At 68.1% G+C, this 56,640-nt stretch carries 55 protein-coding genes and 1 tRNA gene (2 of these 56 only partly in view); 37 read left to right on the forward strand and 19 right to left on the reverse strand.

The genetic code is table 11. The features are described from left to right. From MEU52_RS01060 to MEU52_RS01080, 5 genes are all read left to right on the forward strand, one after another. A protein-coding gene (locus tag MEU52_RS01060) for a formate dehydrogenase subunit gamma (protein ID WP_238121804.1) crosses the window boundary here: on the forward strand, positions 1-448 show its 3' portion. The gene continues 47 nt to the left of window position 1, outside the view; the window shows 448 of its 495 coding nt (coding positions 48-495); its start codon lies off the left edge, out of view; it ends in the stop codon at positions 446-448. After that, positions 448-2,010 carry a formate dehydrogenase beta subunit gene (locus MEU52_RS01065; RefSeq protein ID WP_238121803.1) on the forward strand — a complete coding sequence of 521 codons (1,563 nt, stop codon included), beginning with the start codon at positions 448-450 and terminating at the stop codon, positions 2,008-2,010. Before MEU52_RS01060 ends, MEU52_RS01065 begins: the two co-directional genes overlap by 1 nt. 620 nt (positions 2,011-2,630) lie before the next feature. Further along, on the forward strand, positions 2,631-5,471 hold the full coding sequence (fdhF, locus tag MEU52_RS01070; RefSeq protein ID WP_238121802.1) for a formate dehydrogenase subunit alpha: 2,841 nt from the start codon (positions 2,631-2,633) through the stop codon (positions 5,469-5,471). Positions 5,472-5,712: 241 nt separating this feature from the next. Then, entirely contained in the window at positions 5,713-6,597 is an 885-nt protein-coding gene (gene fdhD, locus MEU52_RS01075; protein ID WP_238121801.1) for a formate dehydrogenase accessory sulfurtransferase FdhD, read from the forward strand. Further along, positions 6,587-6,817 (forward strand): formate dehydrogenase subunit delta, encoded by a 231-nt coding sequence (locus MEU52_RS01080; protein ID WP_238121800.1) that lies wholly within the window; start codon positions 6,587-6,589, stop codon positions 6,815-6,817. Before fdhD ends, MEU52_RS01080 begins: the two co-directional genes overlap by 11 nt. Positions 6,818-7,026: 209 nt before the next feature. Here the strand turns inward: MEU52_RS01080 and MEU52_RS01085 are convergent, their stop codons facing one another. From MEU52_RS01085 to MEU52_RS01100, 4 genes are all read right to left on the reverse strand, one after another. Then, complete coding sequence (locus tag MEU52_RS01085; RefSeq protein ID WP_238121799.1) at positions 7,027-7,239, reverse strand: DUF3126 family protein; 213 nt, start codon at positions 7,237-7,239, stop codon at positions 7,027-7,029. 109 nt (positions 7,240-7,348) lie between these two features. After that, on the reverse strand, positions 7,349-8,206 hold the full coding sequence (gene cysE, locus MEU52_RS01090) for a serine O-acetyltransferase (protein ID WP_238122028.1): 858 nt from the start codon (positions 8,204-8,206) through the stop codon (positions 7,349-7,351). A 179-nt stretch (positions 8,207-8,385) separates the two neighbouring features. After that, positions 8,386-9,138: an alpha/beta fold hydrolase gene (locus MEU52_RS01095; RefSeq protein WP_238121798.1), complete on the reverse strand. Its 753-nt coding sequence runs from the start codon at positions 9,136-9,138 to the stop codon at positions 8,386-8,388. Between the two features lie 69 nt (positions 9,139-9,207). Beyond that, on the reverse strand, positions 9,208-10,482 hold the full coding sequence (locus tag MEU52_RS01100) for a hypothetical protein (protein ID WP_238121797.1): 1,275 nt from the start codon (positions 10,480-10,482) through the stop codon (positions 9,208-9,210). Between the two features lie 148 nt (positions 10,483-10,630). On the opposite strand from MEU52_RS01100, the gene MEU52_RS01105 reads away from it, so the two are divergent. Further along, on the forward strand, positions 10,631-10,813 hold the full coding sequence (locus MEU52_RS01105) for a YegP family protein (RefSeq protein WP_238121796.1): 183 nt from the start codon (positions 10,631-10,633) through the stop codon (positions 10,811-10,813). A gap of 119 nt (positions 10,814-10,932) precedes the next feature. On the opposite strand, the gene MEU52_RS01110 is transcribed toward MEU52_RS01105, so the two are convergent. After that, positions 10,933-12,765, reverse strand: coding sequence for an ABC transporter ATP-binding protein (locus MEU52_RS01110; RefSeq protein ID WP_238121795.1), 1,833 nt, complete (start codon positions 12,763-12,765; stop codon positions 10,933-10,935). Between the two features lie 517 nt (positions 12,766-13,282). On the opposite strand from MEU52_RS01110, the gene MEU52_RS01115 reads away from it, so the two are divergent. Beyond that, positions 13,283-13,558, forward strand: a complete 276-nt coding sequence (locus tag MEU52_RS01115) for a zinc-finger domain-containing protein (RefSeq protein ID WP_238121794.1) — start codon at positions 13,283-13,285, stop codon at positions 13,556-13,558. Between the two features lie 33 nt (positions 13,559-13,591). Next, on the forward strand, positions 13,592-14,779 hold the full coding sequence (locus MEU52_RS01120) for an FAD-dependent monooxygenase (RefSeq protein ID WP_238121793.1): 1,188 nt from the start codon (positions 13,592-13,594) through the stop codon (positions 14,777-14,779). Between the two features lie 9 nt (positions 14,780-14,788). On the opposite strand, the gene MEU52_RS01125 is transcribed toward MEU52_RS01120, so the two are convergent. From MEU52_RS01125 to MEU52_RS01135, 3 genes are all read right to left on the reverse strand, one after another. Next, a complete protein-coding gene (locus MEU52_RS01125) occupies positions 14,789-15,490 on the reverse strand; it encodes a VIT1/CCC1 transporter family protein (protein WP_238121792.1) in 702 nt (233 codons plus the stop codon). 84 nt (positions 15,491-15,574) lie between these two features. Continuing rightward, positions 15,575-16,552, reverse strand: a complete 978-nt coding sequence (locus MEU52_RS01130; RefSeq protein ID WP_238121791.1) for a glutathione S-transferase family protein — start codon at positions 16,550-16,552, stop codon at positions 15,575-15,577. A 115-nt stretch (positions 16,553-16,667) separates the two neighbouring features. Beyond that, positions 16,668-17,126, reverse strand: coding sequence for a PACE efflux transporter (locus MEU52_RS01135; protein WP_238121790.1), 459 nt, complete (start codon positions 17,124-17,126; stop codon positions 16,668-16,670). A 381-nt stretch (positions 17,127-17,507) separates the two neighbouring features. On the opposite strand from MEU52_RS01135, the gene MEU52_RS01140 reads away from it, so the two are divergent. Then, positions 17,508-18,002, forward strand: a complete 495-nt coding sequence (locus MEU52_RS01140) for a GNAT family N-acetyltransferase (RefSeq protein ID WP_238121789.1) — start codon at positions 17,508-17,510, stop codon at positions 18,000-18,002. A gap of 29 nt (positions 18,003-18,031) precedes the next feature. On the opposite strand, the gene MEU52_RS01145 is transcribed toward MEU52_RS01140, so the two are convergent. Continuing rightward, positions 18,032-18,472 carry a DUF6790 family protein gene (locus MEU52_RS01145; protein WP_238121788.1) on the reverse strand — a complete coding sequence of 147 codons (441 nt, stop codon included), beginning with the start codon at positions 18,470-18,472 and terminating at the stop codon, positions 18,032-18,034. Between the two features lie 40 nt (positions 18,473-18,512). After that, complete coding sequence (locus MEU52_RS01150; RefSeq protein ID WP_238121787.1) at positions 18,513-19,070, reverse strand: helix-turn-helix domain-containing protein; 558 nt, start codon at positions 19,068-19,070, stop codon at positions 18,513-18,515. 216 nt (positions 19,071-19,286) lie between these two features. Here MEU52_RS01150 and MEU52_RS01155 point away from each other — a divergent pair, with 216 nt between their 5' ends. The 4 genes from MEU52_RS01155 (at position 19,287) to MEU52_RS01170 (ending at position 24,265) form a co-directional block, all read left to right on the forward strand. Then, the gene (locus tag MEU52_RS01155; protein WP_238121786.1) at positions 19,287-20,834 is read left to right on the forward strand and encodes an AMP-binding protein; all 1,548 of its coding nucleotides are present in this window, start codon (positions 19,287-19,289) and stop codon (positions 20,832-20,834) included. Positions 20,835-20,915: 81 nt separating this feature from the next. Next, positions 20,916-21,722, forward strand: coding sequence for an SDR family NAD(P)-dependent oxidoreductase (locus tag MEU52_RS01160; protein WP_238121785.1), 807 nt, complete (start codon positions 20,916-20,918; stop codon positions 21,720-21,722). A gap of 36 nt (positions 21,723-21,758) precedes the next feature. Beyond that, positions 21,759-22,970 carry an ABC transporter substrate-binding protein gene (locus tag MEU52_RS01165; protein WP_238121784.1) on the forward strand — a complete coding sequence of 404 codons (1,212 nt, stop codon included), beginning with the start codon at positions 21,759-21,761 and terminating at the stop codon, positions 22,968-22,970. Positions 22,971-23,194: 224 nt separating this feature from the next. Then, positions 23,195-24,265, forward strand: a complete 1,071-nt coding sequence (locus tag MEU52_RS01170; RefSeq protein WP_238121783.1) for a DUF3616 domain-containing protein — start codon at positions 23,195-23,197, stop codon at positions 24,263-24,265. A 131-nt stretch (positions 24,266-24,396) separates the two neighbouring features. Here the strand turns inward: MEU52_RS01170 and MEU52_RS01175 are convergent, their stop codons facing one another. Continuing rightward, positions 24,397-25,833: a class II 3-deoxy-7-phosphoheptulonate synthase gene (locus MEU52_RS01175; protein ID WP_238121782.1), complete on the reverse strand. Its 1,437-nt coding sequence runs from the start codon at positions 25,831-25,833 to the stop codon at positions 24,397-24,399. Positions 25,834-26,146: 313 nt separating this feature from the next. Here MEU52_RS01175 and MEU52_RS01180 point away from each other — a divergent pair, with 313 nt between their 5' ends. Next, positions 26,147-27,379 (forward strand): multidrug effflux MFS transporter, encoded by a 1,233-nt coding sequence (locus tag MEU52_RS01180; RefSeq protein ID WP_238121781.1) that lies wholly within the window; start codon positions 26,147-26,149, stop codon positions 27,377-27,379. A gap of 68 nt (positions 27,380-27,447) precedes the next feature. On the opposite strand, the gene gor is transcribed toward MEU52_RS01180, so the two are convergent. Further along, entirely contained in the window at positions 27,448-28,815 is a 1,368-nt protein-coding gene (gene gor, locus MEU52_RS01185) for a glutathione-disulfide reductase (protein ID WP_238121780.1), read from the reverse strand. Between the two features lie 182 nt (positions 28,816-28,997). On the opposite strand from gor, the gene MEU52_RS01190 reads away from it, so the two are divergent. Then, complete coding sequence (locus MEU52_RS01190; protein ID WP_238121779.1) at positions 28,998-31,172, forward strand: glycosyltransferase family 2 protein; 2,175 nt, start codon at positions 28,998-29,000, stop codon at positions 31,170-31,172. A gap of 75 nt (positions 31,173-31,247) precedes the next feature. On the opposite strand, the gene MEU52_RS01195 is transcribed toward MEU52_RS01190, so the two are convergent. The 3 genes from MEU52_RS01195 to MEU52_RS01205 form a co-directional block, all read right to left on the reverse strand. Further along, positions 31,248-31,790, reverse strand: coding sequence for a DUF2059 domain-containing protein (locus tag MEU52_RS01195; protein ID WP_238124993.1), 543 nt, complete (start codon positions 31,788-31,790; stop codon positions 31,248-31,250). A 43-nt stretch (positions 31,791-31,833) separates the two neighbouring features. Beyond that, entirely contained in the window at positions 31,834-32,541 is a 708-nt protein-coding gene (rpiA, locus tag MEU52_RS01200; protein ID WP_238121777.1) for a ribose-5-phosphate isomerase RpiA, read from the reverse strand. A gap of 155 nt (positions 32,542-32,696) precedes the next feature. After that, positions 32,697-33,161: a hypothetical protein gene (locus MEU52_RS01205; protein ID WP_238121776.1), complete on the reverse strand. Its 465-nt coding sequence runs from the start codon at positions 33,159-33,161 to the stop codon at positions 32,697-32,699. 164 nt (positions 33,162-33,325) lie between these two features. Between MEU52_RS01205 and gph the strand changes: the two genes are divergently transcribed. Together gph and MEU52_RS01215 are read left to right on the forward strand one after the other, a co-directional pair. Next, on the forward strand, positions 33,326-34,072 hold the full coding sequence (gph, locus tag MEU52_RS01210) for a phosphoglycolate phosphatase (protein ID WP_238121775.1): 747 nt from the start codon (positions 33,326-33,328) through the stop codon (positions 34,070-34,072). 108 nt (positions 34,073-34,180) lie between these two features. After that, positions 34,181-34,255, forward strand: a tRNA-Val gene (locus MEU52_RS01215). 161 nt (positions 34,256-34,416) lie between these two features. Here the strand turns inward: MEU52_RS01215 and MEU52_RS01220 are convergent. The 4 genes from MEU52_RS01220 to MEU52_RS01235 all read right to left on the reverse strand — a co-directional run bounded on the left by MEU52_RS01220 (position 34,417) and on the right by MEU52_RS01235 (position 39,987). Further along, a complete protein-coding gene (locus tag MEU52_RS01220) occupies positions 34,417-36,003 on the reverse strand; it encodes a sensor domain-containing diguanylate cyclase (RefSeq protein ID WP_238121774.1) in 1,587 nt (528 codons plus the stop codon). 126 nt (positions 36,004-36,129) lie between these two features. Next, complete coding sequence (locus MEU52_RS01225) at positions 36,130-37,476, reverse strand: hypothetical protein (RefSeq protein ID WP_238121773.1); 1,347 nt, start codon at positions 37,474-37,476, stop codon at positions 36,130-36,132. Between the two features lie 56 nt (positions 37,477-37,532). Then, a complete protein-coding gene (locus tag MEU52_RS01230) occupies positions 37,533-38,693 on the reverse strand; it encodes a glycosyltransferase family 61 protein (protein WP_238121772.1) in 1,161 nt (386 codons plus the stop codon). A 385-nt stretch (positions 38,694-39,078) separates the two neighbouring features. Continuing rightward, complete coding sequence (locus MEU52_RS01235; RefSeq protein WP_238121771.1) at positions 39,079-39,987, reverse strand: LysR family transcriptional regulator; 909 nt, start codon at positions 39,985-39,987, stop codon at positions 39,079-39,081. Between the two features lie 351 nt (positions 39,988-40,338). On the opposite strand from MEU52_RS01235, the gene MEU52_RS01240 reads away from it, so the two are divergent. The 20 genes from MEU52_RS01240 to MEU52_RS01335 all read left to right on the forward strand — a co-directional run. After that, positions 40,339-41,595 (forward strand): ABC transporter substrate-binding protein, encoded by a 1,257-nt coding sequence (locus tag MEU52_RS01240; RefSeq protein ID WP_238121770.1) that lies wholly within the window; start codon positions 40,339-40,341, stop codon positions 41,593-41,595. 4 nt (positions 41,596-41,599) lie between these two features. After that, a complete protein-coding gene (locus tag MEU52_RS01245) occupies positions 41,600-42,400 on the forward strand; it encodes an ABC transporter ATP-binding protein (protein WP_238121769.1) in 801 nt (266 codons plus the stop codon). Continuing rightward, a complete protein-coding gene (locus MEU52_RS01250) occupies positions 42,387-43,097 on the forward strand; it encodes an ABC transporter ATP-binding protein (protein ID WP_238121768.1) in 711 nt (236 codons plus the stop codon). The genes MEU52_RS01245 and MEU52_RS01250 overlap by 14 nt, the downstream gene beginning before the upstream one ends. A 48-nt stretch (positions 43,098-43,145) precedes the next feature. Further along, on the forward strand, positions 43,146-44,009 hold the full coding sequence (locus MEU52_RS01255; RefSeq protein ID WP_238121767.1) for a branched-chain amino acid ABC transporter permease: 864 nt from the start codon (positions 43,146-43,148) through the stop codon (positions 44,007-44,009). 2 nt (positions 44,010-44,011) lie between these two features. Further along, entirely contained in the window at positions 44,012-45,043 is a 1,032-nt protein-coding gene (locus MEU52_RS01260) for a branched-chain amino acid ABC transporter permease (protein WP_238121766.1), read from the forward strand. A 39-nt stretch (positions 45,044-45,082) separates the two neighbouring features. After that, the gene (locus tag MEU52_RS01265) at positions 45,083-45,571 is read left to right on the forward strand and encodes an ester cyclase (protein WP_238121765.1); all 489 of its coding nucleotides are present in this window, start codon (positions 45,083-45,085) and stop codon (positions 45,569-45,571) included. 44 nt (positions 45,572-45,615) lie between these two features. After that, the gene (gene nthA, locus MEU52_RS01270) at positions 45,616-46,257 is read left to right on the forward strand and encodes a nitrile hydratase subunit alpha (protein ID WP_238121764.1); all 642 of its coding nucleotides are present in this window, start codon (positions 45,616-45,618) and stop codon (positions 46,255-46,257) included. Then, positions 46,254-46,916, forward strand: coding sequence for a nitrile hydratase subunit beta (gene nthB / locus MEU52_RS01275; RefSeq protein ID WP_238121763.1), 663 nt, complete (start codon positions 46,254-46,256; stop codon positions 46,914-46,916). Before nthA ends, nthB begins: the two co-directional genes overlap by 4 nt. Further along, complete coding sequence (locus MEU52_RS01280) at positions 46,900-47,271, forward strand: nitrile hydratase accessory protein (protein ID WP_238121762.1); 372 nt, start codon at positions 46,900-46,902, stop codon at positions 47,269-47,271. Before nthB ends, MEU52_RS01280 begins: the two co-directional genes overlap by 17 nt. After that, complete coding sequence (locus tag MEU52_RS01285) at positions 47,271-48,647, forward strand: amidase (protein ID WP_238121761.1); 1,377 nt, start codon at positions 47,271-47,273, stop codon at positions 48,645-48,647. The genes MEU52_RS01280 and MEU52_RS01285 overlap by 1 nt, the downstream gene beginning before the upstream one ends. 681 nt (positions 48,648-49,328) lie before the next feature. Further along, positions 49,329-49,802: a hypothetical protein gene (locus MEU52_RS01290; protein ID WP_238121760.1), complete on the forward strand. Its 474-nt coding sequence runs from the start codon at positions 49,329-49,331 to the stop codon at positions 49,800-49,802. 7 nt (positions 49,803-49,809) lie between these two features. After that, positions 49,810-50,157 carry a hypothetical protein gene (locus MEU52_RS01295; RefSeq protein WP_238121759.1) on the forward strand — a complete coding sequence of 116 codons (348 nt, stop codon included), beginning with the start codon at positions 49,810-49,812 and terminating at the stop codon, positions 50,155-50,157. Positions 50,158-50,402: 245 nt separating this feature from the next. After that, entirely contained in the window at positions 50,403-51,611 is a 1,209-nt protein-coding gene (locus MEU52_RS01300; RefSeq protein WP_238121758.1) for a phage portal protein, read from the forward strand. Beyond that, entirely contained in the window at positions 51,611-52,114 is a 504-nt protein-coding gene (locus MEU52_RS01305; RefSeq protein WP_238121757.1) for an HK97 family phage prohead protease, read from the forward strand. The genes MEU52_RS01300 and MEU52_RS01305 overlap by 1 nt, the downstream gene beginning before the upstream one ends. Positions 52,115-52,117: 3 nt before the next feature. Beyond that, entirely contained in the window at positions 52,118-53,332 is a 1,215-nt protein-coding gene (locus MEU52_RS01310) for a phage major capsid protein (protein ID WP_238121756.1), read from the forward strand. A gap of 13 nt (positions 53,333-53,345) precedes the next feature. Next, entirely contained in the window at positions 53,346-53,753 is a 408-nt protein-coding gene (locus tag MEU52_RS01315) for a hypothetical protein (RefSeq protein ID WP_238121755.1), read from the forward strand. A gap of 215 nt (positions 53,754-53,968) precedes the next feature. Next, positions 53,969-54,352 carry an HNH endonuclease signature motif containing protein gene (locus tag MEU52_RS01320; protein ID WP_238121754.1) on the forward strand — a complete coding sequence of 128 codons (384 nt, stop codon included), beginning with the start codon at positions 53,969-53,971 and terminating at the stop codon, positions 54,350-54,352. Beyond that, positions 54,349-54,651, forward strand: coding sequence for a head-tail connector protein (locus MEU52_RS01325; RefSeq protein WP_238121753.1), 303 nt, complete (start codon positions 54,349-54,351; stop codon positions 54,649-54,651). The genes MEU52_RS01320 and MEU52_RS01325 overlap by 4 nt, the downstream gene beginning before the upstream one ends. Before the next feature lie 12 nt (positions 54,652-54,663). Then, positions 54,664-55,089, forward strand: a complete 426-nt coding sequence (locus MEU52_RS01330; RefSeq protein WP_238121752.1) for a phage terminase small subunit P27 family — start codon at positions 54,664-54,666, stop codon at positions 55,087-55,089. Next, positions 55,070-56,640 carry the 5' portion of a terminase large subunit gene (locus MEU52_RS01335; protein WP_238121751.1) on the forward strand. Its footprint extends 25 nt past the window's final position, so only the first 1,571 of its 1,596 coding nucleotides appear in the window; it begins with the start codon at positions 55,070-55,072; the stop codon falls past the right edge of the window. The genes MEU52_RS01330 and MEU52_RS01335 overlap by 20 nt, the downstream gene beginning before the upstream one ends.

A 56,640-nucleotide genomic window follows, 5' to 3' on the forward strand; every position in this document is an offset into this window, starting at 1 on the left:
CGGCGAGCTTCGTCACCTGGAGGGGGCCACCATGCCCATCCTGCACGCGTTGCAGGAGACCTTCGGCTTCGTGCCCGATCCCGCCGTACCGCTGATCGCCGAGAGCCTCAACCTCTCCCGCGCCGAGGTCTATGGCGTCCTCACCTTCTATCACGACTTCCGCCGCGAGCCGCCGGGCCGGCATGTGGTGAAGCTGTGCGCCGCCGAGGCCTGCCAGTCCATGGGCGGCAAGGCGCTGGCCGATTATGCCGAGGACAAGCTCGGCGTCGCCATGGGCGAGACCTCGACTGATGGCGCCATCACCCTTGAGCCCATCTATTGTCTCGGCCTGTGCGCCTGCGCCCCCTCGGCGCTGGTGGACGGCCAGTTGGTGGGCCGCCTCGATCCGCAAGCCATCGACGAGATGGCCGACGCCTTCGCCGCCGGCAAAAGCTTCGGAGACGCCTGATGAAGTCGCCCCGCATCTTCGTCCCCAACGACGCCACCGCCATCGCCTGCGGCGCCGATCGGGTCGCCCATAAGCTGGAGAAGGGCCTCTCCGCCCGCGGCGTCACCGCCGACATCACCCGCAACGGCTCGCGCGGCCTGTTCTGGCTGGAGCCGCTGATCGAGGTGGAAACCGAGAAGGGCCGCGTCGGCTACGGACCGGTCACGCCCGGCGACGTGGAGGAACTGCTCCACGCCGGCCTGCTCCATGGCGGCGAGCATCCCCTGTGCGTCGGGCTCGTGGATGAGATCCCCTATCTCAAGAAGCAGACCCGCCTCACCTTCGCCCGCGTCGGCATCATCGATCCCCTCTCCCTCACCGATTACGAGGCCCATGGCGGCTATCGCGGCCTGAAGCGGGCACTGGAGCTGGGGCCGGCAGCGACGGTGGAAGAGGTGGTGGAAAGTGGCCTGCGCGGCCGCGGCGGCGCCGGCTTTCCCACCGGCATCAAATGGCGCACCGTCGCCGCCGCGGAGGCCGACCAGCGCTACATCGTCTGCAATGCGGACGAGGGCGACAGCGGCACCTTCGCCGACCGGCTGATCATGGAGGCGGACCCGTTCTGCCTCATCGAGGGCATGACCATCGCCGGCTTCGCGGTGGGCGCGACCCGGGGCTATGTCTACTCCCGCTCCGAATATCCGCTGTCGTTCGTGGTGATGGAAAAGGCCATCGAGAAGGCCCGCGCCGCCGGCCTCCTGGGCAAGAACATCCTCGGCTCCGGGCACGATTTCGACCTCGAGATGCGCATGGGCGCCGGCGCCTATGTGTGTGGCGAGGAGACGGCGCTCTTGGAAAGCCTGGAAGGCAAGCGCGGCCTGGTGCGCGCCAAGCCGCCGCTGCCGGCCCACAAGGGCCTGTTCCAGAAGCCCACCGTCATCAACAATCTGGTGTCGCTCGCCACCGTCCCGGTGATCCTGGACAAGGGCGGCAGCTTCTACCGCGATTTCGGCATGGGCCGCTCGCGGGGCACCATGCCCATCCAGCTGGCCGGCAACATCAAATATGGCGGCCTGTTCGAGACCGCGTTCGGCATTTCCCTCGGCGAGCTGGTCAACGATATCGGCGGCGGCACCGCCTCCGGGCGGCCGGTGCGGGCGGTGCAGGCGGGCGGGCCGCTGGGCGCCTACATGCCGGTCTCCCAATTCGACACACCGTTCGACTACGAGGCCTTTGCGGCCAAGGATGCGCTGATCGGCCATGGCGGCATCGTGGTGTTCGACGACACGGTGGACATGGCCCACATGGCCCGCTTTGCCATGGAATTCTGCGCCCACGAAAGCTGCGGCAAGTGCACCCCCTGCCGCATCGGCTCCACCCGCGGCGTCGAGACCCTCGACAAGGTGGTGACCGGCGAGAAGCGCGAGCAGAACCTCGTGCTGCTGCGCGATCTCTGCCACACCATGAAGCTCGGCTCCCTGTGCGCCTTGGGCGGCTTCACCCCCTATCCGGTGCTGAGCGCCCTCAACCATTTCCCGGAAGACTTCGGCGCCGCGCCAAGCCTGCCGGCGGCGGCGGAGTAAGGGCGATGGGCTTCGCTTTCCCCCCGTCGCCCTCCGGCTCGACCGGAGGGCCCACCAGCGCCTCCGCCGGCACCCGCGGTGTCCTGGATGCTCAGGTCAAGCCGGAGCATGACGGTGGTTTGTTGCATGGCGGCGGCTTGTTGCATGACAGCGGGGTTTGGCAGGGCGTGACGCGACGGCCAAACCGATCGCCAGCATCCGCCTTCCCACCACCGTCTCCCCTCCTCCCCCCGTCGCCCTCCGGCTTGACCGGAGGGCCCACCGCCGCCTCCGCCGGCAGCCGCGGTGTCCTGGATGCTCCGGTCAAGCCGGAGCATGACGGTGGTTTGTTGCATGACGGCGGCTTGTTGCATGACTGCGGGGTTTGGCAGGGCGTGACGCGACGGCCGCGCCGATCGCCAACATCCGCCTTTCCACCGCTGTCACCGCTCCTCCCCCCGTCGCCGCTCGCCCCCCCGTCGCCCTCCGGCTTGACCGGAGGGCCCATCGCCGCCGCAGCCGGCACCCGCAGCGCCATGGATGCTCCGGTCGAGCCGGAGCGTGACGGCGCTGCAGGGTTCGACGGCTCGACACCATTTCCGCGCCCCCGGCGCCATCGTCCTTCCTGAGAGGAACGCCCCATGTCCCTCATCTCCGACATCGACTACGGCACGCCGGTTTCCAAATCCGAGAAGCTGGTGACACTCACGATCGACGGCATGCAGGTGAGCGTGCCCGAAGGCACCTCCATCATGCGGGCGGCCATGGAGGTGGGGAACAAGATCCCCAAGCTGTGCGCCACCGACATGCTGGATGCCTTCGGCTCCTGCCGCCTGTGCCTCGTCGAGATCGAGGGCCGTAACGGGACCCCCGCCTCCTGCACCACCCCGGTGGCCGACGGCATCGTGGTGAAGACGCAGACCGAGCGGCTGAAGCAGCTGCGCAAGGGGGTGATGGAGCTCTACATCTCCGACCATCCGCTCGACTGCCTCACCTGCTCCGCCAATGGCGATTGCGAACTGCAGGAGATGGCCGGCGTGGTGGGCCTGCGCGACGTGCGCTACGGCTATGAGGGCGAGAACCACACGCATTTGGGGAAGGACGAATCCAACCCCTATTTCACCTATGAAAAATCAAAGTGCATCGTCTGCAATCGCTGCGTGCGCGCCTGCGAGGAGGTGCAGGGCACCTTCGCCTTGACCATTTCCGGCCGGGGCTTCGACAGCCGCGTGTCGCCGGGCATGAACGAGCCCTTCCTCACCTCCGAATGCGTGTCCTGCGGCGCCTGCGTGCAGTCATGCCCCACCGCGACCCTCAATGAGAAGTCCATGGTGGAAATCGGCACCCCCGAGCATGCGGTGGTGACCACCTGCGCCTATTGCGGCGTCGGCTGCGCCTTCAAGGCGGAGATGCGCGGCGACGAGCTGGTGCGCATGGTGCCCTACAAGGACGGCAAGGCGAACCGGGGCCACAGCTGCGTGAAGGGCCGCTTCGCCTATGGCTATGCCACCCACCAGGACCGCATCCTGAAGCCCATGATCCGCTCATCCATCTCCGAGCCGTGGCAGGAAGTGACCTATGAGGAAGCGATCCAATACGCCGCCTCGGAATTCAAGCGGATCCAGGAGAAGTATGGCAAGCGCGCGGTGGGCGGCATCACCTCGTCCCGCTGCACCAATGAAGAGACCTACCTCGTTCAGAAGCTGATCCGCGGCGGCTTCGGCAACAATAATGTGGACACCTGCGCCCGGGTCTGCCACTCGCCCACCGGCTACGGCCTCTCGCAGACCTATGGCACCTCCGCCGGCACCCAGGATTTCGACAGCGTCGAACAGTCCGACGTGGTGCTGATCATCGGCGCCAACCCCACCGACGGCCACCCGGTGTTCGGCTCGCGCCTGAAGAAGCGGCTGCGCGAGGGCGCCAAGCTCATCGTGGTGGATCCGCGCCGCACCGACATCGTGCGCTCGCCCCATATCGAGGCCGCCTTCCATCTGGCGCTGAAGCCCGGCACCAACGTGGCCATCGTCACCGCGCTGGCCCATGTGATCGTCACCGAGGGCCTGGTGAACGAAGCCTTCGTGCGCGAGCGCTGCGACTGGGAGGATTTCCAGGAGTGGGCGGCGTTCGTCGCCGATGAGCGCCACTCCCCCGAGGCGGTGGAAAAATACACGAAGGTGCCGGCGGAGCTGGTGCGCGGGGCCGCCCGGCTCTATGCCACCGGCGGCAACGGGGCCATCTATTACGGCCTCGGCGTCACCGAGCACTCGCAGGGCTCCACCACGGTGATGGCCATCGCCAACCTTGCCATGGCCACCGGCAACATCGGCCGCGAGGGCGTGGGCGTGAACCCGCTGCGCGGGCAGAACAATGTGCAGGGCTCGTGCGACATGGGCTCGTTCCCCCATGAGCTGCCGGGCTATCGCCACATCTCCGACGATGCCACCCGCGCCGCATTCGAGGCCATGTGGGGCGTGCATCTCGACGACGAACCGGGCCTGCGCATTCCCAACATGTTCGATGCGGCCGTGGAGGGCACCTACAAGGGCATGTATGTGCAGGGCGAGGACATTCTGCAGTCCGATCCCGACACCAAGCATGTCTCGGCCGGCCTTGCCGCCCTGGAATGCCTGGTGGTGCAGGACCTGTTCCTGAACGAGACCGCCAATTACGCCCACGTGTTCCTGCCGGGCTGCACCTTCCTGGAAAAGGACGGCACCTTCACCAATGCGGAACGCCGCATCCAGCGGGTGCGCAAGGTGATGGCACCGAAGAACGGCTATGCCGACTGGGAAGTGACCCAGATGCTCGCCAACGCGCTGGGCTTCAAGATGGACTATGCCCATCCGGGCGCGATCATGGACGAGATCGCCGCGCTCACCCCCTCCTTCACCGGCGTAAGCTATGCCAAGCTCGACGAGCTGGGCTCGGTGCAGTGGCCCTGCAACGAGAAGGCGCCCACGGGCACCCCGGTGATGCATATCGGCGGCTTCGTGCGCGGCAAGGGCAAGTTCATGCTCACCGAATACGTGCCCACCGACGAGAAGACCGGGCCGCGCTTCCCGCTGCTGCTCACCACCGGGCGCATCCTCTCCCAATACAATGTGGGCGCCCAGACCCGGCGCACCGCGAACGTCGCCTGGCATCCGGAAGACGTGCTGGAGATCCACCCCTCCGATGCCGAGAACCGGGGCATCCACGAAGGGGATTATGTGAAGCTGGAAAGCCGCTCGGGCTCCACCTCCCTGAAGGCGGTGATCTCCGAGCGGGTGGCGCCGGGGGTGGTCTACACCACCTTCCACCACCCGGTGACCCAGGCCAACGTGGTGACCACCGACTTCTCGGACTGGGCCACCAATTGCCCGGAATACAAGGTCACCGCCGTGCAGGTCTCCCGCTCCAACGGCCCGACCCCGTGGCAGGAGGAATATGAGGACCTGAGCCGCAAGAGCCGCCGCATCGCCGCCGAAGCCGCAGAGTAGCCCGGCGCCACCCGCCCGCCCCGGGCGCAACACCACTCCCTCTCCCACCTGCGGGGGAGGGTTGGGGTGGGGGCCAGCCGGCCTCAAGCCCAGCGGGGCGGTCAGCGGAAAGGCTCCGCCCCCTCCTGCCCTCCCCCGCACGCGGGAGAGGGTTCACCGGCGGCAAGGGCGTCCGCCTCGAACACACACCACGGCCCCGATGGGCCCGACAGAGGACCCCCGACCGAAGGTCGCCAGCGTCATGACCGAGCTCCCCGCGCCCCACATCTGCGATGGTTCGCAGACGCCCCTTTCCGCGCCGCCCCCGGCGTTGCGGGTGGCGCGCGTGCAGGTGCGCGATGGCACCGTCACCACGGGCAGCCGTGCGGTGCCGGAGGAAACCCCGGTGGCCCTCACTTTCAACGGCACCACCCATGCGGTGATGATGGCGAGCCCCACCGATATCCGCGCCTTTGCGCTGGGCTTCGCCCTCACCGAGGGCATTGTTGCCAGCCCCGCCGACATCCTCTCCATCGAGGAGATCGTGGTGGAGGACGGCATCGAGGCGCGGGTGTGGATCGCCGAGGATAAAATGCGCAGCCTCTCCGCCCGCCGCCGGGCGCTGGCCGGGCCCACCGGCTGTGGCCTGTGCGGGGTGGAGAGCCTCGCCGAGGCGGTGAAGCCGGCGGCACGGGTGGAGACCGGCCCGCGCATCGCGCCCGCCGAGATCCTCGCCGCCATGGCCGCTCTCTCGCCGCGCCAGCCGCTCAACCACGAAACCCGGGCGGTGCACGCCGCCGCCTATTACGAGCCTGGCCTCGGCATTCGCGCGGTGTGCGAGGACGTGGGCCGCCACAATGCCCTCGACAAGCTGGTGGGCCGCGCGGCGCTGGAAGGCTTCACCCCGGCGCGCGGGGTGCTGCTGCTCACCAGCCGCGTCTCCATCGAGATGGTGCAGAAGGCGGCGGTGCTCGGCACCAGCATCATCGCCGCCGTCTCCGCCCCCACCGCTTTGGCGCTGCGCACGGCGGACGCGGCGGGCCTCACCCTGTGCGCCATCGTGCGTGCCGACGGCTTCGAGATCTTCACCCATGCCGGGCGCATCGCGCTCGATCCCGCCCAGGAGCGGTCCCCCGATGTCGCATAATTCCGATGAGAAGCTGGTCTATATGGCCAACCAGATCGCCACCGCCTTCGCCCAGCAGAAGCACGATGCCGCGGTCGTGGCGACCCGCACCCACATCGCCAAATTCTGGGATCCGCGCATGCGCGCCAAAATCACCGCCCACGCGGCGGCCGGCGGCGCCGGCCTCTCGCCCATCGCCAAGGAAGCGGTGGACGGCCTGCCGCCGGTGAAGGCGGCCTGAACGTCTAACGCGGCGCACCTGACGGGCCGGACCGCCGGTCCGGGCCCGCCGAATCACCGGCGATCACATCTCGCCGCCCGCTCTGGGAGACGGGCCGCACTGCGGTGGCGCCACCGCAGCGATCCGATCCGGCGACCTCACCATCGGTGCGGGGCGGGCGACCGTTTTCGCCCCTCGCCCCGAGACCTGAAGGTGCCGGCGCCGGCTCATCAGTCTTCGAGATCGATATCGAAGATGGTCATCTGGAAATGATAGCAGAGGTCGCCGTCTTCCTTGTCCTCGAAGATGACGCCAATGTCCTCGTCACCGAGCAGCACGTCGGCGGAGTCCTTCTTCTTGGGCCGTGCGACCACCTTGATCTGCGGATTACCGAACTTGTTGCGCAGATAACGCTGCACGGATTCGATGTCGTTTTTGTCCAAGAGGGCCTCCTGAAGTCGGACCGCCGCCTTATGGCCGTGCAGCCGGGCGCATTCAAGGCAGGACGGCGCACAAATCCCAGTTATCAGTGCGCCGGCGTCGTCTTTGCGCTCAGATATCGGCGCCGGCGAAGATGAAGCTGTCCTCGAACATCTGGTCCATGGAGCGCGAGGGCTCCACGCAACCCACCTCGCCCACCACCTTGGCCGGGATGCCGGCCACCGTGGTGTTGCGCGGCACCGGCTTCAGCACCACCGAGCCGGCGGCGACGCGGGCGCAACGGCCCACCTCGATATTGCCCAGCACCTTGGCGCCGGCGCCGATGAGCACGCCCCGGCGGATCTTGGGATGGCGATCGCCGGTCTCCTTGCCGGTGCCGCCCAGCGTCACCCCCTGAAGGATGGACACGTCGTCCTCGATCACCGCCGTCATGCCGATGACCACCCCGGTGGCATGATCGAAGAAGATGCCGCGCCCCATGGGCACCTGCGGGTGAATATCCACCCCGTAGACGGATGAGGCCCGGCTCTGCAGGTAGAGCGCCAGATCCAGCTGGCCGCGCTGCCACAGCCAGTGGGCCAGACGATGGGTCTGGATAGCGTGGAAACCCTTGAAATACAGCACCGGATCCAGCGCCCGCGTGGCCGCCGGGTCGCGATCCACCACCGCCATCACGTCCGCGCGCAGCGCCTGGGAGATGCTCTTGTCGTCGGTGGTCGCCTCCAGATAGGCCGCCTGCAGCACCGGCGCAGGCACGTCGGGATGATCCAGGCGACTGGCGATGCGCTGGCCGATGGCCGCCTCGAGGCTCGGCTGCCCGAGGATGGCGCCGGTGAGGAAGGCAGCCATCACCGGCTCGCGACCTACCACGTCCTCCGCCTCGGCCCGCACCCGCGCCCACACGGGATCCACCACGTCGTGCCAGCGATCCGCCGGCGCCTTGGTGAGCCGCACCGTGCTGGTGTCCATCTCGATGGACGGCGTAACGGGGCTCACGGCCTGATCCTGAAGCTGTGCGGGCGAAACCGGCACCGGTGTCTGCGCCATGCCTGCCTCCTTCAATCTGGTCATCCGGCAGCGCCGGGAAATCCCCTCTCTTTTAGCACATGCCGCAGCGCCGCGAGAGGGGCATCGCGGGTGCGCCGTGCTCAGGGCCGCCGCTTCAGGAAGTCGAGCACGCCCTGCTTGAACACCTTGTCGCCCACCGCCGGGTTGTGGTCGCGGTTGGGAATGTCCAGCACTTCGCCATCGGGCAGCAGCTCCACCAGCGGCCGGGGATCGCCCGCCACCTGGTCGCGGGTGCCCACCGCCACCAGCACCGGCTGGAAGATGCGCGCCACCTCGTCCCGGCTCAGCACCTGGCGCGAGCCGCGGATGCAGGCGGCCAGCGCCCGCAGGTCCTGCCTGTTGGCATCGGCGAAGGTGCGGAACATGCGGCCCATGGGGTCGGCGATGGCTTCCACGCTCGGCGCCTCCATGGCATCGGCGATGGATTGGGGCAGGCCCACACCGTCCACCAGATGGATGCCGAGCCCGCCCAGCACCAGGGAGCGCACCGCATCCGGAAACAGCAGCGCCATATAGGCCCCGACGCGCGCGCCCATGGAATAGCCGATCACGTCGGCGCGGGGGATGTGGAGGTGATCCAGCAGCCGCTTGGCATCCTCCGCCATGCGGGCGGTGTTGTAGAGGCCCGGCTCATAGACCTTGCCGGACGCCCCATGACCGCGATGGTCGAAGCAGATCACCCGATAGCCGGCGCCCTTCAGGGTCGTCATCCAGGACGGGCCGACCCAGTTGATCTCCTTGTTGGAGGCAAAGCCGTGGATGAGCAGCACCGGATCGCCGGCGCCCTCGTCGAGATAGGCGATGTCGATGCCATCGGAATTGAAATGGGGCATGGCGTTCTTTCGCGCGGGCCGTCTGCACACGGGTGTGCGGCCTGCCGGGGCGTGGGGAGGTGCGGGAACCTAGAACCGCGGCGCCGGGCTGCCAACCCCCGCCGTCATCGCCGCGGCGTGGCGCGCATCCCGCGCCGCCAGGGCCATCGCGCCATCGAGGGCCCGCTGCACCCGGACGAAGACCTGATCCGCGTCGCCGTCCACCCCGTCGCGTCCCTGCGAAACGGCCCCGTTGGCCGGCGACGGCCGGAGGCGGATGTCCCGTGCATCAAGACGGTGCCCGGAGTGCACGGCCTTGCGGCGGCGCCCGCCCCGCCAGAGGCGACGGGCGCAGGCGACGCAGAAGCCGTTCAGCGTGGACACCAGCACATAGGCGTAGGCCATGAGAACGAAGGCCCAGCCCACCAGCTTCAGCAGCGCCCCGGTCACCACCAAGGCGCCCCGGCCGAGAGTTTTCACGATAGCCAGGGTCTGGCCGCCCTTGGCCTCGGCGAGGCGGGCGAGACGGCGAAGGTCGCCGCCATTTTCCGCCACTTTCAGGCCGTCCAGCGCGGTGCGGGTGCCGGCCTTGGCCTGCACCGTGGCGACATCTTCCACCATCCGCCCCAGCCGGCCCATGCGCTCGCCCCGCACCACGCTCTTGAGCGCGGCGGCGTCCACCGGCGCGGTCCCGCTGGCCAGCCGGCGCACGGCGGCGAGATCCACGCTGTCGCGCACCGCCCGGCCGATACTGCGGGCAAGGCCTGCGGAAAGCATGCCGGCCCGCTTGGCCCCCTTCAGCAGCGTCACCCCCGCCCGTGCCGGCAGGCCGGCACCGAGGGTGGCATAGGTGCCGGCGCTCAAGGCGAGGCCGGCAGCGGAGAGGCCGAGAATCAGTTCGTCGGGGTCCTCGCCACGGGCCAGCTTCAGCCCCTCGCGGGAGGCATCGCGCAGATCGCCCCATAAAGTGAGATCACCCACCGCTGCGCCGGCAAGGCCCGCCGCATCCTCCGGGGTGCCGGTGATGAAGCCGCCGCCGAACGCCTTGGCGCTGCGCCACGCCTGAGCGGTGCCACTGTTGGCAGCGGCCACCTGCGCCCGCAGCTCGGGGGAAAGAACCACCCCACGGGCGTCCGCCAGTTCCACGAAGGAGGCGGCGAGCGCCCCGTCATCGGCGGCCAGAGCATCCGCAATGGCGCGGCTTGCCGCCGCTGTATCGAAGCCGGCAAGGCCGAGATCCGCCAGGGTAGCCGGATCATCATGGGCCGCGATCAGCCGCACGCTGCTCTTCGCCACCGGTAACAGCCAGGGCGCCGCGCCGATGAGGCTGGCGAGAACGGTGAACAGGGCGAACAGGCGCAACATCCCGCCCATCTAGCGGCGGATTGTGGCGAGAGGGCGTGGCAACGAGCATGACGCCGCTAGGGGGCCACCAGCATGCGACACAACTTATTTGATTAAGTAACAAGAATCACATTTTATAGTTGCACAACCAATTGGGGAAACGTGAACCATGGACAGTTGCAGAGACGCAAAAGGCGATCTTTGGGAGGTCTATTCCAGCGCGACGGGATGGCGCTGGCGCCGCACGGCATCGAATGGCCGCGTGGTCGGCGCTTCCACCGAAGGCTATGCACACAAAGCTGATTGCATCGCCAATGCGCGTCGTAACGGGATGACCTGTAATCCCGCCTGAACGGTGTCCGCCCCCGGAAGGCCCCCCGGGGCGACGACTGCCCGACGGGTCCGTCTGTGCGTGGGCTGAGCAGCGGCTCGTGTGCACACAGCCGAGGTGTGCGCCACAAGCTCGCCGCTTCACGCGGCGAGCCCCTTGGCCAGCTCCAGGGCCTGGCGCTCGAACAGGCGGCGATAGAGGCCGCCTTCGATCTGCACCAAAGCGTCGTGGTCGCCTTCCTCGACGATGCGCCCCTTGTCGAACACCAGCAGCCGATCAAGGGCGCGCACGGTGGAGAGGCGGTGGGCGATGACCAGGGTGGTGCGGCCCACCATCAGCCGCTCCATGGCCTGCTGAATCAGCGCTTCCGATTCCGAATCGAGGCTGGAGGTGGCCTCGTCCAGGATCAGGATGGGGGCATCCGCCAGGAAGGCGCGGGCCAACGCCACCCGCTGGCGCTCGCCGCCGGAGAGCTTCACTCCGCGCTCGCCCACCAGCGTGCCATAGCCCCGCGGCAGCCGGTCGATGAAGCCCGAGGCATTGGCGAGCTCCGCCGCCCGGCGGATCTCGGCGAACGCGGCCTCCGGCCGGGCATAAGCGATGTTCTCCGCCAGCGAACGATGGAACAGGATGGGCTCCTGCTGCACCACCGCGATGGCGCGCCGCAGGGAGCCCTGGGTGACCGATCGCACATCCTGGCCATCCACGCTCACCCGCCCGTCGGTGACGTCGTAGAGCCGCTGGATGAGCTTCACGAAGGTGGTCTTGCCGGAGCCCGAATGACCCACGAGGCCCACCCGCTCGCCGGCATCAATGGTCACAGACAGGTCGCGATAGAGCGGCGTCGTGTGGCCACCATAATGGAAGGTCACGTGCTCGAACGCGATCCGGCCTTCGCTGACGCGGGCCGGTACAGCATCCTTGCCGTCGGCGACGCCCACCGGCTGGTGATGCAGGCCCACCAATTCCTCCAGGTCGTTCACTGAGCGCTGGAGATTGTGCACATGCATGCCGATGTCGCGCAGATAGGAATGCACCACGAAATAGGTGGTGAGCACATAAGCCACGTCGCCCGGGCTCGCCTCCCCCCGCCACCACAGCACCAGCACCGCACCGATGATGGCGGCGCGCAGCGCCAGGAGCGCCACCAATTGAAGGGTGCCGGCCCAGGTGCCGGCCATCCAGGTGCGCCGGGTGCGACCGCGCCATTTGTCGAGCACGCGGGACAGGCGCGCCTCCTCCCGCGCCTCGGCGCCGAAGCCCTTCACCACCGTGTTGCAGCCCACCGCATCGGCCAGCACGCCGCCCATGCGGGTGTCCCAGCTGTTGGAGAGCCGCGCCCGCGACGCCACCATGTGCACGGACAGCACCAGGGTGAGGCCGACGAAACCGACCGCCCCGACCGCCACGATCAGCCCCATCACCGGCCAGAACCAGCCCAGCAGCACCGCCGAGCCCACCAGCGCCACCACCGAGGGCAACAGCGCCACCAGCAGGGTGTCGTCCAGAAGGTCGAGCGACCACATGCCGCGCGAGATCTTGCGCACGGTGGAGCCGGCGAAGCTGTTGGCATGCCAGTCGGCGGAGAAGCGCTGCACCCGGGCGAATGCCTCGGCGGCGATGTCCGCCATAGAACCCAGGGTGAGGCGCACGATGGCCATGAACGACAGGTGCCGGGCCACCAGCATCACCGCGCCCAGTACCAGCATGACGAGGAAGGCGTCGACCGCCGCCGCGCGGGCCTGATCCCGCGTCAGCGCGGTCGATGCCACCGCCTCCACCAGCCGTCCGGCGAACACCGGCACCAGCACTTCGGCGAGGGTGGAGACCAGCACCGCGCTGCCGGTGGCGACGATGAGCCCCGGACGCCGGCGCCAATGGCGCCACAGGAAGGCGAGGACCGCACCGGCCTGGTTCCGGCCCCGGCTCTTGGACCGGCTCTTGGACCGCCTTTTGGAGAAGAGAAGCGACATGACCAAATCCGGCAGCGCCCGCGGCGCCCACCGGCCCTGATGAGGTCGCGCGCGAACACTGCGACGGCGCGACCTGTGGAATGAAAAACCGATGGAGCGGAAAGACGGCGCAGCGACGACAAGCGGGACCGCGACGACCCGGGCGGGAAACCAGCGACGGGCTTTTCCAACGTGCGAGCGATCAACTGCGGGCTATCGGCCTCGAGCGATCCGTCTCACCCTGCGCCCATCATGCCGGCTGGCGATGGGACGCCACCGGCACGTTCGCACGCGCCAAAAGGGCGCGGATCGAGGAGAGCGCGACGGAAGAGAGGACGATACGGGCATGCGGCATGGATCCATCCTCCCTTGCTGCGTGGAACGTAAGTGGCAAGGCTAACTGAGCGCGCCGTGCTCTTCAACCCCGGCGCCATCCGCATGGCGCATCCGCGCCCGGTGCGCCCGCGGGCCCCCTTTCATCCGTGCGGCTCAGGGGGTAAGGTCGCGCCGGCTTTCTAGATCCTTTACAGGCAGGACCATGGCGGACACCGGCATTCCTCATTTCTGCAACGACCTCGGCCTCACGGTCATCGAGGTGGGCAGCAAGGAGTTCATGTGCATCGGCGCGAAGCCGCCGTTCGACCATCCGCACATCTTCCTGGATCTCGGCGATGACACCGAGAAGGTGTGCCCCTATTGCTCCACCCTCTACCGCTACAATCCGGCCCTTGCCGCCGGCGCCGCCCAGCCGGCGGCGTGTGTGTGGCATGATGAGGGCGACGCTCATGAGGGCGACGCGCGCTCTGCCGCCTGAACCATCAGCCGGCCCGAGCCGGCGGTCGTGACCATGACAGATCCCATTCCCTTTCGCCCCCGGCCGAAGACCGCCGCCCGCAGCGCGGTGGTGGTGGGGGGCGGCATTGGCGGCCTCGCCTGTGCCCTCACCTTGCGGCGGGCAGGGCTCGCCGTTCAGGTGGTCGAGCGGGCGAAGAAGCTGCGCGAGGTAGGCGCCGGCCTCCAGCTCACGCCCAACGCCACGCGAATCATCCGGGATCTCGGGCTTCTCGATCGCCTCCAGGAGGTGGCGGTGGCGCCGCTGGCGCTGGAGGTGCGCGACGGGCGCAGCGGCGCGCCGCTGACGCGGGCGGACTATGCGCCCGCCGCCAGCCGCTTCGGCGCTCCCTTCCTGGTGGTGCACCGGGCCGATCTGCAGAACCTGCTGGCGGAAGCCGCCCGGGAAGCCGGCTGCGCCATCGCCCTCGGGGCCGATCTCACCAGTGTGGAGCCCGCCTTCGGCAGCGTGCGCGCGGTGGTGAACCAAGGCGGCGATCTCATCGCCCACGGCGCCGACATCCTGGTGGGGGCCGATGGCGTGCGCTCGGCGGTGCGGGCCCATATGGGGGCCATGGCGGCGCCGGTATTCGCCCATCGTGTCGCCTATCGCGCCACGGTGAACCTGCCCGCCGGCTATCCCTCCGAGGTGCGGCTCTATCTCGGGCGCAACGCCCATCTGGTGTGCTATCCGGTGAAGGGCGGCACCACCTTGAATCTCGTCGCCATCGTCCACGAGCCCCAGCCGGTGGCGCGCTGGAACGCGCCGGGCGACAGCGCCGCGGTGCACGCGGCATTCGCCGGCTGGGCCCCCGAGGTCCGCGAGCTGTTGAAGAGCGCCCCGCACTTCCTGTGCTGGGGCCTCTACGATATCGACCCGCTGCCGCGCTGGAGCTCGGGCCGGGTGACCCTGCTGGGCGACGCCGCCCACGCCATGCTGCCATTCCTCGCCCAGGGCGCCGCCCAGGCCATCGAGGATTCAGCGGCGCTGGCCGCGGCCCTTTCCGCCCATGGCGATGCCGGCGCCGCGCTGAAGGCCTATGAGGCGGCCCGCCGCAGCCGCACCGCCCGCATCCAGCGCGAGGCGCGGCGCAACGGCATCATCTACCACCTCTCCGGCCCGCCGCGCTTTGCCCGCGATCTGGTGATCCGCCGGCAGGGCAACGCTTTGCTCGACCGCTACGATTGGATTTACGCCGCCTGACGCCGCCGCTCACACCGCCGCGCCCACCAGATGGCCGATGACGGCGGTGACCGCCATGGCGAGCGCGCCCCAGAAGGCCACCCGCACCGTCGGCTTGAGCACGCTCGCCCCGCCCATCTTCGCGCCCACCGCACCCAGCACCGCCAGCAGCACCAGCGACACCACCGAGATGACGATGGCCTGCAGATGATGGGGCGTCACCGCCGCGGCGATGATCGGCACGATGGCGCCGCCGGAGAAGGTGGCGGCAGAGGTGAGCGCCGCCTGGATCGGGCGGGCAGCCACCACCTCGGAAATGCCCAGTTCGTCGCGGGCATGGGCGCCCAGCGCATCCTTGGCCATGAGTTGCTCGGCCACCTGCAGGGCCAGATCCGGCGCGACACCCCGCTCCACATAGATGGCCGCAAGTTCACGCTTCTCATGCTCGGGCATGGTGGCGAGCTCGCGCCGCTCGCGGGCGAGATCCGCCTCTTCCGTATCGGCCTGGGAGCTCACTGAGACGTATTCGCCGGCGGCCATGGACATGGCGCCGGCGACGATGCCCGCGATGCCCGCCACCAGCACCTCTTCCGCCGAATTGGCGGCGGAGGCGACGCCCACCATGAGGCTGGCAGTGGAGATGATGCCATCATTGGCGCCGAGCACGGCGGCGCGCAGCCAGCCGATGCGATCCACCAGATGGCGTTCGGAATGGGGATGGTGCGGGTTCACGCAAAGCCTCTAAATGATCGCCGGAACAGACCCTTCCTGCACACGGGCGCTGACAGCCGTACGACACTTTAGAGGAATTTCAAACTAGGAGACGCGACTCCGAAAGCGATCCCGATCATGGGGCGCGTCGAGATCCAGCAGCGGGCCGAGGGGCACGATGCCGGTGGGGTTGATGGTCTTGTGGCTCTCGTAATAGTGCCGCTTGATATGGGTGAAATTCACCGTGGGGCGGATTTCCGGGCGCTGGTAGAGCGCGCGCAGGTAGCTGGATAGGCTCGGATAATCGGCGATGCGGCGGATGTTGCACTTGAAGTGCCCCACATAGACCGCATCGAACCGCACCAGGGTGGTGAACAGGCGGATGTCCGCCTCGGTGAAGGCATCGCCGGCCAGATAGGCCTGGCCGGCCAGGATCTCCTCCAGGGCATCGAGCCGGCGGAACAGCACGCCCACCGCCTCCTCATAGGCGGCCTGGGTGGTGGCGAAGCCGGCCTTGTAGACGCCGTTGTTCACCTCGTCATAGACCACCGTATTGATGGCATCGATGGCCGGGCGCAGGGGCTCGGGATAGTAATCGTCCGTCACATCGGTGAACGCCGAGAAGGCGCTGTTGAACATGCGGATGATCTCCGCCGATTCATTGCTGACGAAGGTGGCCCGCTCTTTGTCCCACAGTACCGGCACGGTGACGCGGCCAGTATAAGTGGGGTCGGCGGCGGTGTAGATCTCATGCAGCCGGGTCTTGCCCAGCAGCGGTTCAGGCGCATCGAAGGTCCAGCCCTCGCTCCCCATGAAAGGATCGACCACGCTGACCGAAATCACCGCGTCGAGCTTCTTCAGCGCCCGCATGATCAAGGTGCGGTGCGCCCAGGGGCAGGCCAGCGAGACATAGAGGTGATAGCGGCCGGCCGCGGCGGGAAAGCCGCCCTCCCCGGTCGGGCCCGAGGCGCCGTCGGCGGTGATGAAGTTGCGGAAGCGGGAGGCCTGCCGCTGGAACCGGCCACCGGTGGCCGCGGTGTCGTACCATTGGTCGTGCCAGACGCCGTCGACGAGAAGGCCCATGCGCGTTCCTCCGCTGACCGGTGAAGCCTGCGCTCCTCTTGCCCCGCCAGCGCGCGGCTGGCCAGCCCCACGGCGGAAAAGCCCGCTTGCAGCGATGCAGAAACCCGCGCGCCCCTCAGGCGCCGCGCGAGGTTCCCTCCGTCGGCGCCTCCAGCGGGCGGGCAGAGGCCGGCAGGCCGAAGACCGTATCAAATGCCAGGTTGAAGCTGAATCCGTAGACGACGAAGAAGGCTACCAGGCCAATATCGTAGACCAGGGCTTCCAGCAGGGACACGTCGAGCCACCAGGCCATCAGCGGCACCAGCAGCAGCACCAGGCCGAGCTCGAACCCCAGCGCATGGGCCACGCGGCGTCGAAAGCTGCGGCCACGCACGCTCTGTCGCCGCTCCCAGGCTTCAAACACGCTGTTGAAGGCGAAATTCCAGACCATGGCGATGGTGGAGCTGGCAATGGCCACCCCCACCGTCTGGTCCACCTCATGACCGGCGAACACGGCAAGGCCGAGGCTGACGAACACCACCCCGACCGCCTCGAACAGGACGACATAAAGGGTGCGGCGGATGAGTGGTGACATGCTCTCCGTGGTCCACTGAAGCGACAGTGCCGGCACCCTATGCGAAGCGGCCACCGCGCCGCAACGCCGCGTTGCGCGCGGAAAAGGCGCCGTCGGCCCGCACGGGGGAACCACAGCCGCTGGACCCGGGCCGGCCGCCATGCTATCGGCGCTGCGTGTCCGGAGAGAGATAGCGGGCAGGACAGCAGAGATGGGCGTGCGGCTGCAGCGACGACGATAGGATGTGACGTGCCTTTCGCGCGCGATCGCGCCTTTTCGCCTGGCGCCCTTTCGCAAGCCTCCACCCGCCCCTTCGCCCCGTGTGCGCCCGCCCCGCGACCCGTCCGGCCTTTGTCCGGCGCCTCCGGCGATCGCACCGCCTGAGATCAGATTCCCGGCCCCATGACCGAACTTCCGCTCACCATCGCCCTTGAGACACCCAACGACGATACGGCCATCGACCGGCTGCATGCGCGCACCTTCGGCCCCGGCCGGTTCGCCCGCACCGCCTTCCGCATCCGCGAGCAGGTGGGGCACGCCCGCGCGCTCTCCTTCACGGCGCGGGTGGGCACCATGCTGGTGGGCTCGGTGCGGCTCACGGCCGTGCATATCGGCAGCACACCCGCCCTGCTGCTGGGCCCGTTGACGGTGGAGCCGCCGTTTCAATCGGTAGGGATCGGCGCGCGGCTGATGGATGCCGCCCTCACCGCCGCCCGCGCCGCCGGCCACCGGCTGGTGATCCTGGTGGGGGACGAGCCCTATTATGCCCGCTTCGGCTTCAAGCGGGTGCCCCCCGGCGCCGTCACCCTGCCCGGCCCGGTGGACCCCGCCCGCCTGCTGGTGGCGGAACTGGTGGAGGGCGCCTTCGCCGGGGTCTCCGGCCAAGTGAATGGTTAAAGCTGAACGGTTGAAACGGAGTTCGGCCCTCAGCCGATCCGCGCCAGCAGCAGCGCCGCCAGGGCGAGGTCGGAAACCATGGCAATGGTCTCCTTGCCGTTGCGCGCCTTGACGGTCGCATGCTGCAGGCCGGCGAGACCGAAGAACAGCGCGCCGGTGACGGCCGCCGGCACGGTGAAGGCGGGCGAGACCACCGAGAGAAGCGCCAACAAGGCGATGGACGTGTTGGCGAAGCCCAGTTCGCGGATCACCACCCGCGCGCGCGGATCCGCAATATCGAGCAGGCGCGCGGTGAAGTCCGGCTGGGCCATCTGCTTCAGCCCCGCCAGCAGCAGCCGCACGCCGATGCCGAAGACCACGAACCAGCCGAGCGCCACCGCCGCCGGCGCCCCGCCCCCCACCGCCAGCTCAAGCACGGTGGCCAGCAGCGGTAGCGCCAGCATGGTCAGCACGATGACAGCGAGATACATCCGCCCCCTCCATTCGGTATGACCATGCCCGGCGCGGGGCTCAGCCCAGCCCGCCCTTGATGCGGGCGTTGAGCTCGGCGGCGTTGCGCACCTTCAGCTTGCGCATCAGGCGCAGGCGATGACCTTCCACCGTGCGCGGTGACAGGCCCATCAGCTTGGCGATCTCCTTGGAGGTGCGCCCGCGCGCCACGTGGCAGGCCACATCCCGCTCCCGCCGCGACAGGGCGCCATCGAGATGGGCCGGGGTCGGCAGCTCGGTGAAGCTCCAGACCGCCCGCGCCAGAGGGTCGGCCGGGGTCAAGGTGCGACCCGCCACCCGGCACCAGAATAATTCACCGTCGCTGCGCCGCATGAAGCGCTCGTCGACGAACTGCCCGCGGTCCCGCAGCGGCGCCATCCAGCGGTCCACCACATCGGCAAAGGTATCCACCGATGGGTAGATCTGCACCAGGGAGCGGCCGATGAGCGCATCCGCCGCATGGCCGAACAAAAGGGCGAAGGCGCCATTGCAAGCCTGAATGATGCGGTGGCGCGACAAGGCGAGGGCCACCGGGGCCTCCAGGAAACCAATCGCGAGATCCTGATCGTCGCCGCTCATGCTCCCCCCATCGCATCACGTAATTTTACGCATTGCCGCGGCCCTGTCACCCGGGCTTTGCTGGCGGCACACAATACGCGACGCCGGACCACCGGCGCGCCCTCAGGCAGGAAACGGGGAGCATCGCTCCCCCCGGGAAGGATCCATGACGCCACAGCGCTGCGGCCGCATTGCCGCCCCCCGCCCTTCTTGCGCCCATCTGGCCCGGCCTGCGCGATGAACGTCGCCCGCTGGCTGCTCGCAAGCGCCCATCTCCACCCTGAAGCCCCGGCCCTGCTGTGCGGCACCACCGTGGAGGCGGACTACGCCACTTTCGCCCGGCGCGCCGCCGCTATCGCCCGCGCGCTCACCACCACCTACGGCGTGGCGCCCGGCGACCGCATCGGCGTGTTCATGACCAACCGCACCCGCTACCTGGAATGCCTGTATGGCATCTGGTGGGCGGGCGCGGCAGCGGTGCCGGTGAACGCCAAACTGCACGGCCGCGAGGCCGCCTGGATCTTCGCCAATGCGGAAACCCGCCTCGCCTTCGCCGCCGACCACACGCTCGAGGCGCTGGCCGAGGTGGCCGAAAGCGAGAGCCTGCCGCAGCTCGTGGATGTGGACAGCGCGGAATTCGAGGCCATGCGCACGCTCGTCAATGGCCCTCTCGGCGAACCCTGTCCGCGGGAGGCCGACGATCTCGCCTGGCTGTTCTACACCTCCGGCACCACCGGCCGTCCCAAGGGGGTGATGCTGAGCCACGGCAACATGGTGGCCATGTCGCTCGCCTATCTCGCCGATGTGGACACGGCGCGGCCCGAGGATGCCATCGTCTATGCCGCCCCCATGTCCCATGGGGCGGGGCTCTACAATTTCATCCATGTGCGGGTGGCCGCCCGCCACGTGGTGCCCGCCTCCGGCGGGTTCGATGCGGATGAGGTGCTCGATCTCGGCCACGCGCTGGGCAACCTCACCTTCTTCGCCGCCCCCACCATCGTCCGCCGCCTCACCGATGCGGCCAAGAAGCGGGGCGAGACCGGCACCGGCATCAAGACCATCATCTATGGCGGGGCGCCCATGTATCTGGCCGATCTCGAAGAGGCCATCGCCGTCATGGGCCAGCGCTTCGTGCAGATCTATGGCCAGGGCGAAAGCCCCATGACCATCACCGCCCTCGCCCGCGCCTTCCATGCCGACACGGCGACCCCCACCGGCCGCGCCCGCCTCGCCTCGGTGGGCACGGCGCAGAGCGTGGTGGAGGTGCGCATCGCCGACGCCAGCGGCGCGCCGGTGCCGGCCGGCGAGACCGGCGAGATCCTGGTGAAGGGATCGCCCGTGATGCTCGGCTACTGGCGCAACCCCAAGGCCACGGCCGATGCCATCCGCGACGGCTGGCTGTTCACCGGCGACCTCGGCCGGCTGGATGGCGACGGCTTCCTCACCCTCACCGACCGCTCCAAGGACGTGATCATCTCCGGCGGCACCAACATCTACCCGCGCGAGGTGGAAGAGGCGCTGTTGACCCATCCGGCGGTCAGCGAGGTCTGCGTGGTGGGCGAGCCGGACCCGGAATGGGGCGAGAATGTCGTCGCTTATGTGGTGACCGCCCCCGGCGCCGATGTGTCCGACACCGAGCTCGACGCCCATTGCCTCGCCCACATCGCCCGCTTCAAGCGCCCCAAGCGCTACGAGCGGCGCGAGGAACTGCCCAAGAGCAATTACGGCAAGATCCTCAAGACCGTGCTGCGGGCCGAGATCGCCGCCCGCGGCACAGCCTCTTGAGACCAATGACGCGCGTCGCGAAACGGCGCGCCGCCACGCCTGGAGACACGGGCGGGCACGAACCATCAGGAGGAGAACATCATGGGAGAGCGGCTATCCGGCAAGGTGGCGCTGGTGGTCGGCGCGGGCTCGGCAGGGCCTGGCTGGGGCAATGGCAAGGCGACCGCCGTGCTGTTCGCCCGCGAGGGCGCCAAGGTCTTCTGCGTGGATCGCAACCCGGACGCGGCGGCGGAAACCGTCGAGATCATCCGCTCCGAGGGCGGCGAGGCGGAAGCCTTTCAGGCGGATGTGGGAAAGCATGAGGACATCGCGGCTTTCGTGGCCGCCTGCGCGGCGCGCTTCGGGCGCATCGACGTGCTCGACAACAATGTGGGCCTGGCCGAAGTGGGCGGCGTGGTGGAGCTGCCGGAGGAGACCTGGGACCGCATGTTCCAGATCAACCTCAAGAGCTGCTTCCTGGCCATGAAGCATGTCATTCCGATCATGGAGCGCCAGGGCGGCGGCTCCATCATCAACATCTCGTCCATCGCCTCTCTGCGCTACACCGGCGTGCCCTACGCCACCTATTACGCCACCAAGGCGGCCATGAACCACCTCTCGCGCACCACCGCGGTGGAATATGCGCCCAAGCATATCCGCGTGAACTGCGTGATGCCCGGCCTCATGAAGACGCCCATGGTGGAGGTCTCCGCCGGGCTCGCCAAGAGCTATGCGGGGGGCGACGTGGAGGCCATGTGGAAGGCCCGCGACGCGCAGGTGCCCATGGGCCACATGGGCACCGCATGGGATGTGGCCCACGCGGCTTTGTTCCTGGCCAGCGATGAATCCAAATACGTCACCGGGCTCGATCTGGTGGTGGATGGCGGCGTCACCTTGAAAATGGCCTGAGATGCAGTAACAGTTGTCCCTATCGGGAGGAATAATATGAAAATGCGTTCTCTGCTGCTGGCAGCAGCACTCTGCGGCCTCGCCACTTCCACTGTGCGGGCTGATGACAGCACTGTGAAACTCGGCGTCCTCAATGATATGTCCGGGCTTTATGCCGACATTTCCGGGCCCGGCTCGGTGGTGGCCGCGCAGATGGCCGCCGATGATTTCATGGCCAAGAACAAGGGCTTCAAGGTCGAGGTGGTGGGCGCCGACCACCAGAACAAGCCGGATGTCGGCTCGGCCATCGCCCGCAAGTGGTACGACCAGGACGGCGTGGACGCCATCATGGACGTGACCACCTCGTCGGTGGCGCTGGCGGTGAGCGATGTCACGCGCGAGAAGAACAAGGTGTTCATCATCTCCGGCGGCGGCTCGTCCGACCTCACCGGCGCCAAGTGCTCGCCCAACAACGTGCACTGGACCTATGACACCTGGGCGCTGGCCAACGGCACCGGCGCCGCTCTGACCCGCCAAGGCGGAACGCCCTGGTTCTTCATCGTCGCCGACTACGCCTTCGGCGCGGCGCTGGAGCGCGACGCCTCCGCCGCCGTGAAGAAGGCCGGCGGCACCGTGAAGGGTGCGGTCAAGCATCCGCTGAGCGCCACGGATTTCTCCTCCTTCCTGCTGCAGGCGCAGTCGTCCGGCGCCAAGGTGATCGGCCTCGCCAATGCCGGCTCTGACCTCATCAACGCCATCAAGCAGGCCTCTGAATTCGGCATCACCGAAGGCGGCCAGTCCCTGGCCGGTCTGCTGATCTTCTCGGCCGACGTGAAGGCCATGGGCCTCCAGGCGGCCCAGGGACTGCTGCTCACCGAAGCCTTCTATTGGGACCTGAACGACGACACCCGCGCCTTCTCCAAGCGCTTCGCTGACAAGTTCAATGGCAAGATGCCCACCTCCACCCAGGCCGGCGTCTATTCCAGCGCCATGCACTATCTGAACGCCATCAAGGACGCCAAGACCAAGGATGCCCCGAAGGTGATGGCGCAGATGCGCACGACCCCCATCGACGATCCGCTGTTCGGCAAGGGCGAGGTGCGCATCGACGGCCGCGCGACCCATCCCATGTATCTGTTCAAGGTGAAGAAGCCGTCGGACTCGAAGGGCCCTTGGGACCTCTATGAGCTGGTGGCCACCATTCCCGCCGACGAAGCCTTCCGGCCGCTGGCCGATGGCGGCTGCCCGCTGGTGACCCAGGCCAAATAAGGAAGATGGGCACGTAACAAAGCGGCCAACGAAAAAGCGGCCTCTGCCCCTTTGCTGCCCGGCGGACCCGGGACCTCCAGGCCCTCCCTTGTGGAGGGCCTTTTCGTCTTCGCAACAAAGAGATGATCGAAAATATTCAGCCTGGCGGGCGATGCGGCCGATAGGCGTCAGACACAGCTTTTGATATAGATTTATCCATCGCACTATCCTTGCGGGAGGCTGCTTTGCGGATCCTGGTCACGATTGCGCTGCTCGGTCTTGGTCTCCATGCCGCCCATGCGGACATCATACCCGCCTCACAACCCTGGAGCGTGGCGCCACCGTTCGCGCCGGGGGCGGATAACGGAAAGCCGCTCTCCGCCAATAAGGCGCTGAGCGGCGCGGCCTGCGTGACCGGAACGCCCCATTGCCTCGCCGTCAACGACGAAGGCCGCTTCGCCCAATTCTTCACCCTTGGCACCGGCACCATCACCCCCGGCGCCATCATCGGCCTGCTGCCGGCCGTGATTAATAATGGCAAGCAGAAGGAGCTCGATGCGGAGGGCGTCGCCTACGTCCCACCCGAACAGCCCGGCGCGCCCGGCCATTACTACGTCACCGGGTCCCACGGCCTGTCCCGCGGCGGCAAGCTGCAGACCTCTCGCTTCTTCGTGCTGCGTTTCCCAGTGGATGCGGCGACCGGCCAGCCGACCTTCGCCTTTAGCGCCGACACCGCGGCCCCGGAGATCGCCCGCACCGACCGCCTGCGCGCGGCGCTGCGCGCCCTGCCGAAGGTGGGGCGCTTTGCCGAGGAACAGCTGAACGAGAACGGCATAACCATCGAAGGATTGACGGTTGTGGGCCGCACCGCGCTGTTCGGCCTGCGCAGCCCGTGCATCGACCGCCACGCCTTCGTGGTCCAGGTGCCCCTCGCCGGGCTGTTCGACGCCACAACCCCGCTCGCGACCTCCGCCACCCCCTTGGCCCTGGGCGACAATGCCGGCATCCGTGATCTGGCGCGCGTGAGAGACGGCGTGCTCATCCTCAGCGGACGCAGTGATGACCAGCGCAGTGAGCGCGCCGAGCGCAGCGGGGCCTGCGGCCGACCGGGCGCCCGCCCGCTGCCGGCGGTGTGGTTCTGGAGCGGCGTCGCGGGCGACCCTGCCAAGCCCCTCGGCACCCTGCCCGGGGTCTCCGACGACATGGCGGCGGAAACCCTGCTCGTCCTCAGCGAAGACGAGACCTCCTATCGGGTCCTGGTGCTGTTCGACGGCAAGGCCGATGGTGCGCCGGCCGAATTCATCATCAAGAAATAGAAAAGAAAAACGCCCGGCGCGTGTGACACGCCGGGCGCCTCTCGTTTCATCGGCCTTGGCGATCCCCGCGCGCCCCGATCAGGCCCGGCGAGGTCTGCCCATGCCGCATCCGCTCACTCAGCGGCTTCGGCTCACTCCGCGGCTTCCACCTGGGAGCGGCCACGGGCCTGCCGGTCGCGCTTCAGCAGCTCGGCCACCAGGAACGCGGTCTCGATGGCCTGCTCCGCGTTAAGGCGCGGATCGCAATACGTATGATAGCGATCGCGCAGCCCCTCGTCGGTGATGGCGCGGGCGCCGCCGGTGCATTCGGTGACATCCTTGCCGGTCATCTCCAGATGCACGCCGCCGGGATAGGTGCCCTCGGCCGCATGCACGTCGAAGAAGGCGCGGATTTCTGCCTGCACCCGGTCGAACGGCCGGGTCTTGTAGCCGGACGCCGCCTTGATGGTGTTGCCGTGCATGGGATCGCACGACCACACTACGGTGCGGCCTTCCTTCTCAACCGCCCGCACCAGAGCCGGCAGATGGTCGCCCACCTTGTCCGCGCCGAAGCGGCAGATCAGGGTGATGCGGCCGGCCTCATTGTCGGGCTGGAGGATGTCCAAGAGGCGGATGAGGCCCTCCGGCGTCAGCGACGGGCCGCATTTGATGCCGATGGGATTCCGAATACCGCGGAAATACTCCACGTGCGCATGGTCCGGCTGGCGGGTGCGATCGCCGATCCACAGCATGTGGCCGGAGGTGGCGTACCAGTCGCCGGAGGTGGAATCGACCCGGGTCAAGGCCTGCTCATAACCCAACAGGAGCGCCTCGTGGCTCGTGAAGAAATCCGTGGAGCTCAATTCGGGATGGCTCTTCGGATCGATCCCGCAGGCGCGCATGAAGTCCAGCGCCTCGGTGATGCGGTTCGCCAGTTCCTGGTAGCGGGAGGACTGGGGCGAATCTTTCACGAACCCCAGCATCCAAGCATGGGCGTTGGCGAGGTTGGCATAGCCGCCATTGGCGAAGGCGCGCAGCAGGTTCAGCGTCGCCGCGCCCTGGCGGTAGGCCTCGAGCTGGCGGCGCGGATCCGGCACGCGGGCCGCTTCCGTGAAGGCGATGTCGTTGATGATGTCGCCGCGATAGCTGGGCAGCGTCACCCCGTCCACGGTCTCCAGGTCGGAGGAGCGCGGCTTGGCGAACTGACCGGCGATGCGGCCCACCTTCACCACCGGCGAGGAGCCGGCGAACGTCAGCACCACCGCCATCTGCAGGAAGACGCGGAAGAAATCGCGGATGTTGTCGGCCGAGTGCTCCTCGAAGCTCTCGGCGCAATCGCCGCCCTGCAGCAGGAAGGCGTCGCCCTGCGCCACACGGGCGAGCTCGGCCTTCAGCTTGCGCGCCTCACCGGCGAACACGAGCGGCGGATAGGAGGCGAGCTTCGCCTCGACTTCGGAGAGGACCACCTTGTCCGGATACTCGGGCATCTGGACGCCAGGATAAAATCGCCAGGAATCCGGACGCCAGCCTTCGGCGCGGCGGGGAGCCTGGGCGCCAGAGAGAGGTGCGGATTGCGGGCGGGTCACCATTTGACTCTCCATCTGTTCCCCGGTGAGGGACTGCCCCTCGCCGGACCCGGGCTGGCGTTCCTCTTGTGTTCGCCCAGCCGGAAGGCGGGCTTATACACGAACAGCATGACTTCCGGAAGGCAGCGGGGGCCGCCATAAACCTAGGATCGATGCTGCATTGCGCAACCCCCACCACGGCATCAGGGCCACCACGCACGCCAACCCTTCTCAATCCCGCCGCCTTCGCCTATGAGTGTGCGCCCCGGACCTGGGTCTGCCGGGCCCCTTCCCTGCCTGAGTGTCTGTTGCGGGACACCTCTTCCCCGAGTGCGTCATGTCCCATCCCGACCGCGCCGGCTCCCGCTCGGCTCCCGGCTTTGTCGAGTTCGTCGCCCTCATCGCCTTGATGATGGGGATCACCGCCTTTTCCATCGACAATCTGCTGCCGGCCTTCGGCGAGATCCAAAGCCACTTCTCCCTCACCAACCCCAATGACGTGCAGATGGCGGTCTATGCCTATCTCATCGGCATCGGCCTCGGACAGTTCTTCTACGGCTCGTGGTCGGACGTGGTGGGGCGCCGACCGGTGCTGATGGTGGGCCTGGCTTTGTATCTGGCGGGCGGCGTCATGGCGCTGCTCACCGACGACTTCACCTGGCTCATCGTCGCCCGGGTCATCCAGGGCCTGGGGGCCGGCTCGCCGCGGGTGCTGGCGGTGGCCATCGTGCGCGATCGCTTCGAGGGACGGGAGATGGCGCGCATCATGTCGCTCGCTATGATGGTGTTCCTGGCGGTGCCGATCCTCGCCCCGGCGCTGGGTAGCGCCATCCTGCTGTTCGGCAGCTGGCGCCACATCTTCGTGGCCATGGTGGGCCTCGCCCTGCTGCTCGGCCTGTGGTTCGGCCTGCGCATGCCGGAAACGCTGCATCCGGACTATCGCATGCCGTTCTCGCTGCGGGCCATCTTCTCGGGCCTCAAGCTCACGGTCACCACCCGCCGGTCCATCGGCTATTCCACCGCCATGGGGCTGATGATGGGCTGCCTCATGTCCTATGTGGGCTCGGCCTCACAGGTGTTCCAAACCGATGTCTACAAGCTCGGCCACCTGTTTCCCATCGTCTTCGCGGCGGTGGCGGGGGTGATGGCGCTGGCGTCCCTTGTCAACGCCATGCTGGTGCGGCGCATCGGCATGCGCCGGCTGTCCCATGGCGGCATCTGCGGCTTTCTGCTGACCTCGGTGCTGCTGGTGATCGCGGCGGCCAGCTATGACGGCCACCCGCCGGTGGTGCTGTTCTGCGTCCTGATCGGCATCAGCCAGTTCCTGTTCGCGCTGACGGTGCCGAACTTCAACTCCATGGCCATGGAGCCGCTGGGGCCGGTGGCGGGCACCGCCTCGTCGTTCATCGGCAGCTACACCACCCTGATTGCCGCCTGGCTCGCCCTCATGTCCGGCCGCGCCTTCGACGGCACAGTCATGCCGCTCTGCCTCACCTATCTGATCCTGTGCGGCCTCGCCCTCGTGGCCGTCCTGTGGTCGGAGCGCTGGCGCCTGTTCGCCCACGCCTGAGACGCCGGCCTGAGACGCCGGATCGTGCATGTCGGCGGCCCGCGCAGCGCGCGCCGCCGACGCGTGGTTCAGCGCGCCTTGGTGCGCATGGTCACCAGCTCTTCCGCCGCGGTGGGATGCACGGCGACGGTGCGGTCGAAATCGGCCTTGGTGGCGCCCATGCCGAGGGCGATGCCGGCGAGCTGGATCATCTCCGCCGCCCCCTCGCCGACGATGTGGCAACCGAGCACCTTGTCGGTCTCGCCATCCACCAGCAGCTTCATGAACATGCGGGTTTGCCGGCCGGACAGGGTGGCCTTCATGGGCCGGAACTCGGACTTGTAGACATCCACCGGACGGCCGGCCGCGCGGGCTGCCTCCTCGGTCAGGCCCACGGTGCCGATCTCCGGCTCGGAGAAGACGGCGGTGGGGATCAGGCTGTGGTCCACCGTCCACGGCTTGTTGCCGAACACCGTATCGGCAAAAGCATGGCCCTCGCGGATCGCCACCGGGGTGAGGTTCACCCGGTTGGTGACGTCGCCCACCGCATAGATGGAGGGCACCGAGGAGCGGGACTGATCGTCCACCACCACCGCGCCCACCTTGTCGAGGGCGACGCCCGCCGCCTCCAGGCCGAGATTGCGGCTGTTGGGCAGCCGGCCGATCGCCAGCATCACCTCGTCCACCTCCACCGTGGAGCCGTCGGACAGGCTCACCTTCTTGCCGCCGCCCTCCAGCTCCGGCTCGATGGCATTGAGCGACAAGCCCGGCAGCAGGCGGATGCCGGCGGCGGTCATCTCGTGCATCAGATGGGCGCGCACCTCGTCGTCGAAGCCGCGCAGCACGCCCTGGCTGCGGTAGACGAGAGAGACCTCGGCCCCCAGCGCCCGGAACAGGCAGGCGAACTCGACGCCGATATAACCGGCGCCCTGGATCAGGATGCGGGCCGGAAAGCGGGGCAGGTTGAAGGCCTCATTGGAGGTGATGGCCAGTTCGGCGCCGGGAATGGCCGGCCCCAGGGCCGGCTGGCCGCCGGTGGCCAGAAGGATGTATTTCGCGCTCACCTCCTCGCCGGTGGAGACGATCCGCACCGTGTGGGCATCCACCACCACCGCCCGGGACGCGACAGTCTCGACCCCGGCGCCTTCCGCATTGCGCTGGTAGATCCCCTCGAGACGGGCGATCTCCTTGTCCTTGTTGGCGATCAGGGTGAGCCAGTCGAATTCGACACCGCTCACCCGCCAGCCGAATCCGGCCATGTCTTCCAGGTCGTGGGCGTAGCGGCCGGCGTAGACGAACAGCTTCTTGGGCACGCAGCCCCGGATCACGCAGGTGCCGCCGAAGCGATACTCCTCCGCCATCATCACCTTGGCGCCATGCTGGGCGGCGATCCGCGCCGCGCGCACACCGCCCGAGCCTCCCCCGATGACGAACAGATCCACCTCTTTGCGAGACATCGCGCTCCACCTTCTCGGCCGACAGGGTGCGCCCAAACAAGTCTGCCCGCCGCCTCACGTCAAGCCATGGGAGAACGAAGCCGCCGCTGCGCTCGCCGCACCCTTGACGCCGCAGCCCCCTTGCCTCGGCCGCGGCTGGGGTGGTCTAAGGCAGGCGATAACAACACCACGAGTGGCGAACCATGGCCGATGACATCCCTCCCCTGGCCCTGCGGCGCGCGGGGCGGACGGCGGACGGCCAGCGGTTCCGTCTGCCCCTGCTGCTGCGGCTCACCAGCCTCGCCCGCCCGGCCATCGTCGTGATGACCCTGCGCGGGGCGACGATGCCCCTGCGTGGCCATTTCGAGGGCGCCACGCACGCCCCCGTTCGCCTGGAGCCCGATGCGCTCAATCTGGTTGAGGTACCGGCCGGCGCGCGCGGATTGGTGCTGGTGGAGGCGGGCACGGCGCAGCCCGGCTTCTATCCCATCCGCGGCCAGTTTCCGCTCGGCCGCCTGCTGCTGAAGCTGCAGGCATTCCTGCGCGGCCGTCTCGACCCGCGCAAAGGCGCCACGGGCAAAGGCGCCACGGGTCTCGCCGCGCGCTGGCGCACCGCCGCCGACGCCGCCCGCCACCTGGGCCTGCTGCTGGCCGCCAAGCTCGCCAGCTCGCCGCTCCAGCGCGCCCTCGACCAAGCCTCCTATCAAGCCTATCGCGACCGCTTCGTGGAGGATTTCACCACGGTGCCGGCGGCTGCCGACGCGCCGCCCTTGGTGTTCATCTCGCTGGCCGGGGCCCGCGACGATGTCGCCGCCTGCGCGCGGGCACTGCGGGCCCAGACCGATTCCGCCTTCCTCTGGCTGCTGGCGGTGCCGGCGGACCGGCCCGACGCCGAGCGGGCCGCCCTCAATGATCTGGTGGCGGGCATCGGCCGGCTGGTGCCGTTCCAGGGCGATCCGGTGGCGGGCCTGCGGGCAGCGCTGGCCGATGCGACGTCCGACGATGCCCTGGTGTGCCTGCTCGATCCCGTGGGCCACCCCACCCGCGATGCGGTGGCGCTGGTGCGCGATGCCTTCGCCAGCTGCCCCGACTGCCAGCTGCTCTACACCGACGAGGAGCGGCTCGACCCCGAGGGCCGGCCGCTGGAAGGCGTGTTCAAGCCCGCCTTCAACCGCCACCTGCTGGAAGCCTGGCCCTATTTCGGCGCCCTCACGGTGCTGCGCCTGGCCCGCCTGCGGGACACCGGCCTGCGCGCCGCCTTTGGCGACGCGGTCATCTACGACGCGCTGCTGCGCTATCTCGACGGCGTGGACGGCGCCGCCATCCGCCACCTGCCGCGCATCGCCTATGCCCGGCCCGACACTGCGCCCGGGTTCGCCGACGCGACCAGCGCAGCCGCGGCCGCCGAAGCCCTGGTGGACCACCTGGGCGTGCCGGTGGAGACCACCGCGGATGGCCGCTTCCTGGCCCCCCGCTTCCCGGTTCCGGAACCGGCTCCCAAGGTCTCCATCGTCATTCCCACCCGTGATCGCGCGGACCTCATGGGCATGACCTTGCGCACGCTCATCGCCAACACGCGCTATCGCAATTTCGAGATCATCATCGTCGACAACGGCTCCGTGGAGCCCGAGACCTTCGCGCTGTTCCGCGAGATCGAGGCCCTGTGGCCGGCCACACGGGTGGTGCGCGACGACGGGGACTTCAACTATCCCCGCATCTGCAACGCCGGCGTCGCGGTGATGACCGGCGACCTGCTGCTGCTGCTGAACAACGACATCGAGGTGATCGACGGCGGCTGGCTCGACGAGATGGTGGCGCTGATCTCCCGCAGCGACCATGGGGTGGATACCGGTGTGGTGGGCGCCAAGCTGCTCTATCCCGATCGCACCATTCAGCATGGCGGGGTCGTTGTCGGCCTGTTCGGCTATGCCTCCCACTGGTTCGCCCATTGCCCGCCGGAAACGGCGGGGCTGGAAGGCCGCCTGCTGGTGCGGCAGAACCTGTCCGCCGTCACCGGCGCCTGCCTGCTCATCCGCAAGGCGGTGTGGGACGAGATCGGCCCGCTGGATGCCGAGCGCTTCGCCGAGGACTGCAACGACATCGACCTGTGCATGCGCGCCCGCGCCGCCGGCCACGGGGTGATCTTCACCCCCTTCGCGCTGATGATCCACCACGAATCCGCCTCGCGGGGCTCTTCCCGCACGGCCGAGCACCGGGCCCGGCTCAAGGCGCAACAGGCCCGTTTCGACGCCATCTGGCACGCCGGGCAGCGGGTCGACCCCCATTACAACCCCAACCTCAGCCGGCGCAACCTGTTCGCGGCCCTGGCCGAGCGCCCGGACGGCCCGCGCAGCGCCCGCACCGACGCGGTGCGCTGAGCAGCAAAAAAAGGGCGCGCCCGCAGGACGCGCCCTCGTTCCGGTTGATCTGCGCGCCGGCCGAGCCGGCTGCGATCACAGATCGAAGCCCTTCTTCTTCATCTCGGCGCGCACCCGCTCCACGGCCTCTGCATTCACCTGGGCACCCCAGCCCTGAATGCCCTGCACCGCCTGCTGGACGATGGCCGGCCGATCCGCCACCAGCTTCTTGCCGGTGGGGGTGCGATAGAAGGCCAACGCCTCCTTCAGCTCGCTTTCCGAGAAGCGCGCCGCATAGGCACTGGCGAGGATCTGCAGGATCTCCGGCTGGCGCTTCTCGAACTCCGGCCGCAGCGCGATGGCCACATCGCGCAGCTGCTTGGCGAGATCGGGATTGGTGGAGAGGAACGACAGCGCTGCCCCATCCACGATATTGGCGATCACGCCGTCGAAGGCCCGGGCCTCCCCATTGGCCATCACCAGATCCTTGGCGAGAGCCATCTGGGCCGCGCTTGGCGCCGCCGCCTGCTGCGCCCAGGCGGACGAGGCCCCGAATGAAGCACCCGCAAGGACCGACACCGAAACGGCCGCCGCCACGAACGCGCCGACGCCCCGATGGGCGAATCTGGAAATGCGCATCATCTTCTCCGAAAAACCCGAGACTTCATCCACCGGGGCCGCCTCACGCGCCCTGGCGATCCAGCACGACCACCCCATCGGGGCCGGCCAGGATCGCCCTGGTTGCGAGACCAAGGAACAATCCGTGCTCCACCACGCCAGGCACTTCCGCGATGGCGCGCGCAAGCGCGGCGGGATCTGGAATGCGCCCAAGGTGAGCATCCAGCAGCAGGTGCCCTTGATCGGTGACGAAAGAATGGCCGTCGCGATCCTTGCGCGTGCGCAATTCACCGGTGCAGCCCACCGAGCGGATCGCCTCCTCGAGGCTGCGGCCGATGGAGGTGAGGCCGAAATCGACCACCTCGATGGGCAGCGGGAAGCGGCCCAGCATGTCGACCTTCTTGGAATAATCGGCGATGACGATCATCTCCTTGGCCGCCCGCGCCACGATCTTCTCGCGCAGCAGCGCCCCGCCCCCGCCCTTCACCAGGGCGAGATCGGGCCCGATTTCGTCAGCGCCGTCCACACACAGATCCAGGGCGCCCACCTCGTCCAGGGTGCCGATCGGCACGCCGAGCTCCACCGCCTGGGCGAGGGTCTGCTCGGAGGTGGGCACACCGATGACGTTGAGGCCGGCATAGACCTTCTGGGCCAGCAGCTCCACGAAATGGCGCGCCGTGGAACCGGTGCCGAGGCCGAGGCGCATCCCATCGGTGACATAGTCGAGGGCGCGGGCCGCAGCGCGGCGCTTGAAGTCTTCGGCTTGGACCATCGGGAGTTTCCGTTGTGGCGCTCAAGGATGGGAGGGGCGCGCACCCCGCGCCGGGTGCAACGCCTCTTGTGTCCTTCCGCGTCTAACCCCCTTCGCCGCCGCCGACAAGCGCCCTGACGCCACGTCGCCGGCAGCCGCGCCGCCCGATCCGGCCCTCAGCGGGCCTGCGGCGTGCACAGGATGGTGGTCTGCAGCTTGCCATCCGGCCCCGGCAGATCGCGCACGTAGCAGATGCTCATCTCACCGCTCTTGGCATTGACGCGGAACACCCCGGTCTCGCCGCGATAGTTGGTGGACACCAGGCTGTAGCGGCCCGGTGCCTGCGGCCCGGCGCCCGGCCCCCGGGCAAAGCAGCGGGTGACGCCCACGGCGCTGCCCTCCGGCCGCTCGAACTGGCAGGCGGACATCTCTCCGGTCTTGCGATCCACCCCATAGACGCGGTTGGCGTCCGCCGAGGGCGGCGCCGCAAAATCATAAGCGCCGAACGCCTGCGCGCGGGCCGCCCCGGCCGCCGACACCAGGGCGAGCCCGGCCACCGCCGCCACCATCACGGCGCGCGCCCCGCCCTTCCTTATCCCTCGAACGGCAATGACTGGCCCCGAGCCCGGCTTCACGTGCATCTGCATCTCCATCTCGCTTGTCGCAGCCTCCGTCCTGGCATGCCCTCTGGCCGCGCCTTGTGGCCGCAGGTGCGCCTGCGGAGGCGACGCTGGCGCTGAAAAACGGCAGGATTGAAGCGGGCCACCCGCGCCCCCATTCAACAGCACAGCCGAGGAACGTCCCGTTGTCCGCCCTATCGACCCCTGACCTATCGACCCCTGACCTGTCGAAGCCTGCCCTCACCGCCCGCGCACCGCGCCCGGTGATCGCCTTCGATCTCGACGGCACCCTCGTGGATACCGCGCCCGATCTGCTCAACACCCTCGATGTCATCCTGGCCGCGCGCGGCCTGCCGCCGGTGGACCGCGCCGAGGCCCGCAACATGATCGGCGGCGGCGCCCGCGTCCTCATTCAGCGTGCCCTCGCCCGCGATGCCGTTACCGTGTCCGACGCGGAGCTGGCCGACATGAACCGGCAGTTCCTCGCCCATTACAGCGCCCATATCGCCGACGAATCCCAACCCTTTCCCGGACTGCTGCCGGCCCTGGACCGGCTCGCGGAGGCAGGCGCGCAGCTCTGCGTATGCACCAACAAGCTGGAGCACCTCGCCCGTCAGCTCCTGGAGGCGCTCGACCTCACGAAACGGTTTGCGGTGATCACCGGCGCCGACACCTATGCCAAGGCCAAGCCCGATCCGCTGCCCCTGCTCTCCACCATCGCCGCCGCCGGCGGCGTACCCGCTCAGGCGGTGATGGTGGGGGACAGCATCACCGATGTGCGCACCGCCCGCGCCACCGGCGTGCCGGTGGTGGCGGTGTCGTTCGGCTATACGGACATTCCCCCGCCGGAACTCGGCGCGGACCAGCTCATTCACCATTTTACCGAGCTGGAGCAAGCCATTGAGGCCACTCTGCCAGCCTCAGCCACCTGACGGCGCGGTGCCAGCCTGTGGATGAATGGGGGGCTGGGGCGCATTCTCCACAGCCTCCCTTGACACAGCAATCGCCCCGCCCTACACAGCCGACCTCCGCGACGGAATGGGCGATTAGCTCAGCGGGAGAGCACTCCCTTCACACGGGAGGGGTCGCAGGTTCAATCCCTGCATCGCCCACCATTCCGCGCCGAACCTCAGCCTCCCACAACAGAATGCTTGCACCGAGCTCGCGGCAGATCACGCGCGTATTGCGCTTGTGTTGTCGCGCCCGACGTGCCCTGGCGGGGGCGCTCCCAGGCTGGAGCGCTCCGCGTTGCGTCCGGAAAGGGCCGACGTGCGCCTCAGGAGGCGGGCTGGCTGGCGTTCTGCGCGGCCCCATCAGGCGCCGTTGCGGTGGTCGCCGGGACACCTCCGTCCGTCAGGCGGCCTGCTTCCGCCTGCTCCGCCTCGCGCATCACCACCCGGTTGCGACCGCCGCCCTTGGCCTCGTAGAGCGCCTCGTCGGCCGCCCGCAGCAGGGGAGCGATGCGGTCGCCGGGCTTCACCTCGGCGCAGGTCGCCCCGATGCTCACGGTGGGGCTGGCATAGTGGCCACCACCCGCGTGGATGCGCAGGCCCTCCACATTGGTGCGAATCTGCTCAGCCAGGTACGCCGTGCCCTCCCTCCCGGTGGCCGGCAGCAGGACAACGAATTCCTCGCCCCCAAAGCGCGCCGCGAAATCTCCAGGCCGGCGGATGGATCTTTGAATCTGCTGGGCAATCTGGACCAGCACCTCGTCGCCGAAGGGGTGGCCCCAACTGTCGTTGATCCGCTTGAAGTGGTCCACGTCGATCACCAGCACGGCGAGCGGCTTTTTCTCCCGGGCCGCGCGCCGCAATTCCGTCTCCGCCGCCATCCCGAAGCCGCGCCGGTTGGGCAGGCCGGTGAGGCTGTCGTTCAGTGCCATCACCGACAATTGCTCTTCCATGTCATAACTCTCGAGCAAGGCTCGCTTGAGATTGACGACCACGCAGATCAACAGCGCACAGATCAGCACGGTCAAGGCGGAAAGAATGATGGCTTGTACAGACCAGGCCCTGAGCGCGTCATTGAGGGACACGCCAACCACGAGAATGAGAGGAAAGCTGCCGACTTTCTGACTGAAATAAGCTCGTTTCTCGCCATCTATGACAGAATAACTAATGAAGCTCTCTCCGGTATGGGCAAGGATCTTCCGGAATACAGGAGAATTGGCGAGATTGACGCCGGCGTAACCGTCACCATCGCCCCATGGGCTGCGGAACACGATGGTTCCGTCGGTGCGCACCAGCGTCACCACGCTGGCCGGCCCCAGATCCACCTTGCCAAACAGGGAGCGGAAGTAGGACAGGCGAATGGTGGCCATCACCAGGCCATCGAAGCGCCCGTCGGGCCCCGAGAGACGCCGGCTGATGGCAATGCTCGGGTCGCCTCCGCGCACGCGGCTGGCGAAGGGACGGCTGATGAAGCGGGGCACGTTTCCATCCCGCTGCGCCAGAAAATAATCCCGATCGGACAGATCCAATGGCCGCGCCTGCGCCGCGCCCGAATCGAACCGCACCTGCCCGTCGGGACCAATCACCAGCATGGAACCGAGAAACTCGGCGCTGGCGGCCCGATCGAACAGCAGCATCTGGCGGGTGTGCGGCGGCAGCTCATCGAGCCCCGGCTCACGCAGCGCATCCTCCAGGCCGCTGAGGGAGAGTTCGACGATGGTGAGATTGCGCTCGATGCTCCCGGCGAAGGTCGCCAGGACATTCTCACCCGCGCGGGTGGCATCGCGCAGCGCATCGGTGCGCGAGCGCCAGAGCGCATAGGCTTGAACGGCGACGATCAGGAAGATGATGATCGCGGTGAGACCACCGATTGCCGGGCCCCGGGCCAACTGCCGCAGAAGTCCGATTGACACTCACCGCCCCTCCCGCATCACATGCGCGCCCACGATAAAGACGAACATTGGTGCGCACCAATCACGCCGGCGTCAATGGAGAGGGCGCCCTGCGCGCCAAAATCCGCGGGAGCGACCGAGTGAACCTTAGGGAAACACCGCCAAGCGGAACCGCTCCCACAGCCGCGGCGAGACGCCACAGACCAGCAGCTTACCTCCGGTCCGGGCGCTGAGGAACAGGTCGCCCCGGGCAAAGGCTAAGCCCTCCTTCGCCCAATGGACCTGAAAACGGGTGGCGCCCTCCGCGCTCCCCTCCCCGCGCGGCGCCAGTTCGCGGCTCGCGGTCTGCTGCAGGTACACCCGTGTGGCACCGAGGGTGACGACGAAACGGGCACAATCCCCATCCAGCTCAAGCTGCACGGGATGCTGCAGGGCGCTCAGAGGGCCCGTCATGGTCTGGCAGGTGCCCCGATAGGCATCAAAGACCAACCAGGCCCCATCATGGGTGGTGATCGCCACCTTGCGCCCCTGCATCTCCGCGGCCTGGCTCATGGCCAACACATATCGTGTGGGGTTTTCCTCGGTTGCCGCGAGCGCGGCGATGCCCTGCGCGGCGCGTTCCACGTGTCCCGCCGCCGCATCGAGCCCCACCAGCGCCCAACACAGCTCGGGATTCCACTCCGCCACCCAAGGATGGAGCTGTGGCAAGCCGGCCAGGCGGCGCAGCAGGCCCGGCGTGCCGCGTTTTTCCACAAAGGCCACGAGCCGGCGGATGCGCACCGGGCTCCGCCGACGCACCATGCGGCCAAGCTGGCGCAAGCCGGCGAGATCACCTGACCGCAGCAGGCGCACCATGGCCTGCAGATTGTCGGTGCCGGCAAAGGCCTTGGACACGTGATGGCCGAGACTGGGCACGTTGATCACCTGCACCTGCGGCGCCAGCGCGGCGATCTTCTCTGTGTGGAAGCGATCGCGCCGATCGCCATGGTCCGAAAACAGCGCCACCTGCCCCGCCACATCCGCACCCACGATGCCCATGCCGCGCATGGCCGGCAGAAAGTGACGCTGCCAGCCGGGATCATGCCCATCGCATTCGGCGCGGTCGATGGACCATTGCGGACACAGCGCCAGCACCGCCGTCGCCTCCAGGCGGGCGGAGAATTTGATGGCGGCATAGGCCCCCATGGAGGTGCCGTAGGTGATGCGCTCCGCAAAGGGCGCCAGATAGGGCTCGGCCTGCGCGATGGCCGCACTGACGCTCTCGGGCGGATACCAGTTGCCACTCTTGGCCATGAAGCCGAGACACGCCCAGCCGAGCTTGACCACCGGCCCCTTGGCGAAAAAAGCACGGCCATTGGCCAGCCCGATCAGATCGCCAAAGGTGATCAGCGCGAAATCCGAGGCACCCGGGTGCCACACCGCCACCAGATGGTCGTCCTCATAGATGATGCGGCTTGGATCTGCGTCATCGCCGCGCGCCCTGGCCATCATCATGCCGCCTCACCATCCCGCCTCAGCATCGCGCCTCAGCATCCCTTGCCCGCTGCGGCTCAGTTGAGCGCGCCCAGCGGGCGAATGAAATCGAGAAAGGCGTCCACATCCACCTCGCAATGTCCATCCTTGCGCGGATTGACCAGATAGGCGCCATAGGCCGCGCCATACATCTGTGCGGTACGCAGATAACTCGGGCGCATCCAGGTGGTGGGCATGATCTCCACCAGGCACTGCATCGGCGCTGCGAAGATGGCGTTGGCCAGCCCCTGACCGTGGGGTCCGACGATGCAGCGGGCCTGCCGAAAGAAGGCGATCTGCTCGGCATAGGTGAACTGCCCGGGGTCGATGGACACATAGCCGAACGTCGCCAGCCGGCTTTCGAGTTCGGCTTCGTTGACGATCTTGCGGCGCCGCGCGAGCGCGCGGGACACATAAATCCGCTCGGCGCCGGAACTGGGCAGATCCACGCAGCCGCTGAGGAACGCGGCGGTCCGGCGATAAAGATCGCTCGGCCGCTTGAGCCGGCTTCCGTCGGGCGAATACAACAGCCGCTCGAAGCTGTAGGTGGCACCGCCGAACGGCAGGATCTTGCCGCGGTCGAAACCCAGCATCTCGAGAAACGCGATGATGCGCTCATCCAGATTGCTCATGAGCAGGTGCACCTGCGCGCGCGCATCCGCGTCGCACAGATCCAGGCTCAAAAGCAGGGACGACAGCGGCTGGCGGATGAAATGGTCGAAATTCGACCACCCCTGCAGCACGATGGTGGTGCCGGCAATGTGCTGAACAGGCTCCGGGCCCTTCACCAGCAGATCGTCCACGAAAGCAGTGATGCGCGCCACGTCCTTGGAGGCCAGAACCGCGGTTTCACGCTCAAGATATTTGCGCCCGACCCGATAGAACGTGCTCTCTCCCAGCACATAGAGAATGGAGGGCGACACGAACACGCCACGGGCCTGGCGCGCCTCCAGCACGAAATCGCGCCCCGGGGCGTAACCTGACGGGTTCAGATCCAGAAAATCGTTGTAGCTGCCCTCGTAGCGGCTGGCCTCCGAGGGCGTGCCCACCTTGCCGAAGCAGCCGACCGGCGCGACATCCGCCGCCCGCGCGGTATAATGAACCCTCAGCTTGGGATCGCGGGTCTCGATGATACAGGCGGCGGGCTCCACATCGGATCCCCAGCGGATCGGTCGCCACGTGGCGGCGCGCGTGCCCATGCTCAAACCCTGCTCAATGACCTGTCGTACGCCGGAAGCGCTCGTGCGAAGCAAACCTTCAGCCCCCTTCCGGTGGAACCGCTCTGACCGCGAGCCAAACACCGGCGAAAAGACGCGCCACGCCCAAGAAGAAGCAGGCATCCCGGGCGCCGGCCCCGGCTGCAGCGGCGAGCTAGCTATCATCGGCTGATGGCTCAGTCAACCACCACCCCATGGTTGAAGCGTAATCGACGACATGCATTTACATAGATCAGACAGAATAACGACGCATATAAGCATCGAATACTGAAAAAATTCAGCCTACGGGCATGAACGACCTGCAACATGCCCTCTTCCGATCCGCGCCGACCTCCTGTCCATCCGCACACAGGCACCTGCCGCCCATTCAGCGTTGCAGGATCTTGTGATCCCGCCGCATGACATCGACGATGAAGTCGATCAGCGCCCGGATCCGCGGCACCGACTGCAGATCCTGGTGCACCACCAGCCACCAGTCGCGGGACAGATTGATGTCCTGCGGCAGAAGGCGGACGAGCAGCGGATCCCTCTCGCCCATGAAATGGGGCAGCATGACGAGGCCCGCACCCTCTTGGGCTGCCGCCTGCTGGGCAATCAGGCTGGTCGAGGCGAAACGGGTACGCGGCGCCTCGATCACATCCGGCAGCCAGCGGACGTGAGGAACGGCGATGAGTTCGTCCACATAGGTGATGAAGGTGTGGGCCGCGAGGTCCTCTATGGTCTGCGGTGTCCCGGCCTGCTCCAGATAAGAGCGCGCGCCATAAAGGCCGACACCGAACTGCCCCACCCGCCGCACCATTAGCCGACCGCGCTGCGGATTGATCATGTTGATCGAGATGTCGGCCTCTCGCTCCGACAGATTGAGGATGTGCTGAGCATTGACGAGCTGCACCGTCAGATTTGGATGCTGCCGCACGAACTCGCTGAGGCGGCCGGCCAGATAGCTGCTGCCGAAGCCCTCCATGGTGGACACCCGCACCACGCCACTCAGCTCCCGCGCGGCATCGGTGGCGTCGCGGGCGATGTCATCCCCGTGCTCTTCCATCCGCCGCGCGATGGCGAAGATGCGCTCGCCATCCAATGTGAGCTGGAGCGTGCGGCCGTTGCGCACCAGGAGGCGCACCCCGATGGACGCTTCCAGCGCGGCGATGCGGCGGCGGATGGTGGTGGCGTCCACCCTGAGCGCGCGCGCCGCCGGCGCGGTGCCCCGGCCGCGCGCCACCTCCAGAAAGGTCTGTAGATCGGTCCAGTCGAACCGCTTCAAGCCGGTCGCCATGGCGCACTCCACATAACGGCGAAAACGCCCGCATAAAATGCATAATTATCCATAGAACAGCATATTTGCACGACTTATCTTTTCTGAACCCAGCGGTCTCCTGGCCTGCCACACGCGACCAGGACCGAAGGTAAGGATGTTGCGTCGGCGCGCACCCGTCGCCAACGGCAACACCCACCCGCAATACCGCGCACATGAAAGTGGATAGCTCTGTTATCCGCTCAATTTGGTTTATCTATACTATACTAAATAAATGAAGTGGCGAATATTTAGACATATGATGCCAATCATTTCGTCTTTAATGCGAATATTCTCTGAATATAGTGGGCCGCATCACTGGAGACCCTGTCGATGACCCCCTGGCATCCCAGCCGCCGATCCGTTCTGCTTGGAACCGCAGCCGCCGCCACTGCCGGCCTGTTTGCCGCGCCCCGGCGCGTGCAGGCCGCCGCGGGTGAGCCCATTCGCATCGGGCACCAATGCGATGTGACGGGCGGCCTCGCCAGCTCGGGCTACTGGCACCGCAAGACCATCAATGTTGCGGCCGACTGGTTCAACGCCAATGGCGGCTTCGGCGGCCGGCCCATCGAGATCGTCGGCATCGACACCGAGACCAAGGTGGATGTCGGCATCGCCCGGCTGCGCCAGCTGATCCAGGATCAGAAGGTGGACTTCGTCGTCGGCTCGCAGCAGGGCGGCATCGCCCTCGCCAGCACCACCATCGTGCGGGACGAAGGGGTGCCCTACATGTCCATGAGCCGCAGCGACGGCGTCACCGAGGGCTCGGGCAACCCCTTCGTCTTCCGGCTGATCGTGAACACCCGCCAGACCGACCTCGCCGCCGCCAAGGCCATGGCGGGCATGGTCGGCAAGAAGTGGGCGGTGCTTTATGCCGACTATGTCTGGGGTCAGTCCCACAACACCGCCTGGAGCGAGGCCATGGCCGCGGCCGGCGGCGAGGTGGTGCAGTCCATTGCTTTGCCCCTGAACAGCAACGACCCCATCTCCTACATCTCCAAGCTCGATCGCTCGGCGGAGGGCATCTTCGTGGCGCTGATCGGCACCGATCTGCCAAAAGCGTTCGTGGCGTTGCCGCAGCTCGGCTTCACCCGCAAGCCCATTGTCACCGCCGACTTCGTCTTTGGCGCCTTCGACCCTCTCAGCAACGGGAAATATGTGGAAGGCGTCTGGGGCATCGACACCCTGCCCTGGGAGCTGGCCGACAAGGACACCCCCGCCCTCAAGGCGTTCCGCGAACGCCTCGGCATCGATACCAACGGCCGCGAGGTGGGCACCGGCCGCAATGTGGCCATGGGCGAGACCTGGCCGGTCTGGGAAAGCCTCTCGGTGCTGAAACTGGCGGTGGAAGGGGCGAACTGGAAGGGGCGCGACGACACCCCTGCCCTCATCAGGTTTATCGAAGCCAACCCCACGCACGCCGAAAGCGACCTGTTCCCACAAGGCCCGCTCTATCTGCGCCCGCAGGACCACCAGGCCTTTCCGGAAATCGACCTGCTGCAGATCGAACAGGGGCGCATCCGCACCCGCCGCGTGCTGCCGGCCGACGCCGGCCTCTACCCCACCAAGATGAACCTTGCAGCCGGCTGAGGTCATGAGCGCATCCGCCACCACCAGCCAGGGTCCGGGCGGCACGCCGCCCGCCCTCCTGCCCGCCCTCCTGGAGATCCGCGAGCTGACCAAATCCTTCGGCGCACACAGCGTGCTGAAGGGGGTCGATCTCAAGGTCGGAACCAACACGGTGCACGCCATCATCGGCCCCAATGGCGCCGGCAAGACCACCCTGGTGAATGTCATCACCGGGGTGCACCGCCCCTCCGGCGGCGCCATCGCCTTTGCCGGCGAGGACGTGACCGAGCTCGAGGTCCATCACCGCGCCCGGCGCGGGCTGGCGCGCACCTTCCAGATCACCAACCTGTTCGGCGACCTCACCGCGCGGGAGAACGTGGAGGTGGCGCTGGCGGGCACGCGGCGCCACCGCTTCGCACGGCTTGACGCCGCCGAGCGTGCCGAGGCCGAGGCGACCACCGCCGTGGGTCTCCTCGCATCGGTCGGCCTTCAATGGGCGGCGACGGTGAAGGCCGATGTCCTCTCCCACGGCGACCAGCGGCTGCTGGAGGTGGCCGTGGCGCTGGCGGCACGCCCGCGCCTCCTATTGCTGGACGAGCCGAGCGCCGGCATGAGCCCGGCGGAAACCCGCGCCTTCATCGGCCTCGTCAACGCGCGCCTGCGCGGCAAGGTCACCATCGTCCTCATCGAGCACGACATGGCGGTGGTGATGGGGACCGCCGACCGCATCTGCGTGCTCGCCGACGGCGCCGTGCTCGCTGATGGCGCGCCACAGGACATCATGCAGAACCCCTTCGTGAGGGAGGCCTATCTTGGCCGCGCTTGAGCTTCGCCACCTGAATGCCTTCTACGGCAAGGCCCATATCCTCCAGGGCGTGGACCTGGCACTGGAGCCCGGCACGGTGGTGGGCGTCATCGGCCGTAATGGCGCCGGCAAGACCACGCTCTTGCGCGCCATCATGGGCCTCCAGGCGCGGGTGGAGGGCGAGCTCGAGCTGTTCGGCGCGCCCCTCACCGGCCTTGCTGCCGATGCCCGCGCACGCGCCGGCCTCGCCCTCATGTCCCAGGACATGCGGGTATTTCCGGAGCTGACGGTGGAAGAGAACTGCCGCGCCGCCGCCGCCACCGTGCGGGAGCCCCTGCCGCTGGAACAGGTGCTGGAGGTGATCCCGGAGCTGAAGCCCCACTGGCGCCGGGCCGCGGGTCGTCTCAGCGGCGGCCAGCAGCAGCTCGTCGCCATCGCCCGCAATCTCACCGTGCGCTGCCGGGTTCTGATGCTCGACGAGCCCACCGAAGGCCTGATGCCCTCCATCGTCACGCGCATCGGCGAGATCGTGCGCCGGCTCGCCGAGAGCCAGGTGGCGGTGCTTCTGGTGGAGCAGAACGTGGAGCTCACCTTCGCCATCTCCACCCGCATCCACATCCTGGAGAAGGGCCGCTTCGTGGCCGAAGGCACGCCGCGGGAGATCGTCTCCGGCGGCCTCCTGGAGCGCTATCTGGGCGTCAGCGACGCGCCCCACTGAGCCCTCATCCTCCCTTTCCCGCGGCTCTGCCGAAGGACGCTGTCTCAAATGGCTTTCGACCAGATTCTCTTCGAGCTCCTGAACGGGGTGGTATGGGGGCTGATCCTCTCCATCATCGCCCTCGGGCTCGGCCTCATCTACGGCCTCATGGGCATCATCAACCTGGCCCATGGTTCGCTCTACATGGCGGGGGCCATGTGCGCCGCCCTTCTCATCAACCGCGCCGGGCTCGATTTCTGGCTGGTGCTGCCCATCGCCGCCGTGGCCGTGGGCCTGCTGACCCTGGCCTTGAACACCGCCATCTTCGAGCGGGTATTGCACCGCGACCCGGCGGTGGGCCTGCTGGCCACGGCCGGCGTGTTCCTGACCCTCGACAATACGGTGCTCGCCCTTGCCGGCGCCGATCCGCAGAGCGTCATGCCTCCCATCTTCGACGTGCTGGAATTCGCCGGCATCTATTATCCGGTCTACCGCCTGGTGGCGGCCGGGATCGCGCTGCTGACGCTCATCGCCGTCGCCTTGTTCCTGCGCTTCACCCGCTACGGGCTGTGGATGCGCGCCGTGCCCCAAGCCCGGGACCTCGCGGCCGTCACCGGCATCCCGATCCTGAAGGTCAATGCCATCACCGCGGCCCTCGCCGGGCTCACGGCCGGCCTGGCCGGCGCCCTCGCCACCCCCATCAGTGGCGCCCATTTTCAGATGGGCCTGTCGGTCATCGCCGCCTGCTTCATCGTCGTGGTCATCGGTGGCATGGGCAATCTGTGGGGCGCGGTGGTGGTGGCCATCGCGCTGGGGCTGATCCGCGGCCTCTACAGCACCGTGCTCAGCCCCACCTGGTCCGAGGTCGCGGCCTTCTCGACGCTGCTCTGCGTCATCTACTTCAAGCCCAACGGCATCTTCGGGAGACGCTGACCATGCACCGCAACGCGATCTCCACCCTCGTCAACGCCCTCCAGGCCGCCGCCGTCGGGCTGCTGCTCCTGGCGCCCCTCCTGGCGGGTGACTATTGGCGGTTCTTTTTCTTCCAGATGGTGGTGATGGCCTATCTCGCCATCGGCTTCGACCTGTCCTACAGCTATGCGCGCATCCTCAGCTTCATGCATGCGCTGTTCTTCGGGCTCGGGGCCTATCTGGCGGTGCCGCTGGTCTCCGCAGCGCCCTGGTCGCTGCCCGCGACCCTCTTCGTCGCTACGGCGGCGGCCGGTCTCGCCGGGCTGGTGAGCGGGGCAGTGCTGGTGCGGATGGAAAACCACAACCCCACCATCGCCACCGTCATCCTGTCCTCCATCGTCCTGCTGGCCGCCAATTCCATGACCAGCGTGACCGGCGGGGAGGACGGCCTCATCATCCATGCTCGCACCATCGGCTTTCTGGGGCTGGAGATCGGCATGGGGCCGACCATGGCGCTCTATTACCTGGCGGCCATTCCCCTGGTCGCCCTGGTGGTGGGGCGGCTCCTGCTCCAGCGCACGGAAACCTGGATGCTGGTGCGCGCGGTGGCGCAGAACGAGACCCGCGCCCGCCAGCTCGGCTTCGACGCGCGGGCCTGGCGGCTCATCCTGTTCGCGGCAAGCGCCGCCATCGCCGGACTCGGCGGGGTCTTCTACGCGCTGATGATGCAGCATGTAAGCACGTCGAGCCTCGAGGTCGGCCTCTCCATCAACGCCATCCTCTATGCAGCCATCGGCGGTCTTGGCACCGCCTTCGGACCGCTGGTGGGCGTGCTGCTGATCTATCCCATTACCGAAGTGATCTCGCTCTACTTCATCTACGTGCCGATCCTGGTAGGCCTGGTGCTCATCATCGTCTCGCTGTTCTTTGGGCGCGGAGTGATCGGCACCCTGCGCAGCCTGGAAGACCAGACGGACCACCCCCGCGCGCCCGACAACCCGGCCCCTGAGGCTATGACCCATGACGAGGCGGCCGCTGGCGCACCGAGCCGCTGAGCGCCCCGCCCCTGTTCCCTTTCAACCTAAGAGGCAGAGATGAACCCGACCATGGACGATGAGGTACCGATGACCTTCAAGGGGGGCGCCCTCAGCCCCCAGAAAGAGATCGTGCGCAAGTTCTACAAGGACATGTGGGACCATGCGGACGTGAGCCTGATCCCTGAAATCTTCCACCCCGACTTCACCTTCCGCGGCTCACTGGGGCCGACTGTCGTCGGCCACGCGCAGTTCGCCGATTATGTACGCTGGGTCACCGCGTGCCTCGACAACTATACTTCGGACATCTTCGTGATGATCGAGGAGGGCGCGAAGGTTTCCGCCAAGCTGCGCTTTCACGGCATCCATCGCCAATCCATGTTCGGCCACGCGGCCAGTGGCCGGCACGTATGGTGGAACGGCGCGCCCATCTTCACCTTCGAGGGGCCTCTCGTGCGTGATCTGTGGGTGCTGGGCGATGTTTATGGCCTCATCAACCGAATTGAGGACAATGCGCTGGCCGAGCCGGAATTCCGGACCGTCGCATAAGCCGCAAGCTGGGCCGGAAGCGTCCGCAGCCAGGGAGGAACAGCATGTCGGGCCATCACGAGCACGACCAGGACCACCATGACCACCACGAAGGCAGCTCGCTGTCCGAGATGGACCTGAGGGTCCGGGCGCTGGAGACGCTGCTGGTGGAGAAGGGCTATGTGGACCCGGAGGCCCTCGACCGCATCATCGAGAGCTACGAAACCCGTATCGGCCCGCGCAACGGCGCGCGGGTCGTGGCCACCGCCTGGCTCGATCCGGACTTCATGGCCTTCCTGCGCCGGGACGCCTCGGCCGCCATCGCCTCGCTCGGCTATGGCGGCCGGCAGGGCGAGACCATGGTGGCGCTGGAGAACACCGACAGCGTGCACAACATGGTCGTGTGCACCTTGTGCTCCTGCTACCCCTGGCCGGTGCTGGGCCTGCCGCCGGCCTGGTACAAAAGCGCCGCCTACCGCTCCCGCGTGGTCATCGACCCGCGCGGCGTGCTGGCGGATTTCGGCGTGAGCCTGCCGGCCGAAAAGCAGATCCGGGTGTGGGATTCCACCGCCGAGGTGCGCTACCTCGTCATCCCGCAGCGGCCGGCCGGCACCGAGGGCTGGGCGCATGACGCGCTCGCGGCGATCGTCACGCGCGATTCCATGATCGGCACCGGCCTCGTCACCCTGCCGGGCGCGAAGGCATGAACGGCGCCCACGATCTCGGCGGCATGGAGGGCTTCGGCCCGGTCATACCCGACCCCACGCACACCCCGTTCCATGCCCGATGGGAGCGCCGCGTGCTCGCCAACACCCTCGCCTGCATGGCCATGGGCGTGTGGAACATCGACGCCATGCGCGCCAGCCGGGAGAACCTGCCGCCATCGGAATACCTCACCTCGTCCTACTACGAAATCTGGTTCAAGGGCCTCGTCTCCCGCCTCATCCAGGAGGGGCTCGTGACCGCGACCGAGGTGGAAAGCGGCGTCGCCATGGAGCCGGGTCGGCCGATGCCCAACGTCTTCACCGCCGACAAGGTGGCGCCGGCGCTCGCGGCCGGCTCGCAATACACCCGCGATCCGGACCGCCCTGCCGCTTTTGCCGTCGGCGCACCGGTTCGCACCCGCGAGATGAACCCCTCGCACCACACGCGCCTGCCCCGATATGCACGCGGCAAGGCCGGGGTGATCGCCGCCGTGCGCGGCTTCTTCGTGTTCGCCGATGCCAATGCGCAAGGCCTCGGGCCCCAGCCCCAATGGCTTTACACGGTCCGCTTTGCGGGCCGCGAGCTGTGGGGCGCGGATGCCGATCCCACCCTGTCGGTCACCATCGAAGCCTGGGAGAGCTATCTTGAACCTCTCGCCTGATCCCCTCTCCCCCGCCGGCCTGCCGACCGAAGGGCCGATCTTCCAGGAGCCCTGGGAGGCTCGGGTGTTCGCGCTCGCCGTCTCCCTCAGCCGGTCCGGCCTCTTCACATGGCCGGAATGGACCGAGGCGCTGGTGGCACGCACCAAGGCCTCACCATGCGGCGAGGCCACCTACGACGTGTGGCTCGACACGCTCGAAGGCCTCCTCATCACCAAGGCGGCCGCCAGCCGCGGCCTCATCGACATGCTGCGCGACGCCTGGCAGGCCGCGGCGGAGGCGACGCCCCACGGGCAGCCCATTACCCTGGCGCCGGAGCTGCTCGCATCCCTGGCACCATCTCGAAGCGAACCGTAATGTCCGACGGCCTGTGCTTCCTCCCCGCCACCGCCTTGGCCGACGGTTACCGCGCCGGACGGCTCTCGCCGGTGGCGGTCACGGAGGCCCACCTCGCCCGCATTGCCGCGCTTGATCCCATCATCCATGCCTTCACCGAGGTGTTCGTCGACGAGGCGCGGGCGGCAGCCCGGGCCGCCGCCGACCGCTACGCCGCCGATGCCCCGCTCGGGCCGCTCGATGGCGTTCCCGTCGCGATCAAGGACCTGATCGAGATCGCGGGCAAGGCCTGTGCGGCCGGCTCCGCCACCCGGCGGGGATGGATCGCCCGAACGACCGCGCCGGCGGTCACGCGACTTGAGGCGGCGGGGGCCGTCATCCTGGGGAAGACCCATACGGTCGAGTTCGCCCTCGGTGGCTGGGGCACCAACGCCCATCTGGGCAGCCCGCGCAACCCTTGGGTATCGCAGGAGCCCTTCACCGCGGGCGGCTCCTCCAGCGGTTCGGCAGCGGCGGTCGCGGCGCGCATGGCGACCCTCGCCATCGGCACCGATACTGGCGGCTCCGTTCGTGTACCTGCCGGCTTCAACGGCCTCGTCGGCTTGAAGACCACGCCCGGCCGCATCAGCCTCGAAGGCGTGGTGCCGCTGAGCCCCTCCCTCGACACGGTGGGCCCCATCGCCCGCACCGTCGCCGATGCCGCCCTGCTCTATGACGTGCTGCGTGATACGCCGCCGCCGGTGCCCACCGTCGACCTGCTCGCCCGCGGTATTGCGGGCATGACCCTCGGTCGGGTCGGGTCGGCGGAGCTCGATGGGGTCGATGCCGAGATCACAGCCCGTTATCTTGAGGCGCTGCGCGCGCTGGAAGCACGGGGCGCACGCATCGTCACCCCCAGTTTACCCCGGCCACTGGCGGACTATCAGCGCGATTCAGAAATCATGATGGCCGAGGCCTATGCCCTCTACGGCACGCTGGCCGAGGATCCGGCATCCCCCATGGATCCCGCCGTGCGCGCCCGGGTGCTGACCGGACGCCTCCCCGCGCAGGACTATATCCGCGCACGGTGGCGGGCGGAGGCGGACAAGCGTGCCATGCTCGCCGCCATAGCGGGCTGTGATGCCCTGCTGGCGCCAACGGCGCGCACCCTGCCCATTCCCCTCAGCGCCGTGGACGAGACGACGACATCGGCAACCCTCGCCCGCTTCGTCAACCAGATCGGCTTCTGCGCCCTGGCGGTGCCCAGCGGCATGGCCGCGTCGGGCCTTCCCACCTCCCTGCAGATCGTCTGCCGGCCGGACGACGAGCCGACCGCCCTCGCCATCGGTCGGGCCTGCGAAGCTGCGATCCCCTTCGCCCACAACCTCCCGAGCCTGGCTCTGCTCCAACCGGCCTGATCGCCTCAGAAAACGGAACCGGTGACCGGCCAGGCGACCGGCGCCCGGCGGGGTGGGCATGGGCGGCGTGGGCATGGCATGCCGGATCACCCGCGCGCGGCCCCTTGGGTCGGAACACGGAAACGCCCCAGCGGGCATCCAGCCCGTTCGGCGCTGAGGGCCCGACACGCCCCGACATTCATTTTTTGGATATGAAACACTTTGGCTGGGGGACCAGGATTCGAACCTGGATTAACGGAGTCAGAGGCCCCGTCAATGCAATGACTTCGCTTTGCTTTTTCTCCGACTAGGGGAAAAGCAGGTGCTGACAAATCAATGGGTTAGAAAAGCTTTCCCGACACCATTTAGCGGACAGCGCACGTCGGCTTTGTCGGCGAGAAGAGAGGCACAATGATGCCTGCCCCTTCTCTGTCTCCCCTTGCGTTCGACCTTGCGCGCCGTATTGACGCAGCGTTGACGCCTGAGGCGCTCGACACTGCCGCACGGGACATCTGGCGTCACGCGGGCGATCTGACTGACGCTGAATTGGAAATGCTGGACGCTCGTGTCCAGGCACGGAGGGCAGCACCTCGCCCCACCAGCATGGCCGCTCCCCTGCAGCCTGCCCGCTTGCTGAGTCGCTTCAGACCTCGCCGGCGGCAGTGCTCTCCCGATCGGGAAGCATCACGGGAGCGCCGGCGCATGCTCGCGCGAGCCGGCCGGATGCCTCCGACGATCCGCGGCAAGTTCACAGAGGGAGAGGCGGCAGCGCTCACGGTCGTGGCAGACGAGGTGAAGCGCTGCGGCGTGTGCGACCTCCCCCTGGATAAGGTCGCGGCTCTTGCGGGGTGCAGTCGCACCACGGTGCAGAACGCCCTGCGCGAAGCCCACCGCCTTGGCCTCATCAACCTGACCCATCGTCCGCAGCGTGGCCGCAAGAGCCTCACCAACCTGATCACCATCGCTTCGGGCGAGTGGCTGACGTGGATCAAGCGCGGGCCAGCTGCGTCCAAGGCGATAGGGTTCAAACTTCTCACGGCAGCCAAAAATGTGAACCCCACGAAGAGCACAACAGATGAAAAGAAGGCCTTCAATGAAAGAAGCAATCGCGGCCAGCAGGTGCCAAGGAGACAGACCGCGCAGCGCGGCAGAGGGCGTGCAGGACATGCGGAATGAAGCGGCAATGCTGGCGGCGCTCCGAAGCGCCTGGAAGCACGCCTCACCCTCCATTCGTGAGTGGTTCCTTCAAGAGGTCGGGCCCACCCCCTTGCCGCCGTCGCACCTGCGCGCGCTGCGCGTCATCGCAGCTGAGGTTCGTCGCCATGGTGCGTGCTTCTTGTCAGCGGTCGAGGTGGGCCGGCGCGCGGATTGCAGCGCGTCGTCGGTGCGGCGTGCGATCTCGACGGCGCGCGGGCCTGAAATGCTGATGGTGGAGCCGCGCAGTTCGAAAACCGAAGGCGCGTTGCCAAACCGCATCCACATCGGATCCGAGGCATTCATCGCCTGGATCGAGCGTGCCGGAGAAGCCTGAAGGCGACTCGCGTCGGTGCATCAGGCCTCCACCCCGGGGGGTGGTCCGCGACTTCCCCTCGGGCCCTCCGGACCAGTGGGGCCGGTTCGCGCGCGATGGGGGCTGTATGGACCTTTTTCCATGTTCGTCAGCGGGTTAGATCCGCCTTCTACGCGCGGCGGTGGTCTGGTGACGGGGCGAGGTGTCCGAAGTTGTCCAAAGTAGCCATCTGGTGACGGCCGGGCGGAAGGCGCAAAAAATGAAGGATGAAGAACCCCTTCGCCTTCCTCCGCCCCAACCGGGCCGCCGAGCGCAAGTCGCTGGCGCTACCGGATGCCGAGTTGCTGACGCTGTTCGGCGCCTCCGGCCCGACCGCCGCGGGCGTCAATGTCGGCCCGGGCAGCGCGCTCACCGTGCCCGCCGTGGCCTGCGCGGTGCGGGCCATCTCGGAAGCCTGCGCCACCCTCGACGTGAAGGTGGTGGGCCCTGCCGCCGACGGCGCGGCGGAGGTGACGGACCATCCGGCGGCGGCGCTCCTGCGCGAGGCGGTGAACGACTGGACCTGCGGTTTCGAGTTCCTCCGCGACCTGGTGGCCCAAGCCCTCACCCACGATGCCGGCGGGCTGGCCTGGGTGAACAAGCTGGACCGCAAGCCGGTGGAGATCATCCACTATGCCCCCGGCTTCATGTCCGCCGGGTATGACGCCAACGGCACCGGCGAGCCGCTCTATCGCCTGCAGGGCAGCCCCCTGCCGTCCGGCGACGTGATCCACCTGCGCTCGCCCTTCGGCCGGTCCCCGCTCTCCCTGGCCCGGGAGAGCATCGGCCTCGCGCTCACCCTCGACGCCCATGCCGCCCGCCTGTTCGGCAACGGCGCCCGCCCCAGCGGCGTGCTCACCGTGAAAGGCAAGTCCAGCCCCGACGCCATCCGCAAGATCCGCGAGGCGTGGCACCTCGCCCACGGCGGCACCAATTCCGGCAAGACCGCCATCATTGAGGGCGAGACCGAGTATGCGCCGCTGACCATGACCAGCGTGGATGCCCAGTTCCTGGAGCTGACCCGCTTCCAGGTGCTGCAGATCGCCCGCGCCTTCCGCGTGCCGGTGACCATGCTGCAGGACCTGGAGCGCGCCACATGGTCGAACATGGAACAGGCCGGCCGCGAGTTCCTGGTCTATTGCCTGGAACCCTGGTTGCGGGCGCTGGAAGGGGCCCTGCGCCGGGCGCTGTTCTCGCCTGAGGAGCGCGCCGCCGGCCTGCGCATCGTCTTCGACCGCGACGACCTCACCCGGGCGGACATCGGCGCCCGGGCCGCCGCCTATTCCTCGCTCATCGCCGCCCGGGTGCTCAACCCCAACGAGGCGCGGGCCTGGGAGGGCCTGCCGCCCTATGCCGGCGGCGGCACCTTCGCCAACCCCCACACCAGCACCACCCTGCCGGCGGGGGCCGCGGCGCCGCAGGAGGAACAGCCCTGATGGAACATGTCTTCCTTCAAACCAAGATCCTTGCCGACGCGGCCGGCGCCATCGAAGGCCTCGCCTGGCCGTTCGGCACGCCGGACCGGGTGGGCGACGTCATCGAGCCGGGCGCCTTCGCCAACGCGCGCCTGCCCCTGCCCATGCTGTTCGGCCACGATCCGAACGACCCGGTGGGCGCCTGGACCGAGGCGGCGGAGACGCCGGAGGGCCTGCGCCTCAAGGGTCGCCTGCTGGTGGAGGACGTGGCGCGCGCCCGCGAGGTGCACGCCTTGGTGAAGGCCGGCGCGGTGCGCGGCCTCTCCATCGGCTTTCTCATCTCCAAGGCGATGCCCCGCCGGGGCGGCGGACGCACCATCGCCGCCGTCGATCTGTTCGAGTGCTCCCTTGTCACCACACCCGCGCATCCCGGCGCGCAGGTGACATCCGCCAAGTCGGCAGCGTCCGCGCTCGCCATCGCCGGGGCCCTTCACCGCGCCGCACTGGCGATCAGCAAGAGGTAATCCATGTTCCACACGCCCCATGCGCCCGCCGGCGCCCCCGTCTTCAAGGCCGATCCCGAGGACCCCGCGTCGGTGGTCACGGCCGCCCTCGACGCCTTCAAGGGCGAGGTCATCACCCGCCTCGACAAGGTGGAAGCCCGTCTGGAGAAGGTGGAAGCGCGCCAGGGCGGCAGCGCCGAAGCTCCCAAGGGCGACGCTCCCGCCAGCGAAACCAAGGCCCTCGGCACCCGTCTCGACAAGATTGAGGCCCGCCTGAACCGCCCCGCCGGCGGCGGCCCTCCCGGGAGCGAGCCGACGCTGGAGCGCAAGGCCTTCGGTGCCTATCTGCGGGCCGGCGCCGCCGCGCCCGCGGAGCACCTGAAAGCCCTCACCGTCTCGTCTGACCCCCAGGGCGGCTATCTCGCCCCGGCTGAGCTTTCCAGCGAGTTCATCCGCGACCTGGTGGAGTTCTCCCCCATCCGGGCCCTCGCAAGCGTCCGGGCCACCGCGGCGCCGAGCGTGGTCTATCCCAAGCGCACCGGCATCACGAATGCCAAGTGGAAGGGCGAGACCCAGGCCAGCGAGGCGAGCGAACCCGGCTTCGGTCAGATCGAAATCCCGGTGAAGGAGGTGAACACCTATGTGGACATCTCCAACGCTTTGCTGGCAGACAGCGCCGGCCAGGCGGATGCCGAGGTGCGCCTCGCCTTGGCCGAGGACTTCGGCCAGAAGGAGGGGGCGGCCTTCGTCGGCGGTGACGGCGTGCTGGAGCCCATGGGCCTGCTCTCCGACCCCAGCGTGGCGAGCCTCGCCAACGGCCACGCCACGAACCTGTCGGCCGATGCCCTCATCTCGCTGATGTACGCCCTGCCGGCGACCTACCGTCAGCGCGGCACCTGGCTCGTGAGTGGCACTACCCTCGCGGCCATCCGCAAGCTGAAGGATGGGCAGAACAACTATCTGTGGCAGCCGAGCTATCAGGCCGGCCAGCCCGAGACCATCCTCGGCCGCCCGGTGGCGGAGGCGGTGGACATGCCCGAGGTGGAAGAGGACGGCTTCCCGGTGCTGTTCGGCGACTTCGCCACCGCCTTCCGCATCGTCGACCGGGTGGGCCTGTCCATCCTGGTCAATCCCTACATCCGCGCCACCGAGGGCATCACCCGCATCCACGCCACCCGCCGGGTGGGTGCGGCCGTGGTGCAGCCCAAGGCCCTGCGCAAGCTGAAGATGGCCGTCTGAGGAGGCCCAAACCATGCGTGACCTTGCATCGAACATCGCCGTCCGCCCCGTCATCGCCCCGGTGGTGGTGGCCGACGACACGCCGGCCGTGGGTGCCGTGATCGACCGGCTTGGCTTCGAGGGCCTCGCCTATGTGATCGCCGCCGGCACCCTGGCCGATGCCGACGCCACCTTCGCGGTGCAGCTCGAGGAAAGCGACGCTTCCGGCTCCGGCTTCACCGCCGTGGCGGATGCCGACCTGATCGGCACCGAGGCGGCGGCCGGCTTCACCTTCGCCGACGACGGCGCGGTGCGGAAGCTCGGCTACATCGGCCACAAGCGCTACACGCGCCTGACCATCACGCCCACCGGCAACAGTGGCAGCGCCCCCGTCTGTGCCGTCGCCGTGCTGGGGCATGCGGCGCGCCGTCCGGTGTCCTGAGGTTCGGCACGGGCGCCGCAGTCCTGAGGGCCCGTAGCGGCCGGCCCGACATCGGAAAGCCCGCCTCCCTGGCGCCCCCCAGCTCTCTTGCCGGGAAAATCGGGGGTCAAGGCGGGCAAGGTCGCGAGCACCAGCGGTTTCCACTCCTGCCGCCAAGGGCTCACCCGGGGGAGGCCACGCCAGGCGCGGGCCTCCCCTTTCCATCGGAGATGCACATGGCGACACGTCCACCCCGGATCTGTTCTTGCGGCTGCGGCGCCGTGCTGCGTGATGGCGAGCGCTGCCCGATCCAAACCGCGCGCAAGAAGGCCCTTGAGCGCGCCAATGAGGCCCGGCGCCCCTCCGCCCGCGCCCGTGGCTACACCTCCAAATGGGAGAAGGAATCGAAGGCCTTCCTCGCTTTGCCGGGCCATGAGCGGTGCGTGCATTGCGGTGCCCCGGCGACGCTGGTGGACCACAAGGTGGCCCACAAGGGCGACATGAAGCTGTTCTGGAGCCGCAGCAACTGGCAGCCCAGCTGCGGGCGCTGCAACCGCGCCAAGGCCATCCGCGAGGAAGGCGGGTTCGGCCGTCCCATCAAGACCGGAGCGCCCGCATGACCGAAACCCTCGACATCCTGCCCCTCGCCGATTTCAAGGCCCATGCGCGCCTCGACCACGACGACGAAGACACCGACCTTGTCCGCTTGATCGAAACGGCCCGCGGCTTCGTGGAAGGCTGGTGCGGCCCCTTGGATGACTTCGCCGACGGCGTTCCCGCGCCCCTGGTGCATGCCATGAAGCTCTATGCCACGCACCTCTATGAGAACCGGGAAGCCACCCTGGTGGGCAGCTCCGGTGACGAGATGCCCCTCGGCTTCTTCGACCTCATCGACCCGCACCGCCTGCGGGCGTTCTGAAGGAGGCCCGTCATGAAAGGCCGCAAGGCAGACATCCCCGTTGCCGATGAACCCCTGCCCGCGGGCGTGCCGGAGCCGCCCGAATGGCTCACCGCCGATGCGCGGGCCGAATGGGTGCGGGTGCTGCCGGTGCTGTTCACCGAGCGGCGCACCATCACCGCCACTGATCTCGCCATCTTCGCCAATTACTGCACCGCCATCGGCCAGGTGGCCGAGGCCAACCGCATCCTGGCCGAAGAGGGCCTCACCTTCACCGGCCCCAGCGGGCCGAAGCGGCATCCCGCCATCGCCATCCGCTCGGACGGCATGACCCAGGCCCGCCAGATGGCGGCGGAACTCGGCCTCACCCCGGCCAGCCGCGGCCGGCCGGCGATCAAGAGCGGGGGCGGCGACGACCTCTTCAGCGGCGGGCTGTTCAGTGACCTCGGGCTCAACTGACCAGCACGCGGCTGACCCGATCCCCGACCCGTTCGGCTATGGCGAGCGGGCGGTCCGGTTCCTGCGCGCCCTGCGCCATCCCAAGAGCCGCGTCGCCGGCCGCGCCTTCCAGCTCGATCCCTGGCAGGAAGACATCGTCCGGCGCATCTATGGCCCCTGTGATGACGACGGCTCGCGCATCGTCAAGACCGTGGTGCTTCTCCTGCCGCGCGGCAACCGCAAGACCTCTCTCTGTGCCGCCCTCGCTCTGCTCCACACCTTCGGCCCGGAACGGGTGCCCGGCGGCGAGGTCATCTCGGCAGCCTCCGACCGCAAGCAGGCCCGCATTGCCTTCGAGGAAGCCCGCGGCATTATCGAAACCACGCCACCGCTGAAGGCCATAACCGCACCCCAGGAATACAAGAACCGGCTGGTGAACACGAAATGGCGCAGCTTCTATGAGGCCATTTCCTGCGATGCCGGCACCCAGCACGGCCGCACCCCGGCCTTCGTGCTCGCCGACGAGCTGCACGCCTGGAAGAAGCGCGACCTGTGGGACGTGCTCAAATCCGGCCTGGTGAAGACCAGGGGCTCGCTGCTCATCGTCGCCACCACCGCCGGGCGGGGACAGGAGAACCTCGCCTTCGATATCGTCGATGATGCCCGCAAGGTGGCGCGGGGCGAGGTGAAGGACCCGTCCATTCTGCCGGTCCTCTGTGAGGCCTCCAAGGATGACGATTGGCGCGACGAAGCGCTGTGGCACAGGGTGAACCCCGGCTTGGCCCATGGCTATCCCGACCTTGCGGGCCTGCGCCAGCTCGCGAGCGAGGGCGAGCGGCGGCCGGGCGACCGCGACGCCTTCCGGCAACTGAACCTCAATGTGTGGCTGGACCACTCCGCCGACCCGTTCGTGGACATGGGCGTTTATGACGAGGGCGCGGGCCCGGTGGATCTGGAAGCCCTACGGGACGCGCCATGCTGGCTCGGCGTCGATCTGTCGTCCAATGGCGACCTCACCTGTGTGGTGGCCGCCTGGCGCGACGGGGAGGACGGTTATGTGGTGCATCCCTGGTTCTTCTGCCCCGCCGACAATCTGCTCCTGCGCGCCGACCGCGACGGGGTGCCCTACCCCACCTGGGCAGAGCGCGGCTTCATCACCCCGACGCCCGGCAATGTGGTGGACTTCCGCCAGGTGGAAGACACCATCCGCGAGCTTTGCGAGCGCTTCCAGGTGCAGGAGATCGCCTTTGATCCCTACCTTGCCCGCAACATGATGATGAACCTTGCCGACGATGGCCTGCCCGCCGTCGAGATGCGGCAGAACTGGGCGACCATGGCCCCGGCGGTGAAGGAGCTGGAACGGGCCATCATCGGCCGGCGGCTCACCCATGGCGGCCACCCGGTGTTGCGCTGGAACGTCGACAATGTGGCGGTCCACACCGACACCGCCGGCAACCGCGTCTTCCACAAGGGCAAGAGCCGCGACCGCATCGACGGCGCCGTCGCCACTGCCATGGCCATCAGCCGCGCCGCCGCCGGAGCGGGTGGCTCTATCTATGATAGCGAGGAATG

The sequence above is a fragment of the Xanthobacter sp. NM-25 genome, from assembly GCF_022138605.1.
Classification (GTDB): domain Bacteria; phylum Pseudomonadota; class Alphaproteobacteria; order Rhizobiales; family Xanthobacteraceae; genus Xanthobacter.

Coding starts and splice junctions, on each gene's coding strand:
- MEU52_RS01065 (WP_238121803.1), top strand. CDS start 448: ATGAAGTCGCCCCGCATCTTCGTCCCCAACGACGCCACCGCCATCGCC.
- fdhF (WP_238121802.1), top strand. CDS start 2,631: ATGTCCCTCATCTCCGACATCGACTACGGCACGCCGGTTTCCAAATCC.
- fdhD (WP_238121801.1), top strand. CDS start 5,713: ATGACCGAGCTCCCCGCGCCCCACATCTGCGATGGTTCGCAGACGCCC.
- MEU52_RS01080 (WP_238121800.1), top strand. CDS start 6,587: ATGTCGCATAATTCCGATGAGAAGCTGGTCTATATGGCCAACCAGATC.
- cysE (WP_238122028.1), bottom strand. CDS start 8,206: ATGGACACCAGCACGGTGCGGCTCACCAAGGCGCCGGCGGATCGCTGG.
- MEU52_RS01095 (WP_238121798.1), bottom strand. CDS start 9,138: ATGCCCCATTTCAATTCCGATGGCATCGACATCGCCTATCTCGACGAG.
- MEU52_RS01100 (WP_238121797.1), bottom strand. CDS start 10,482: ATGTTGCGCCTGTTCGCCCTGTTCACCGTTCTCGCCAGCCTCATCGGC.
- MEU52_RS01105 (WP_238121796.1), top strand. CDS start 10,631: ATGGACAGTTGCAGAGACGCAAAAGGCGATCTTTGGGAGGTCTATTCC.
- MEU52_RS01110 (WP_238121795.1), bottom strand. CDS start 12,765: ATGTCGCTTCTCTTCTCCAAAAGGCGGTCCAAGAGCCGGTCCAAGAGC.
- MEU52_RS01115 (WP_238121794.1), top strand. CDS start 13,283: ATGGCGGACACCGGCATTCCTCATTTCTGCAACGACCTCGGCCTCACG.
- MEU52_RS01120 (WP_238121793.1), top strand. CDS start 13,592: ATGACAGATCCCATTCCCTTTCGCCCCCGGCCGAAGACCGCCGCCCGC.
- MEU52_RS01130 (WP_238121791.1), bottom strand. CDS start 16,552: ATGGGCCTTCTCGTCGACGGCGTCTGGCACGACCAATGGTACGACACC.
- MEU52_RS01135 (WP_238121790.1), bottom strand. CDS start 17,126: ATGTCACCACTCATCCGCCGCACCCTTTATGTCGTCCTGTTCGAGGCG.
- MEU52_RS01140 (WP_238121789.1), top strand. CDS start 17,508: ATGACCGAACTTCCGCTCACCATCGCCCTTGAGACACCCAACGACGAT.
- MEU52_RS01145 (WP_238121788.1), bottom strand. CDS start 18,472: ATGTATCTCGCTGTCATCGTGCTGACCATGCTGGCGCTACCGCTGCTG.
- MEU52_RS01150 (WP_238121787.1), bottom strand. CDS start 19,070: ATGAGCGGCGACGATCAGGATCTCGCGATTGGTTTCCTGGAGGCCCCG.
- MEU52_RS01155 (WP_238121786.1), top strand. CDS start 19,287: ATGAACGTCGCCCGCTGGCTGCTCGCAAGCGCCCATCTCCACCCTGAA.
- MEU52_RS01160 (WP_238121785.1), top strand. CDS start 20,916: ATGGGAGAGCGGCTATCCGGCAAGGTGGCGCTGGTGGTCGGCGCGGGC.
- MEU52_RS01165 (WP_238121784.1), top strand. CDS start 21,759: ATGAAAATGCGTTCTCTGCTGCTGGCAGCAGCACTCTGCGGCCTCGCC.
- MEU52_RS01175 (WP_238121782.1), bottom strand. CDS start 25,833: ATGGTGACCCGCCCGCAATCCGCACCTCTCTCTGGCGCCCAGGCTCCC.
- MEU52_RS01180 (WP_238121781.1), top strand. CDS start 26,147: ATGTCCCATCCCGACCGCGCCGGCTCCCGCTCGGCTCCCGGCTTTGTC.
- gor (WP_238121780.1), bottom strand. CDS start 28,815: ATGTCTCGCAAAGAGGTGGATCTGTTCGTCATCGGGGGAGGCTCGGGC.
- MEU52_RS01190 (WP_238121779.1), top strand. CDS start 28,998: ATGGCCGATGACATCCCTCCCCTGGCCCTGCGGCGCGCGGGGCGGACG.
- MEU52_RS01195 (WP_238124993.1), bottom strand. CDS start 31,790: ATGCGCATTTCCAGATTCGCCCATCGGGGCGTCGGCGCGTTCGTGGCG.
- rpiA (WP_238121777.1), bottom strand. CDS start 32,541: ATGGTCCAAGCCGAAGACTTCAAGCGCCGCGCTGCGGCCCGCGCCCTC.
- MEU52_RS01205 (WP_238121776.1), bottom strand. CDS start 33,161: ATGCACGTGAAGCCGGGCTCGGGGCCAGTCATTGCCGTTCGAGGGATA.
- MEU52_RS01225 (WP_238121773.1), bottom strand. CDS start 37,476: ATGATGATGGCCAGGGCGCGCGGCGATGACGCAGATCCAAGCCGCATC.
- MEU52_RS01230 (WP_238121772.1), bottom strand. CDS start 38,693: ATGGGCACGCGCGCCGCCACGTGGCGACCGATCCGCTGGGGATCCGAT.
- MEU52_RS01235 (WP_238121771.1), bottom strand. CDS start 39,987: ATGGCGACCGGCTTGAAGCGGTTCGACTGGACCGATCTACAGACCTTT.
- MEU52_RS01240 (WP_238121770.1), top strand. CDS start 40,339: ATGACCCCCTGGCATCCCAGCCGCCGATCCGTTCTGCTTGGAACCGCA.
- MEU52_RS01245 (WP_238121769.1), top strand. CDS start 41,600: ATGAGCGCATCCGCCACCACCAGCCAGGGTCCGGGCGGCACGCCGCCC.
- MEU52_RS01255 (WP_238121767.1), top strand. CDS start 43,146: ATGGCTTTCGACCAGATTCTCTTCGAGCTCCTGAACGGGGTGGTATGG.
- MEU52_RS01260 (WP_238121766.1), top strand. CDS start 44,012: ATGCACCGCAACGCGATCTCCACCCTCGTCAACGCCCTCCAGGCCGCC.
- MEU52_RS01265 (WP_238121765.1), top strand. CDS start 45,083: ATGAACCCGACCATGGACGATGAGGTACCGATGACCTTCAAGGGGGGC.
- nthA (WP_238121764.1), top strand. CDS start 45,616: ATGTCGGGCCATCACGAGCACGACCAGGACCACCATGACCACCACGAA.
- nthB (WP_238121763.1), top strand. CDS start 46,254: ATGAACGGCGCCCACGATCTCGGCGGCATGGAGGGCTTCGGCCCGGTC.
- MEU52_RS01285 (WP_238121761.1), top strand. CDS start 47,271: ATGTCCGACGGCCTGTGCTTCCTCCCCGCCACCGCCTTGGCCGACGGT.
- MEU52_RS01290 (WP_238121760.1), top strand. CDS start 49,329: ATGCTCGCGCGAGCCGGCCGGATGCCTCCGACGATCCGCGGCAAGTTC.
- MEU52_RS01295 (WP_238121759.1), top strand. CDS start 49,810: ATGCTGGCGGCGCTCCGAAGCGCCTGGAAGCACGCCTCACCCTCCATT.
- MEU52_RS01300 (WP_238121758.1), top strand. CDS start 50,403: ATGAAGAACCCCTTCGCCTTCCTCCGCCCCAACCGGGCCGCCGAGCGC.
- MEU52_RS01305 (WP_238121757.1), top strand. CDS start 51,611: ATGGAACATGTCTTCCTTCAAACCAAGATCCTTGCCGACGCGGCCGGC.
- MEU52_RS01310 (WP_238121756.1), top strand. CDS start 52,118: ATGTTCCACACGCCCCATGCGCCCGCCGGCGCCCCCGTCTTCAAGGCC.
- MEU52_RS01315 (WP_238121755.1), top strand. CDS start 53,346: ATGCGTGACCTTGCATCGAACATCGCCGTCCGCCCCGTCATCGCCCCG.
- MEU52_RS01320 (WP_238121754.1), top strand. CDS start 53,969: ATGGCGACACGTCCACCCCGGATCTGTTCTTGCGGCTGCGGCGCCGTG.
- MEU52_RS01325 (WP_238121753.1), top strand. CDS start 54,349: ATGACCGAAACCCTCGACATCCTGCCCCTCGCCGATTTCAAGGCCCAT.
- MEU52_RS01330 (WP_238121752.1), top strand. CDS start 54,664: ATGAAAGGCCGCAAGGCAGACATCCCCGTTGCCGATGAACCCCTGCCC.